This is a genomic window from Pseudomonas sp. 6D_7.1_Bac1 (assembly GCF_025465945.1).
Classification (GTDB): Bacteria; Pseudomonadota; Gammaproteobacteria; order Pseudomonadales; family Pseudomonadaceae; genus Aquipseudomonas.
The window spans coordinates 113874-171544 of sequence record NZ_JANLNW010000084.1 but is presented as its reverse complement, the minus strand read 5'-3'; the positions used below and the strand labels follow the sequence as shown (position 1 = coordinate 171544).

The following is a 57671-nucleotide window of genomic DNA, read 5'->3' as shown; positions in this document are numbered from 1 at the left end:
CTGACTCGCGGCAAGGGCATCAGCCCTGAAGCGCTGCAGACTTTCATCGATGCACTGGAGATGCCTGCCGAGGCAAAGGCCGAGCTGAAAAAGCTCACCCCGGCCAACTACATCGGCAACGCCGTGGCACAAGCCAAACGCATCTGATCGACCGCTTGACCCTTTGAGACGCCCGGCAGCGCCGGGCGTTTTTATTCCCGTCTGAAAAGTGCTTTTTTTCAATAGGTTACACATGAATCCTGATACTCCACTTCAACTTCTAGGCGGCATCACGGCACGGGAATTCCTGCGCGACTACTGGCAGAAGAAACCGCTGCTGATCCGCCAGGCGATCCCTGACTTCGAAAGCCCGATCGACGCCGACGAACTGGCCGGTCTGGCACTGGAAGAAGAAGTCGAATCGCGCCTGGTCATCGAGCACGGCGAGCGTCCCTGGGAGCTGCGTCGCGGCCCCTTTGCCGAAGACGAATTCAGCAAGCTGCCAGAGCGCGAGTGGACCCTGCTGGTGCAGGCTGTCGACCAGTTCGTTCCGGAAGTCAGCGAGCTGCTGGAGCACTTCCGCTTCCTGCCGAGCTGGCGCATCGACGACGTGATGATCAGCTTCGCCGCCCCCGGTGGCAGCGTTGGCCCGCACTTCGATAACTACGACGTATTCCTGCTGCAGGGCCACGGCAAGCGCAACTGGAAAATCGGCCAGATGTGCGACTCCGAGAGCCCGCTACTGCAACATGCCGACTTGCGCATCCTGGCGGACTTCGAAGCCACCGACGAGTGGACTCTGGAACCGGGCGACATGCTTTACCTGCCGCCGCGCCTGGCCCACTGCGGCGTGGCCATCGACGACTGCATGACCTACTCGGTCGGCTTCCGCGCCCCAAGCGCCGCTGAAGTGCTGACCCACTTCACCGACTTCCTCAGCCAGTTCCTGCCTGACGAAGAACGCTACACCGATGCCGACGCGCAGCCAGCAATCGACCCGCACCAGATCCAGCATGACGCACTCGACCGCTTGAAAAGCCTGCTGGCCGAGCACATGAGCGACGAGCGCCTGCTGCTGACCTGGTTCGGCCAGTTCATGACCGAGCCACGCTACCCGGAACTGGTGGTCGGCCCGGAACTGGAAGAAGACGATCTACTGAGCAGTCTTGAGCAAGGCGCCGTACTGATTCGTAACCCAAGCGCACGCCTGGCCTGGTCCGAAGTCGACGACGACCTGCTGCTGTTCGCCAGCGGCCAGAGCCGTTATCTGCCGGGCAAGCTGCGCGAGCTGCTGAAAATGATTTGCGCTGCCGATGCGCTGCACGTCGACAACCTTGGCCATTGGCTGAAAGACGAAGACGGCCGCGGCCTGCTGTGCGAACTGGTCAAGCAAGGTAGCCTGGGGTTTGCTGATGAATAAAATTCACGTACGTGTCGCAGACTGGCAAAAGGATATCGCCGAGATCCGGCGCATTCGTGAAGCGGTGTTCATCGCCGAGCAATCCGTTCCACCCGAACTGGAATGGGATGCCGACGACGCGAGCGCCGTGCATTTCCTCGCCTTCGAAGGCGATTTTCCGATTGGCACCGCCCGCCTGCTGCCCGACGGCCACATCGGCCGGGTGTCGGTGCTCAAGGACTGGCGCGGCCTGAAGGTCGGCGACGCACTGATGCAAGCAGTGATCGGTGAAGCCGAGAAACGCGGGCTCAAGCAGCAGATGCTGAGTGCCCAGGTGCAGGCCACGGCGTTCTATGAGCGCCTGGGCTTTACCGTGGTCAGTGAGGAGTTCCTCGAAGCAGGAATTCCGCACGTCGACATGGTGCGCGAGGGATGATTTCCTGTGGCGAGGGAGCTTGCTCCCGCTGGGTCGCGAAGCGGCCCCCAAATTATTAGGGCTGCTGCGCAGCCCAGCGGGAGCAAGCTCCCTCGCCACAAGTACACGCCAGCAACACCACAAAACGCCCCGCTATCCTCAGGTAGCGGGGCGTTTTGCTGTCCAGGATTCAACTTGCCCCACCGCAGGCCGACAAACTGGCAATATCAAGCCTTTGATCGCGGAGATAACGGACATGTCCCTACGCACCCTGCTCACCACACTGCTGCTGACCTGCAGTTTTTCGGTCATTGCCGCTACCGAGGTGGTGCAGCTCAACAATCGCACCAGCGCCGACCTGCTGCCGGTTGCGCAGAATTTTATCGGCAGGGACGGCAAGGTCAGCGCTTACGGCAACCAACTGATCGTCAACGCCGAACCCGACAAGATCGACGAACTCAAAGCCTTGATCGCACAGCTCGACACCGCGCCAAAACGCCTGCTGATCACCGTCGACACCAACGAAAACAATCAGCAAAACAACGCCGATCAGCAGACGCAGGTCATCACCTACAGCACCGACAGCCGCGAAGGCGGCATCCAGCAGGTCCAGACCAACGAAGGCACACCGGCGCTGATCCAGGTTGGCCAGAGCGTGCCGCTGACCAGCACCCAGACCGATGCCTACGCCAGCCTGCCAAACCAGACCAACACCTCCGGCAGCCCGCAAAACCGGACCAGCACTTCCGGCAGTGCGCAAAGCCCGACCAACACCTCCGCCTCCCCGCAAAACCTGCCCAACAACTACGCCCACCTGCAAAGCCAGACCCAGTACCGCAATGTCACCCAGGGTTTCTATGTCACTGCCAGCGTCACCGGCGACATCGTTCACCTGTCGATCAGTACCAACCGTGACCGCATGAGCCAGGATCGTCCCGATGTAGTGAACGTGCAAAGCACCGACACAACCGTCAGTGGTCGCTTGGGCGAATGGATCACTCTGGCCGGCGTCAACCGCCAGACGCAAGCCGACAAACAGCGTCTGACCCGCAGCTACTCGACTCAAGGCCGGGATGACATGACGTTGCGGGTGAAAGTCGACACCCTGGACTAACACACCGAAAACTGACTGATTAGTCGTATTAGACCAAAGATGTAGTGCTTGAAAAAAAGCACTACAAAATGTTTGACGAGCCAAAAAAGCAAAGGCATGATGGCCTCGCTCCCGCTAATCAGAGGCCCTGGCAAGGGCTTTCGAATCGTTGCTCTCACCTTACCGACCTGAGCCGATTCGTGTCTGTACCGCCCACAAGGTGTGTTTGACGAGGTTGCGACTGGAACGAAGTTGTCCCGAGGGACGGAAGCGTAATAGGTAGCCCGGCAACACACTGATGATCGTATAAAGGCCCACGACGCCCGAATACGCCCGCCAGCTCGCCCTTACCTGCTCAGCTTTCATCCTCGAGCCTATCGTTCATCCCGTCGCCTTCCCCGCCAAACCCGACTTGACCGCCTAAGCTTCTGGTCAGCGAGCAGCCACCTACGCAACTTTTCAAACCTGCGTATCTGGCAACTGGAATTTTCCACCCAAGAACCACTTTCCACAAAAGACGCGACGAGGTTTATCTCCATGGCACTGACACGCGAACAGCAAATTGCAGCCCTCGAAAAAGACTGGGCTGAAAACCCGCGCTGGAAAGGCGTGACGCGCACTTACTCCGCTGCTGACGTCGTCCGTCTGCGTGGCTCGGTTCAACCTGAGCACACCTTTGCAAAAATGGGCGCCGAGAAGCTCTGGAACCTGGTAACCCAGGGTGCCAAGCCAGCCTTCCGCCCTGAGAAAGACTTCGTCAACTGCATGGGTGCCCTGACCGGCGGCCAGGCTGTACAACAGGTTAAAGCCGGTATCCAGGCGATCTACCTGTCGGGCTGGCAGGTTGCTGCAGACAACAACTCTGCAGAATCGATGTACCCGGACCAGTCGCTGTACCCGGTCGACTCCGTACCGACCGTGGTCAAGCGCATCAACAACGCGTTCCGTCGCGCTGACCAGATCCAGTGGAAAGCCGGCAAGAACCCGGGCGACGCAGGTTACATCGACTACTTCGCACCGATCGTTGCCGACGCTGAAGCCGGTTTCGGTGGCGTCCTGAACGCCTACGAGCTGATGAAGAGCATGATCGAAGCAGGCGCTGCCGGCGTTCACTTCGAAGACCAACTGGCTTCTGTGAAAAAATGCGGCCACATGGGCGGCAAGGTACTGGTTCCAACTCAAGAAGCCGTACAGAAGCTGACCGCTGCCCGTCTGGCGGCTGACGTTGCCGGTACTCCGACCATCATCCTGGCCCGTACCGACGCTAACGCTGCTGACCTGCTGACTTCCGACTGCGACCCGTACGACCAGCCATTCGTGACTGGCGAGCGCACCCAGGAAGGCTTCTACAAAGTACGCGCCGGCCTGGACCAGGCAATCGCTCGCGGCCTGGCCTACGCGCCGTACGCCGACCTGATCTGGTGTGAAACCGCCAAGCCGGATCTGGACGAAGCCCGTCGCTTCGCTGAGGCGATCAAAAAGGAATACCCGGACCAACTGCTGTCGTACAACTGCTCGCCTTCCTTCAACTGGAAGAAAAACCTGGACGACGCGACCATCGCCAAGTTCCAGCGCGAACTGTCCGCCATGGGCTACAAGCACCAGTTCATCACCCTGGCCGGCATTCACAACATGTGGCACAGCATGTTCAACCTGGCGCACGACTACGCCCGCAACGACATGACTGCCTACGTGAAGCTGCAAGAGCAGGAATTCGCTGACGCTGCCAAGGGTTACACCTTCGTGGCTCACCAGCAGGAAGTGGGCACCGGCTACTTCGACGACATGACCACCGTGATTCAGGGCGGCTCGTCTTCGGTTACCGCGCTGACCGGTTCCACCGAAGAAGAACAGTTCCACTGATCCGATTCGCCTGAGCAAACGGCCCTTCCGGACCGAATAGAAAGCTAACCGGAATGCCGCACATCTGACGCCCCGACTGGTTCGGGGCGTTTTTTTTGCCCCGGACTCACCAGTCACCACAAATCCCCGCTCCCACAAGAGGACGGTGGCGCCACGAGGCAAAACATTGATCCAGCGCGCTACCGCGATCAGAAAAACGCGGTAAAACGGGCGCTGCTGCTACTTGCAGTAACAGCTATATAAGACAACTTCCCGGCCATCCACCCGTTAAACAGTTTAAAAACCACCTCAAACAATATTGATTATCATTTAGACGCAACTATGTTCGTTACATTCCCTACAAAACATAATTGATGAAATGCCGGCTAATGCCCGAACCGCATGGGCTGCAGGCTTGCGGAGGCGCGCTATGTCCTTATTCTTATAAATAATTTCGCCACAGAAAATTTACTTGCTCGGTGTTTAGCCATAAAATCACCGCGATTGATTGCTGCGACATATCGTCACTGCTTTGTTTCTTTTCAAGCTCAGAGACCTTTGCTCTCTGTTAAGGATTACCAGCATGCCCGAAGCGACAGGACTCATGGCCCACAACTGGGGCTTTGCCATTTTCCTTCTGGGTGTCGGCGGCCTTTGCGCCTTCATGCTCGGCGTCTCCAGCCTCCTCGGGTCAAAAGCCTGGGGCCGCAGCAAAAACGAACCGTTCGAGTCCGGCATGCTACCTACCGGTGGCGCCCGCTTGCGGCTCTCAGCCAAATTCTATCTGGTCGCGATGCTTTTCGTGATCTTCGATATCGAAGCCCTTTTTCTCTTTGCCTGGTCTGTGTCCGTCCGCGAAAGCGGCTGGACCGGATTCGTCGAAGCTCTCGTTTTCATAGCAATTCTGTTGGCAGGTCTTGTCTACCTATTTCGAGTGGGGGCGCTTGATTGGGCCCCGGCAGCTCGTCGTAAGCGGCAGGCGAAGCTGAAACAATGAGGCTTTGGCAATGCAATACAATCTCACCAGGATCGACCCGGATGCTCCTAACGAGCAGTACCCGATCGGCGAACGGGAAACCGTTTCCGATCCGTTAGAAGATCAAGTCCACAAAAACATTTTCATGGGCAAGCTCGAAGACGTGCTTAACGGCACGATCAACTGGGGGCGTAAGAACTCCCTGTGGCCGTATAACTTCGGTCTTTCGTGCTGCTATGTGGAAATGACCACCGCCTTCACGGCGCCCCACGACATCGCACGCTTCGGCGCCGAGGTTATCCGGGCATCGCCGCGTCAGGCGGATTTCATGGTTATTGCCGGAACCTGCTTCATCAAGATGGCGCCGATCATTCAGCGTCTCTACGAGCAAATGCTCGAGCCGAAGTGGGTTATCTCCATGGGTTCGTGCGCCAACTCCGGTGGCATGTACGACATCTACTCCGTCGTTCAAGGGGTGGACAAGTTCCTGCCCGTGGACGTCTACGTGCCTGGCTGCCCGCCCCGCCCTGAAGCTTTTCTGCAAGGCTTGATGCTGTTGCAGGAGTCGATTGGCCAGGAGCGTCGCCCACTTTCCTGGGTCGTTGGTGATCAAGGCGTTTATCGCGCCGAGATGCCGTCGCAAAAGGAACAGCGCCGCGAACAGCGTATTCAGGTAACCAACCTGCGCAGCCCCGACGAAGTCTGATCCAGATCTGTTCCTGCAAAGAAACGAGAAACTGGCTTCATTCTTTACGTTGACCGAAAGCGATAAAAAAACCATGACTACAGGCAGTGCTCTGTACATCCCGCCTTACAAGGCAGACGACCAGGATGTGGTCGTCGAATTGAACAACCGTTTTGGCCCTGAGGCGTTCAGCGCCCAGGCCACCCGCACCGGCATGCCGGTGCTTTGGGTTGCCCGCGCCAAACTCGTCGAAGTCCTGACCTTCCTGCGCAATCTGCCCAAGCCGTACGTCATGCTCTATGACCTGCATGGCGTGGACGAGCGTCTGCGCACCAAGCGTCAAGGGCTGCCGAGCGGTGCCGACTTCACTGTGTTCTATCACTTGATGTCGCTCGAACGTAATAGTGACGTAATGATCAAGGTCGCCTTGTCCGAAAGCGACCTCAGCTTGCCGACCGTGACCGGTATCTGGCCGAACGCCAACTGGTACGAGCGTGAAGTGTGGGACATGTACGGCATCAACTTTGCCGGCCACCCGCACCTGACCCGCATCATGATGCCGCCGACCTGGGAAGGTCACCCGCTGCGCAAGGACTTCCCGGCCCGCGCGACCGAGTTCGACCCGTACAGCCTGACGCTGGCCAAGCATCAGCTTGAGGAAGAAGCCGCGCGCTTCAAGCCTGAAGACTGGGGCATGAAGCGTTCCGGCCCGAACGAGGACTACATGTTCCTCAACCTGGGTCCTAACCACCCTTCGGCTCACGGTGCGTTCCGTATCATTCTGCAACTGGACGGCGAAGAGATCGTCGACTGCGTACCGGACGTCGGCTACCACCACCGTGGTGCCGAGAAAATGGCCGAGCGTCAGTCCTGGCATAGCTTCATCCCGTACACCGACCGTATCGACTACCTCGGCGGCGTGATGAACAACCTGCCGTACGTGCTCTCGGTCGAGAAGCTGGCCGGCATCAAAGTGCCAGAGAAGGTCGACGTCATCCGCATCATGATGGCCGAGTTCTTCCGGATCACCAGCCACCTGCTGTTCCTGGGTACGTACATCCAGGACGTCGGCGCCATGACCCCGGTGTTCTTCACCTTCACCGACCGCCAGAAGGCGTACACGGTGATCGAAGCCATCACCGGCTTCCGTCTGCACCCGGCCTGGTACCGCATCGGCGGCGTCGCTCACGACCTGCCACGCGGCTGGCAAAAACTGGTCAAGGACTTCGTCGAGTGGATGCCAAAGCGTCTGGACGAATACCAGAAAGCCGCTCTGGACAACAGCATCCTGCGTGGCCGGACCATCGGCGTCGCCGCCTACAACACCAAAGAGGCCCTGGAATGGGGCGTCACCGGTGCTGGCTTGCGCTCCACCGGTTGCGATTTCGACCTGCGTAAAGCCCGTCCGTACTCCGGCTACGAGAACTTCGAATTCGAAGTACCGCTGGCGGCCAATGGCGATGCCTATGATCGTTGCATCGTGCGCGTCGAAGAAATGCGCCAGAGCATCAAGATCATCGACCAGTGCCTGCGCAACATGCCGGAAGGCCCGTACAAGGCGGATCACCCGCTGACCACGCCGCCGCCCAAAGAGCGCACGCTGCAGCACATCGAGACCTTGATCACGCACTTCCTGCAAGTTTCGTGGGGCCCGGTCATGCCGGCCAACGAATCCTTCCAGATGATTGAAGCGACCAAGGGCATCAACAGTTATTACCTGACGAGCGATGGCGGCACCATGAGCTACCGCACCCGGATTCGCACCCCAAGCTTCCCGCATCTGCAACAGATCCCTTCGGTGATCAAAGGCAGCATGGTCGCGGACTTGATCGCGTACCTGGGTAGTATCGACTTCGTTATGGCCGACGTGGACCGCTAAGCATGAACAGCACGCTTATCCAGACAGACCGTTTCGCCTTGAGCGAAACCGAGCGCTCGGCCATCGAGCACGAGCTGCATCACTACGAAGACCCGCGCGCGGCGTCGATCGAAGCCCTGAAGATCGTCCAGAAGGAACGTGGCTGGGTGCCTGACGGCGCGCTCTACGCCATCGGCGAGATCCTTGGCATCCCGGCCAGCGACGTTGAAGGCGTGGCGACGTTCTACAGCCAGATCTTCCGTCAGCCCGTGGGCCGTCACATCATTCGCGTCTGCGACAGCATGGTCTGCTACATCGGTGGCCACGAGTCGGTGGTCAGCGAAATCCAGGGCAAGTTGGGTATCGGCCTGGGTCAAACCACCGCCGACGGTCGTTTCACCCTGCTGCCGGTCTGCTGCCTCGGCAACTGCGACAAGGCGCCGGCGTTGATGATCGACGACGACACATTCGGTGATGTGCAGCCTGCCGGCGTTGCCAAATTGCTCGAGGGCTACGTATGACCCTGACTTCCTTCGGCCCTGCCAACCGCATCAAGCGCAGCGCAGAGACCCACCCGCTGACCTGGCGTCTGCGTGACGACGGCGAGGCAGTCTGGCTCGACGAGTACCAGGCCAAGAATGGCTACGCGGCAGCGCGTAAAGCCTTCGCCGATATGTCCCAGGACGATATCGTCCAGACCGTCAAGGACGCAGGCCTCAAGGGTCGCGGCGGCGCGGGCTTCCCCACTGGCGTGAAGTGGGGCCTGATGCCCAAAGACGAATCCATCAACATCCGCTACCTGCTGTGCAACGCGGATGAAATGGAACCCAACACCTGGAAAGACCGCATGCTGATGGAGCAACTGCCCCATCTGCTGATCGAAGGCATGCTGATCAGTGCTCGCGCACTGAAAACCTACCGTGGCTACATCTTCCTGCGTGGCGAATACACCACCGCCGCCAAGCACCTGAACCGTGCCGTGGAAGAAGCCAAGGCTGCGGGCCTGTTGGGCAAGAACATCCTGGGCAGCGGTTTCGATTTCGAACTGTTCGTCCACACCGGTGCCGGGCGTTACATCTGCGGTGAAGAAACCGCACTGATCAACTCCCTCGAAGGCCGCCGAGCCAACCCGCGCTCCAAGCCGCCCTTCCCTGCTGCCGTTGGTGTCTGGGGCAAGCCGACCTGCGTGAACAACGTAGAAACGCTGTGCAACGTGCCGGCAATCATTGCTGACGGCGTGGACTGGTACAAATCCCTCGCTCGCGAAGGCAGCGAAGACCACGGCACCAAGCTAATGGGCTTCTCCGGCAAAGTGAAGAACCCTGGCCTGTGGGAACTGCCATTCGGCGTGACCGCTCGCGAGCTGTTCGAAGACTACGCTGGCGGCATGCGCGACGGTTACAAGCTCAAGTGCTGGCAGCCAGGCGGCGCCGGTACCGGCTTCCTGTTGCCGGAACACCTGGACGCACAAATGTACGCCGGCGGCATCGCCAAAGTGGGCACCCGTATGGGTACCGGCCTGGCCATGGCGGTGGACGACAGCGTCAACATGGTGTCCCTGCTGCGCAACATGGAAGAGTTCTTCTCCCGTGAGTCGTGCGGTTTCTGCACCCCGTGCCGTGACGGTTTGCCATGGAGCGTCAAGCTACTGCGCGCCATCGAGAACGGTGAAGGGCAAGCCGGCGACATCGAGACCCTGCTGGGTCTGGTCGGCTTCCTCGGCCCAGGCAAGACCTTCTGTGCTCACGCACCGGGCGCCGTGGAGCCGTTGGGCAGTGCCATCAAGTATTTCCGTCCAGAGTTCGAAGCCGGCATCGCGCCCACCAGCGCCGTCGTCCCGCCTCTGGCAAGGCCGATCGTAGTCGGCGCTTAACGCTTTAAAAAAGGCGAAGGGTCCGTGCCCTTCGCCTTTCGTCCGATGACGCCTTTTACAGGCTGTTTAGAGTCGGGCGAATAACAAGATTCCATTAGCCACGCCCGCTGACACCGGGCCAACGAAGAACTTTGAACCATGGCCACTATCCACGTAGACGGCAAAGAGCTCGAAGTCGATGGGGCAGACAACCTGTTACAGGCATGTCTGTCGCTAGGCCTCGATATCCCTTATTTCTGCTGGCACCCCGCCCTCGGCAGCGTTGGCGCTTGCCGCCAGTGCGCAGTCAAGCAGTACACCGACGAAAACGACAAGCGTGGTCGTATCGTCATGTCCTGCATGACCCCTGCGACCGATGGCAGCTGGATCTCCATCGATGACGAAGAAGCCAAAGTGTTTCGCGCCAGCGTCGTCGAATGGCTGATGACCAACCACCCGCACGACTGCCCGGTGTGCGAAGAAGGCGGTCACTGTCACCTGCAAGACATGACGGTAATGACCGGCCACAACGAGCGCCGTTACCGCTTCACCAAGCGTACCCACCAGAACCAGCAACTGGGCCCGTTCATTTCCCACGAAATGAACCGCTGCATCGCCTGCTATCGCTGCGTACGCTTCTATAAAGACTACGCCGGCGGTACTGACCTCGGCGTATTCGGCGCCCACGACAACGTGTACTTCGGTCGTGTTGAAGACGGCACCCTGGAAAGCGAGTTCTCCGGCAACCTCACCGAGGTCTGCCCGACCGGTGTGTTCACCGACAAGACTCACTCCGAGCGCTACAACCGCAAGTGGGACATGCAGTTCTCGCCGAGCATCTGCCATGGTTGCTCCAGCGGTTGCAACATCAGCCCGGGTGAACGCTACGGCGAACTGCGCCGTATCGAAAACCGTTTCAACGGTTCGGTAAACCAGTACTTCCTGTGCGACCGTGGCCGTTTCGGCTATGGCTACGTCAACCGCGAAGATCGCCCACGTCAGCCACTGCTGGCCAATGGCGCGAAGCTGAGCCTGGACGAAGCGCTGGATAAAGCCGCTGACCTGCTGCGCGGTCGCAACATCGTCGGCATCGGTTCGCCGCGTGCCAGCCTTGAAAGCAACTACGCCCTGCGCGAACTGGTCGGTGCCGAGCACTTCTACTCAGGCATCGAAGCTGCTGAGCTGGAACGCATTCGTCTGGTCATGCAGGTGTTGAAAGACAGCCCGCTGCCGATTCCGAACATGCGCGACGTCGAAGACCACGATGCGATCTTCGTCCTCGGTGAAGACCTGACCCAGACCGCTGCGCGTATGGCCCTGGCCCTGCGTCAGTCGGTCAAAGGCAAAGCCGAAGACATGGCCGACGCCATGCGCGTTCAGCCTTGGCTCGACGCGGCGGTGAAAAACATCGGTCAGCACGCGCTGAACCCGCTGTTTATCGCAAGCCTGGCTGAAACCAAGCTCGACGACGTGGCTGAAGAATGCGTTCACGCCGCCCCAGACGACCTGGCACGTATCGGTTTCGCCGTGGCTCACGCCCTCGACGCCAGCGCTCCAGCCGTTGAAGGCCTGGACACTGAAGCCCTCGAACTGGCTCAGCGCATCGCCAACGCCTTGCTGGCGGCCAAGCGCCCGCTGATCATCGCCGGTACTTCGCTGGGCTCCAAAGCCTTGATCGAAGCTGCGGCGAACATCGCCAAAGCCCTGAAGCTGCGCGAGAAGAACGGTTCCATCAGCCTGATCGTGCCAGAGGCCAACAGCCTCGGCCTGGCCATGCTCGGTGGCGAATCGGTCGACGCAGCCCTGCAAGCGGTGATTGACGGTAAAGCCGATGCCATCGTGGTGCTGGAAAACGATCTGTACACCCGTACCGACAAAGCCCGTGTCGATGCTGCCCTGACCGCCGCGAAAGTCGTGATTGTGGCCGACCATCAGAAAACCGCTACCAGCGATCGCGCGCACCTGGTGCTGCCAGCCGCCAGCTTCGCCGAAGGCGACGGTACGCTGGTCAGCCAGGAAGGTCGCGCCCAGCGCTTCTTCCAGGTCTTCGACCCGACGTACCTCGATGCGAGCATCCTGGTTCACGAAGGCTGGCGCTGGCTGCATGCCCTGCGCTCGACCCTGCTGAACCAGCCGATCGACTGGACCCAACTGGACCATGTCACCGCTGCCTGCGCTGCAAGCAATTCGCAACTGGCCGGTATCGTCAACGCCGCACCGTCTGCTTCGTTCCGGATCAAAGGCCTGAAACTGGCGCGCGAACCGCTGCGTTACAGCGGCCGCACCGCCATGCGCGCCGACATCAGCGTACACGAGCCGCGTACTTCCCAGGACAACGACACGGCGTTCTCGTTCTCCATGGAAGGTTACTCGGGCTCTGTCGAACCGCGCCAGCAAGTGCCATTCGCCTGGTCGCCGGGCTGGAACTCGCCGCAAGCCTGGAACAAGTTCCAGGACGAAGTCGGTGGTCACATTCGCGCTGGCGATCCAGGTGCTCGCCTGATCGAAAGCCAGGGTGATTCGCTGAACTGGTTTGCCAGTGTTCCGCGTGCATTCAACCCGGCTCAAGGGACCTGGCAGGTTGTGCCGTTCTATCACCTGTTCGGCAGCGAAGAGAACTCTTCGAAAGCCGCGCCGGTCCAGGAACGCATTCCGGCCGCTTATGTGTCGCTGGCCAAGTCCGAAGCCGATCGTCTGGGCGTCAATGACGGTGCCATGCTGAGCTTGAACGTTGCCGGCCAGACCCTGCGTCTGCCGCTGCGAATCAACGAAGAGCTGGGTGCGGGTCTGGTGGCGTTGCCTGCGGGTATCGCTGGCATTCCGCCGGCCATCTTTGGCAAATCCGTTGACGGTCTGCAGGAGGCAGCTCAATGACCTTGTTCACTCCTGAAGTGATCGACGTAATCATCGCGGTGCTCAAGGCCATCGTGATCCTGCTCGCCGTGGTGGTGTGTGGCGCGCTGTTGAGCTGGGTCGAGCGTCGTTTGCTCGCCCTCTGGCAGGACCGTTACGGTCCGAACCGCGTCGGCCCGTTCGGCGCGTTCCAGATCGCCGCCGACATGATCAAGATGTTCTTCAAGGAAGACTGGACGCCGCCGTTCGCCGACAAGGTGATCTTCACCCTGGCGCCGGTCGTGGCCATGAGCGCCTTGCTGATTGCCTTCGCGATCATCCCGATCACCCCGACCTGGGGTGTCGCGGACCTGAACATCGGCATTCTGTTCTTCTTCGCCATGGCCGGTCTGTCGGTCTACGCGGTGCTGTTCGCCGGCTGGTCGAGTAACAACAAGTTCGCCCTGTTGGGCAGCTTGCGGGCCTCGGCACAAACCGTGTCGTACGAAGTGTTCATGGGCCTGTCGTTGATGGGCATCGTGATCCAGGTCGGCTCGTTCAACATGCGCGACATCGTCGATTATCAAGCCCAGCACCTGTGGTTCATCATTCCGCAGATCTTCGGTTTCCTGACCTTCTTCATTGCTGGTGTCGCCGTGACTCACCGTCACCCGTTCGACCAGCCGGAAGCGGAGCAGGAACTGGCCGACGGTTACCACATTGAATACGCCGGCATGAAATGGGGCATGTTCTTCGTCGGTGAGTACATCGGCATCGTCTTGATTTCGGCGCTGCTGGTGACACTATTCTTCGGTGGCTGGCACGGTCCGTTCGGTATTCTGCCGCAGATCCCGTTCATCTGGTTCGCACTGAAAACCGCGTTTTTCATCATGTTCTTCATCCTGCTGCGCGCCTCGATCCCGCGCCCACGGTATGACCAAGTGATGGACTTCAGCTGGAAGTTCTGCCTGCCGCTGACCCTCGTCAACATGCTGGTGACCGCTGCGATCGTGTTGCTCAACACGCCCGCCATCGCGGCTCAGTGAGGATAGAGAATCATGAAGTATATTTTTGACATCGTGCATGGCTTCTTCACCCAGCTTCGCAGCCTGGTGATGATATTCGGCCACGCCTTCCGCAAGCGCGACACGCTGCAGTACCCGGAAGAGGCGGTGTACCTGCCGCCGCGCTTCCGTGGGCGTATCGTCCTGACCCGCGACCCCGACGGCGAAGAGCGTTGTGTAGCCTGCAACCTGTGCGCCGTGGCATGCCCGGTCGGTTGCATCTCGCTGCAGAAAGCCGAAACCGAAGACGGTCGCTGGTACCCGGAGTTTTTCCGTATCAACTTCTCGCGCTGCATTTTCTGCGGCCTCTGCGAGGAAGCCTGCCCGACCACCGCGATCCAGCTGACACCGGATTTCGAAATGGCCGAGTTCAAGCGTCAGGATCTGGTTTACGAGAAAGAAGATCTGCTGATCTCCGGCCCCGGTAAAAACCCTGACTACAACTTCTATCGTGTTGCAGGTATGGCCATTGCCGGTAAGCCGAAAGGCGCCGCGCAGAATGAAGCCCAACCGATCAACGTGAAGAGCTTGCTGCCTTAAGGAAGAAAGATGGAATTCGCTTTCTATTTCGCGTCAGGAGTTGCCGTTGTGTCCACGCTTCGCGTGATCACCAACACCAACCCCGTGCACGCCCTGCTCTACCTGATTATTTCGCTGCTCGCGGTGGCGATGACCTTTTTCAGTCTCGGCGCTCCATTCGCCGGTGTACTGGAAGTGATCGCCTACGCCGGTGCCATCCTGGTGCTGTTCGTGTTCGTGGTGATGATGCTGAACCTGGGCCCGGCCTCGGCTCAGCAAGAGCGCGTCTGGCTCAAACCCGGTATATGGGCGGGGCCAGTCGTACTGGCCGCGCTGCTGCTGGCTGAACTGCTGTATGTACTGTTCAGTCATTCCAGCGGCACCGGCATCGGCCACACCACCGTAGACGCCAAGGCCGTGGGCATCAGCCTGTTCGGTCCTTATCTGCTGGTGGTCGAACTCGCCTCGATGCTGCTGCTCGCCGCAGCCGTCACGGCGTTCCACCTGGGCCGCAACGAGGCGAAGGAGTAGACCATGCCTGTTATCCCTCTCGGTACTATCCCATTGGAGCATGGCCTGGCGGTTGCCGGCATCCTGTTCTGCCTCGGTCTGGTTGGCCTGATGGTGCGCCGCAACATTCTCTTCGTGCTGATGAGCCTGGAGATCATGATGAACGCCTCGGGTCTGGCCTTCATCGTCGCCGGTAGCCGCTGGGCGCAGCCGGATGGACAGATCATGTTCATCCTGGTGCTCAGCCTTGCTGCCGCCGAGGCCAGTATTGGCCTGGCGATTCTGTTGCAGCTGTATCGCCGCTTCCACACTCTCGATATCGACGCTGCCAGCGAGATGCGCGGATGAACCTTCTCTATCTGACTTTCGTATTCCCCCTGATCGGTTTCCTGCTGCTGTCGTTCTCACGCGGCCGCCTCTCGGAAAACCTCTCGGCGCTGATCGGCGTCGGTTCCATCGGCCTCTCGGCGATCGTTGCTGCTTATGTGATCTGGCAGTTCAACGTCGCGCCGCCTGAAGGCGGTCACGTCACCCAGGTGTTGTGGCAGTGGATGTCGGTAGGTGATTTCAAGCCGAACTTCGCTCTGTACCTGGATGGTCTGTCCGTGACCATGCTCGGTGTGGTCGTCGGTGTGGGCTTTTTGATCCACCTGTTCGCGTCCTGGTACATGCGCGGTGAAGACGGTTACTCGCGCTTCTTCGCCTACACCAACCTGTTTATCGCCAGCATGCTGTTCCTGGTCCTGGGCGATAACCTGTTGTTCCTGTACTTCGGTTGGGAAGGCGTGGGCCTGTGCAGCTACCTGTTGATCGGTTTCTACTACAGCAACCGCAACAACGGTAACGCCGCACTCAAAGCCTTCATCGTCACCCGTGTCGGCGACGTGTTCATGGCCATCGGCCTGTTCATCCTGTTCCAACAGTTGGGCACGCTGAACATCCAGGAACTGCTGGTCAAAGCGCCTGAGCACTTCAAGACCGGTGACTTCTGGATCGTCATGGCGACCCTGATGCTGCTGGGCGGTGCGGTCGGTAAATCCGCGCAACTGCCGCTGCAAACCTGGCTGGCGGATGCGATGGCCGGTCCTACCCCGGTTTCGGCACTGATCCACGCCGCGACCATGGTGACCGCCGGTGTCTACCTGATCGCCCGTACACACGGTCTGTTTGCGTTGGCGCCGGATATCCTGCACCTGGTTGGCATTGTCGGCGGTGTGACCCTGGTGCTCGCCGGTTTCGCGGCACTGGTACAAACCGACATCAAACGTATCCTCGCCTACTCGACCATGAGCCAGATCGGCTACATGTTCCTGGCGCTGGGCGTTGGTGCCTGGGAAGGTGCGATCTTCCACCTGATGACCCACGCCTTCTTCAAGGCGCTGCTGTTCCTTGCGTCCGGTTCGGTGATCGTTGCCTGCCACCACGAACAGAACATCTTCAAGATGGGCGGTCTGTGGAAGAAACTGCCACTGGCCTACGCCAGCTTCATCGTCGGCGGCGCGGCCCTCGCGGCCCTGCCACTGGTGACCGCAGGTTTCTACTCCAAGGACGAAATCCTCTGGGAAGCCTTCGCCAGCGGTAACCACGGTCTGCTCTACGCAGGTCTGGTGGGTGCCTTCATGACGTCGCTGTACACCTTCCGCCTGATCTTCATCGCGTTCCACGGTGAAGTGAAGACCGAAGCCCACGCGGGTCACGGCATTGCTCACTGGCTGCCACTGTCGGTGCTGATCGTGCTGTCGACCGCCATTGGCGCGATGATCGTTCCACCTCTGCACGGCGTGCTGCCGGAAAGCGTTGGCCATGCCGGCGGCGAAGCCAAGCACAGCCTGGAAATCGCCTCGGGCGCTATCGCCCTGTCCGGTATCCTGCTGGCCGCGCTGCTGTTCCTCGGCAAGCGTCGCTTCGTGACCGCCATCGCCAACAGTGGCATCGGCCGTCTGCTGAGCGCCTGGTGGTTCGCGGCCTGGGGCTTCGACTGGATCTACGACAAACTGTTCGTCAAACCATACCTTGCGATGAGCCACATGCTGCGCAAAGACCCGTTCGACCAGACCATCGGTTTGATCCCGCGTCTGGCCAAAGGGGGTCACAACTCCCTGAGCCGTACCGAAACGGGTCAACTGCGTTGGTACGCCGCCTCGATGGCTGCTGGTGCCGTGCTGGTTATCGGCGCTGTCGTGCTGGTAGCGGTCTGATATGAACCTTGCGAACTTGCGAAAGGAAACGAGCCCGTCATGATTCTGCCATGGCTAATCCTGATCCCCTTCATCGGCGGCCTGCTGTGCTGGATGGGTGAGCGCTTCGGCGCCACCCTCCCCCGCTGGATTGCGCTGTTGACCATGACCCTGGAACTCGCTCTCGGCCTCTGGCTGTGGGCCCACGGTAACTATTCCTTTGCTCCGGCGCCTGGCGCCGATCCGACCTGGGCGCTTGAGTTCAAGCATGTCTGGATCGAGCGTTTTGGCATCAACGTGCACCTGGCCCTCGACGGTCTGTCGCTGTTGATGATCATGCTGACCGGTCTGCTGGGTGTCCTCTCGGTACTCTGCTCGTGGAAAGAGATCCAGCGTCACGTTGGCTTCTTCCACCTGAACCTGATGTGGATCCTGGGCGGTGTCGTCGGCGTGTTCCTGGCCCTCGACCTGTTCATGTTCTTCTTCTTCTGGGAAATGATGCTGGTGCCGATGTACTTCCTCATCGCGCTCTGGGGTCACAGTTCTTCGGACGGCAAGAAAACCCGGATCTACGCGGCGACCAAGTTCTTCATCTTCACTCAGGCCAGCGGCCTGATCATGTTGGTGGCGATCCTGGGTCTGGTACTGGTCAACTTCAACAGCACAGGCGTGATTACTTTCAACTACGCCGACCTGTTGAAAACCAAGATGTCGCTGACCACCGAGTACGTTCTGATGCTCGGCTTCTTCATTGCCTTCGCGGTGAAGCTGCCGGTAGTGCCGTTCCACTCCTGGTTGCCGGATGCTCACGCACAGGCACCGACCGCGGGTTCCGTTGACCTGGCCGGCATTCTGCTGAAGACCGCTGCGTACGGTCTGCTGCGTTTCGCCCTGCCGTTGTTCCCGAACGCGTCGGCCGAGTTCGCGCCGTTCGCCATGGCCCTGGGTCTGGTCGGGATCTTCTACGGTGCGTTCCTGGCGTTCGCCCAGACCGACATCAAGCGTCTGGTCGCGTACTCCAGCGTTTCGCACATGGGTTTCGTGCTGATCGGCATCTACTCCGGCAGCCAGTTGGCCCTGCAAGGCGCAGTGATCCAGATGCTCGCGCACGGCTTGTCGGCAGCGGCACTCTTTATCCTCTGCGGCCAGCTCTACGAGCGCACCCACACTCGTGACATGCGTGAAATGGGCGGCCTGTGGTCGAAGATCGCCTACCTGCCTGGCGTCAGCCTGTTCTTCGCGGCAGCCTCGCTGGGCTTGCCGGTGACCGGTAACTTCGTCGGTGAGTTCCTGATCCTGATCGGCACCTTCGCCAGCGCTCCATGGGTCACCGTGATCGCGACCGCAGGCCTGGTGTTCGGTTCGGTCTACTCGCTGATCATGATTCACCGCTCCTACTTCGGTCCGTCCAAGTCAGACGCCGTACTGCACGGTATGGATGCTCGCGAACTGATCATGGTGGTTGGACTGGCAGCACTGCTGATTTACATCGGCGTCTACCCGCAACCGTTCCTCGATACCTCTGCCGCGACGATGCATGGCGTGCAGCAATGGTTCGGTACCGCCTTCACTCAACTCGCTTCGGCCCGGTAAGAGCGCTATGGACTTTACGATTCAACACTTTATCGCGCTTGCGCCATTGTTGATCACCAGCGCCACGATCATCGTGGTGATGCTGGCGATCGCCTGGCGTCGCAACCACTCGCAGACCTTCCTGCTGTCGGTAGCGGGTCTGAACCTGGCCTTGCTGTCGATCCTGCCAGCCCTGAAAGTCGCGCCTCTGGCCGTGACTCCATTGCTGCAGATCGACAGCTTTGCCTGCCTGTACATGGCGCTGATCCTGGTCGCCACCCTCGCCTGCGTCACCCTCGCCCACGCCTACCTCGGCGATGGTGCTACGGGTTATCCGGGCAACCGTGAAGAACTTTACCTGCTGATCCTGATGGCCGCCGCCGGTGGCCTGGTTCTGGTCAGCGCGCAGCACCTGGCCGGTTTGTTCGTCGGTCTGGAACTGCTCTCGGTACCGGTCTACGGTCTGGTGGCCTATGCCTTCTTCAACAAGCGCTCACTGGAAGCCGGCATCAAGTACATGGTGCTGTCGGCCGCCGGTTCCGCGTTCCTGTTGTTCGGTATGGCCCTGCTCTACGCCGAAGCCGGCACCCTGAGCTTCAGCGGCATCGGTCAGGCCCTGGCGGCCACCGGCCTGCCAAGCCCGCTGGCGCAACTGGGCCTGGGCATGATGCTGATCGGTCTGGCGTTCAAGCTGTCGCTGGTACCGTTCCACCTCTGGACCCCGGACGTCTACGAAGGTGCTCCGGCACCGGTTGCAGCGTTCCTCGCCACGGCTTCGAAAGTCGCTGTGTTCGCAGTGATGGTGCGTCTGTTCCAGATCTCGCCAGTGGCCAACAGCGGTGTATTGAGCACCGTACTGACCGTGATCGCGATTGCCTCGATCCTGTTCGGTAACCTGCTGGCGCTGACCCAGAGCAACCTCAAGCGTCTGCTGGGTTACTCGTCCATCGCTCACTTCGGTTACCTGTTGATCGCCCTGGTGGCGAGCAAGGGGCTGGCGATGGAAGCCATCGGCGTCTACCTGGTCACCTACGTGATCACCAGCCTCGGCGCCTTCGGCGTGATCACCCTGATGTCCTCGCCATACAAAGGTCGTGACGCAGACGCGCTGTACGAGTACCGCGGCCTGTTCTGGCGTCGTCCGTACCTGACCGCCGTACTGACCGTGATGATGTTGTCCCTGGCCGGTATCCCGCTGACCGCAGGCTTCATCGGCAAGTTCTACATCATCGCCACCGGCGTCGAGTCTCACCAATGGTGGCTGGTCGGCTCGCTGGTACTGGGCAGCGCCATCGGCGTCTTCTACTACCTGCGCGTCATGGTCACCCTGTACCTGATCGAACCGAACCTGCGTCGCGTCGACGCCCAGCTGCACTGGGAACAAAAGGCAGGCGGCGTCATGCTGCTGGCCATCGCAGTGCTGGCGTTCTTCCTCGGCCTGTACCCACAGCCGTTGCTGACGCTGGTTCAGCAGACTGGACTGGCCGGTTGATCGCTTAAGCGACACGCAGTAGAAAACAGAAACGGCACCTTCGGGTGCCGTTTTTGCGTTTGGGCGACTGCTCTCCCCTTTCTCGGAATATGCCTGCAAAGAGACCGGTGGCAGCTGACATCAGGCTGATGCTACTGAGCGCTAAGGTGAGTGACGGGCTATCAGGAGCATTCGATGAAACGGGATATTTTTTCAGAAGTGGTCGAAGGTTTTAAATGCCTGGCGACTGAGCGACAGCGCAACATTCGGGTAAGGGGTACTCCCGAAACGCCAGCAACTTCAAAAACCTCTAGACCTTTCACCGCTCACTCGACACATGACAACTTGACCTATTGTCCGCTCATCTTTGCCTACCCCAAAAATTCTGGCTATATTTGTCCAGAATATTGGAGAGGCATCATGATTATCGTCCCGTTAGGTGAAGCAAAAAACAATTTGTCCAAACTGGTCGATGACGCTGCTTCCGGACAGATCATCACGATTGCTAAACATGGTCGAGCCCTTGCCCGCCTTGTTCCCGTGGGAAAACCCTCCGGACGGCGGATCGGAGCGATGAAAGGCAAACTGACCTTGCCTGAAGACTTTGATGCGCCGCTACCGGACGAGATGCTGGACGCATTTGAAGGGACTCATGGATGAGGGTCTTACTCGATACACATATTCTGCTTTGGACTCTCAGTGATGACCCAAAACTATCCGGCAGAGCCAGAAAGCTCATTGAGAGCGCCGCTGAGATTTACATCAGCGCAGCTACTTTCTGGGAGATGGCAATCAAGGTTGGGCTGGGAAAGCTAAGCGTTGATTTGGAAGAGATTCGAGAATACTGCCTCGAAGGCGGTTTCATAGAGCTGCCTGTCACGTCAGAACACGCTATTGCGGTGAAAGACCTCGAACATCACCATCGCGATCCGTTCGATCGCCTTATTGTTGCAACTGCAATCACAGAACCAATGAAGCTACTTACCGCCGACCCTTTAGTCGCCAAATACACATCACTCGCTATTTTGGTTTAACCCGTTCTATCTCGACAAAGATTACGTCCATCAAACAAAAACCCGCACAAGGCGGGTTTTGTTTTTAGCTCAAGCAGGCTTTAGTCAGCCAGACGCCACGTCGTGCCGCCCTTACCGTCTTCCAGCACCACGCCCATGGCGGTGAGCTGGTCGCGGATGCGGTCCGACTCGGCCCAGTCCTTGTTGGCACGGGCCGTCAGGCGCGCCTGGATCAGCGCGTCGACTTCTGCTGCATCGACCCGGCCTTCGGCACCGGCTTGCAGGAAGTCATCGGCTTCCAGTTGCAACACACCGAGCACGCTGGCCAGTTCTTTCAAGCGCGCCGCCAGACCTGCCGCGGCATCGAGATCGCTCTCACGCAAGCGGTTGATCTCGCGCACCATCTCGAACAGCACCGCGCAGGCTTCCGGCGTGCCGAAGTCGTCGTTCATCACCTGGGTGAAACGCTCGACGAAGGCTTCGCCACCGGCGGCCGGAACCGTCGGCAGGCCTTTCAACGCGTGGTAGAAACGCTCCAGCGCGCCCTTGGCGTCCTTGAGGTTGTCTTCCGAGTAGTTGATCGCGCTGCGGTAATGGCTCGATACCAGCAGGTAACGCACGACTTCCGGGTGGTATTTGTCGAGCACGTCACGAATGGTGAAGAAGTTGTTCAAGGACTTGGACATCTTCTCGCCATTGATGCGAATCATCCCGCAATGCATCCACGCGTTGGCGTAGGTCTTGCCGGTGGCCGCTTCGCTCTGGGCGATTTCGTTTTCATGGTGCGGGAACTCAAGGTCGCTGCCGCCGCCATGAATATCGAAGGTTTCACCGAGGCAGCAAGTCGACATCACCGAGCACTCGATGTGCCAGCCCGGACGCCCGGCGCCCCATGGCGATTCCCAGCTCGGCTCACCCGGCTTGGCGGCTTTCCACAGTACGAAGTCCAACGGGTCCTGTTTCGACTCGTCGACTTCGATCCGGGCGCCGATGCGCAGGTCTTCGATCTTCTTGCGCGACAGCTTGCCGTAACCCATGAACTTGGCGACGCGGTAGTACACGTCGCCGTTACCCGGCGCGTAGGCGTAGCCCTTGTCGATCAGGGTCTGGATCATCGCGTGCATGCCGGCGATGTGGCCGGTGGCGCGCGGTTCCATGTCCGGCTTGAGGATGTTCAAGCGTGACTCGTCTTCGTGCATTGCCGCGATCATGCGCTCGGTCAACGCCTCGAACGACTCGCCGTTTTCACGGGCGCGATTGATGATCTTGTCGTCGATGTCGGTGATGTTGCGCACGTAGGTCAGGTCATAACCGCTGAACCGCAACCAGCGGGTCACCAGGTCGAACGCGACCATGCTGCGGCCGTGGCCCAGGTGGCAGTAGTCGTACACTGTCATCCCGCACACGTACATGCGCACCTTGTTACCATCCAGCGGTTTGAAGACTTCTTTGCTCTTGGTGAGCGTGTTGTAGATCGTAAGCACGATTATTGCCTATTTATCAGAGCCGGTCAGGCCTGTCGCTAAATCACTGGCCCCACGAATCACGCAGGGTCACGGTGCGGTTGAATACCGGGTGACCGGGTTTCGAGTCCTTGATATCCGCGCAGAAGTAACCTTCGCGCTCGAACTGGAAACGGTCTTCCGGCTGTGCATTGCCCAACGAAGGCTCAGCACGACAACCGGTAAGCACCTGCAGCGAGTCAGGGTTGATGTTGTCCAGGAAACCGGCGCTGTCTTCGGCCTTCTCAGGGTTCGGCGAACGGAACAGACGATCGTACAGACGCACTTCACACTCGACGCTGGCCGCAGCCGGCACCCAGTGAATCACGCCTTTGACCTTGCGGCCTTCAGGGTTCTTGCCCAGTGTTTCCGGATCGTAGGAGCAACGCAGTTCGACGATGTTGCCATCGGCGTCCTTGATCGCTTCGTCGGCACGGATCACGTAGCTGCCACGCAGACGCACTTCACCGGCTGGCTCCAGGCGTTTGTAGCCCTTTGGCGGCTCTTCCATGAAGTCTTCACGGTCGATGTAGATCTCACGGGCGAATGGCAGAACCCGCACGCCCATGTCTTCTTTCGGGTGGCATGGCAGTTCGAGGTTCTCGACCTGACCTTCCGGGTAGTTGGTGATCACGACTTTCAGCGGACGCAGTACGCACATGGCGCGTGGGGCGCTGTGGTCCAGGTCGTCACGGATGCTGAATTCGAGCATGCCGAAGTCGACCACGCCGTCGGAACGGTTGGTGCCGATCATTTCGCAGAAGTTGCGGATCGATTTCGGCGTGTAACCGCGGCGACGGAAACCCGACAGCGTCGACATGCGCGGATCGTCCCAGCCATTGACGTGCTTTTCATCGACCAACTGCTTGAGCTTGCGCTTGCTGGTGATGGTGTAGTTCAGGTTCAGGCGCGAGAACTCGTACTGACGTGGGTGCGCCGGTACTGGCAGGTTGTCCAGGAACCAGTCGTACAGCGGACGATGGCCTTCGAACTCCAGGGTGCAGATCGAGTGGGTGATGCCTTCGATGGCGTCCGACTGACCGTGGGTGAAATCGTAGTTCGGGTAGATGCACCACTTGTCACCGGTCTGGTGGTGGTGAGCATGACGGATGCGATACAGGATCGGGTCACGCAGGTTCATGTTCGGCGACGCCATGTCGATCTTGGCGCGCAGCACGCGCTCACCGTCCTTGAACTCGCCGGCCTTCATGCGGGCGAACAGGTCCAGGTTCTCTTCGACGCTACGGTCGCGGAACGGGCTGTTCTTGCCGGGTTCGGTCAGGCTGCCACGGTATTCCTTGGACTGCTGGGGGGTCAGGTCGCAGACATACGCCTTGCCCGCCTTGATCAGCTCTACCGCCCATTCGTGCAACTGGTCGAAATACTGCGAGGCATAGCGCACTTCACCAGACCATTCGAAACCCAGCCACTTGACGTCGCTTTCGATAGCGTCGATGTATTCCTGGTCTTCCTTGGCCGGGTTGGTATCGTCGAAACGCAGGTGCGTCACGCCACCGAACTCCTGGGCCAGACCGAAGTTCACACAGATCGACTTGGCGTGACCGATGTGCAGGTAGCCGTTGGGCTCAGGCGGGAAACGGGTGACGATCTGCGTGTGCTTACCCGAGTCCAGGTCCGCCTGGATGATCGGGCGCAGGAAATTGACCGGCACGGCAGGGCCAGTCTTGGAATTCGAGGTAGGGTCGACAGTGGGCTTGCTCATAGGATCCTTGAACGTACAAGTGCGTGGCCGGACTAAGGGCCTGACAAAACAAAGCCGCTATCATAGCCGATGCGGTCAAGCGCCTGACAGAGCAGGCCCTAAAACTGCTGCTTTTAATGCACCGCAGATGAAAAACAGCCTCGAAATTCGCAGCCGTCGCGCTAAACTGCCCACCTTGGCGATTTTTTGCCAAACAGGTTCGGCCTCGCACGCGTCACGCAGCGCCCCGAAAGCCACGAATTCCTTGAAAACGCTTCTCCTTGAAAGAGTAACGATCATGACTCAAGTCAAATTGACCACCAACCACGGCGAAATCGTCCTGGAACTGAACGCCGAGAAGGCCCCGATCACCGTGGCCAACTTCATCGAATACGTTAAAGCCGGCCACTACGAAAACACCGTTTTCCACCGTGTCATCGGCAACTTCATGATCCAGGGCGGCGGTTTCGAGCCAGGCATGAAGGAAAAGAAAGACAAGCGTCCAAGCATCCAGAACGAAGCCGACAACGGTCTTTCCAACGACAAATACACCGTCGCCATGGCCCGTACCATGGAGCCGCATTCGGCTTCCGCGCAGTTCTTCATCAACGTCGCGGACAACAGCTTCCTCAACCACAGCGGCAAGAACGCTCAGGGCTGGGGCTATGCCGTGTTCGGTAAAGTGACCGCCGGTACTGACGTTGTCGACAAGATCAAAGGTGTTTCGACCACCATGAAATCCGGTCACCAGGACGTACCCGCAGAAGACGTGATCATCGAGAAAGCCGAGATCATTGAGTGATATTGCTGATTTCAGATTTACATCTGGAAGAGGAGCGCCCGGACATCACCCGGGCGTTTCTGGATTTGCTCGCCACCCGCGCCCGCTCCGCGACCGCGCTGTATATTCTGGGCGACTTTTTCGAGGTGTGGGTCGGCGACGATGCCATGACCCCCTTCCAACGCTCCATCTGCCAGGCCCTGCGCGAACTTAGCGACAGCGGCACGGCGATCTTTCTGATGCACGGCAATCGCGACTTCCTGCTCGGCAAGGCCTTCTGCAAAGCAGCCGGCTGCACCCTGCTCAAAGACCCGAGTGTCGTGCAGCTCGCAGGTGAACCGGTGCTGTTGATGCACGGCGACAGCCTGTGTACCCGCGACGAAAGCTATATGCGGATGCGCCGCTACCTGCGCAACCCCATCACCTTGTTCGTGTTGCGCCATCTGCCACTGCGCACCCGCCATAAGCTGGCACGCAAGCTGCGCAGCGAAAGCCGCGCGCAAACCCGGATGAAAGCCAACGACATCGTCGATGTAACCCCCGAGGAAATCCCGCGGATCATGCAGCAGTACGGCGTGAAAACCCTGGTCCACGGCCACACCCACCGCCCTGCCATCCACAAATTGCAGATTGGCGAACAAGCCGCCAAGCGCATTGTGCTGGGGGATTGGGATCGTCAGGGCTGGGCGCTGCAGGTGGATGAGCAAGGGTTTGCGCTGGCGGCGTTTGATTTTGTGAACCCGCAGCTGGCGTTGCCAGGTAACTGATCCGGCCTGTAGCAGCTGTCGAGCCCGCGAGGCTGCGTTCGGCCGCGAAGCGGTCGTAAAACCCGTGATCGCGGTTCAACAGAACAACCGCATGCACCGGACTGCGACCGCTCCGCGGCCGAACGCAGCCTCGCGGGCTCGGCAGCTGCTACAGATCCTCATGCCGCCCCTCTATTAGTGACCGCTCGCCTCCGGCCCCGCCTTCGCCGCAAACGGCGGCTTGGCCAGCCACACCAGCAGAATCAACCCCATAAAACCCCAGCCCAGCAGCGTGAAATAATCCACGGTGGAGAGCATGTAGGCCTGGCTGGTCAGCACGTGATCGAGCTGGGCATACGCTGGATTGCTCGCGCCGCCCAAAGTATTCAAGGCATCGCGGGTCGCAGGGTCAAAGGTGCTGAGGCTTTCGCTCAGGTAAGCGTGATGCTGATCGGCGCGACGGATCCAGATCCAGGTGGTCAGCGACGCTGCGAAGCTGCCGCCCAAGGTCCGTAAGAACGTCGCCAGGCCCGCACCATCGGCGATCTGATGCGGCGGCAGGTCCGACATCAGAATGCTCAGGGTCGGCATGAAGAACAGCGCCACACCAATACCCATGAACAACTGCACCAGCGCCACGTGCTGGAAGTCCACCTCATTGGTGAAGCCGGCGCGCATGAAGCAGCTCAAGCCAATCGCCAGGAACGCCAGCCCGGCCAGCAACCGCAAGTCGAACTTGTGCGCGTACTTGCCGACAAACGGCGACATCAGCACCGGCAGAATACCGATCGGCGCCACCGCCAGTCCGGCCCAGGTCGCGGTGTAGCCCATCTGGGTTTGCAACCACTGCGGCAGAATCAGGTTGATGCCAAAGAACCCGGCGTAACCCAGGACCAACACGATGGTGCCGATGCGGAAGTTGCGATGGGCGAACAGCCGCAGGTTGACCACCGGGTGCTTGTCGGTCATTTCCCAGATCACGAACACGGCCAGCGCGATTGCCGAAATAGCCGCCCCAATGATGATGAAGTTTGATTCGAACCAGTCCAGGTCATTGCCCTTGTCGAGGATGATCTGCAGCGCGCCGACGCCAATGATCAAGGTGATCAGACCGACGTAATCCATGGGTTGGTAACTCGTCACCACCGGCCGCGTCTTGAGTTGCTGGCGCACGACCATTACCGCGAAAATCCCGATGGGCACGTTGATAAAGAAGATCCACGGCCAGCTGTAGCTGTCGGTAATCCAGCCGCCGAGGATGGGACCGGCAATCGGCGCCACCACCGTCACCATCGCCAGCAACGCCAGGGCCATGCCGCGCCTGGCCGGCGGATAGACCGCGATCAGCAGGGTCTGGGTCATCGGATACAAGGGACCTGCCACCAGGCCTTGAAGCACGCGAAAGCCGATCAGCTCAGGCATCGACGTCGAGATCCCGCAGAGGAACGACGCCAGCACAAACAGGATGGTCGCCCAGAGAAACAGCTTCACTTCACCGAAGCGTCGACTCAGCCAACCGGTCAACGGCAGCGCGATGGCGTTGCTCACGGCAAACGAAGTGATGACCCAGGTGCCCTGCTCCGAACTCACGCCCAGGTTGCCGGAAATCGTCGGCAAGGCCACGTTGGCGATGGTGGTGTCGAGCACCTGCATGAAGGTCGCCAGCGACAGGCCGATGGTGCTGAGCACCAGGCTGGGCGGCTTGAAAGACGCGTTATTGCTCATCGCGAATCCTTTTGGAGCTTGGCAGTCGCTGCGGCCGTTACGGCCGCAGCTGACGGATTGGCGAATCAGCGCTGAGCGGTTTTGCTCGCCACTGAACTGTTGTCGTGAATCAGACGGGTGATCATCGCATCGGCTTCGGCCAACTGACGGTCATAGATGTTGGTGCTGAACGAGGCCTTTTGCGGCGGCTGTTGCGCCAGTACCGGACCGCTCTGGTCGTGCAGGTTGACGTTGACCATCGTCGACAGGCCAACCCGCAACGGGTGCTCGGCCAACTGCTCGGCGTTGATGTGAATCCGCACCGGCACCCGCTGAACGATCTTGATCCAGTTACCGGTCGCGTTCTGCGCCGGCAACAAGGCAAATGCGCTACCGGTCCCGGCACCGAGGCTGTCGATGGTGCCGTTGTATTTCACTTCACCGCCGTAGAGATCGGCTTCGATGTCCACCGGCTGACCGATGCGCATGTCACGCAGCTGGGTTTCCTTGAAGTTGGCGTCGATCCACAGTTGATCCAGCGGGATCACCGCCATCAGTGCGGTCCCCGGCTGAACCCGTTGGCCAAGCTGCACGGTGCGCTTGGCGACGTAACCGGTGACCGGTGCAATCAGCGTGCTGCGGGCGTTGGTCAGGTAGGCCTGGCGCACTTGCGCGGCAGCAGCCTGCACATCCGGGTGCGACGAAACCACGGTGTCATCGACCAGTGCATTGGTGGTGTTGAGTTGCTGCTGGGCGTTGGCCAGGGCATTTTGCGCCGAGGTCAGGTCATCCCGAGCGTGGGACAGCTCTTCCTGGGAGATCGCCCCTCCAGCCGCCAGATTCTTGCGGCGATTGAAGTTGTCCTGAGCCTTCTGCACGGCGGCTTTTTGGGCGTTGACCTGAGCTTTCATACCGTCGACGTTGCTGTACAGGCCACGAACCTGACGCACGGTGCGGGCCAGATTGGCCTGGGCACTTTGCAGACCGACTTGTGCGTCGTTCGGGTCAAAGTTGACCAGCACCTGGCCTTCATGGACCAGATCGCCGTCATCGGCACCGATGCTGACCACCGTGCCAGTGACCAGCGGCGTGATTTCCACCACGTTGCCGTTGACGTAGGCATCGTCGGTGTTTTCGTTCCAGCGTCCGTAGAGTTCGTGCCAGCCCCAGACACCGAGGCCGCCAAGGATCACCAGAATCGCCAGCACCAGCAGCATGAATTTGCGTTTACCCGGATTGCCCGCGTCTTGGGTGCTTTCAGGGGTTGAGTTGTTTTCGGCAATGGCCATGACAAGTACCTTGAATTATTGATTCAGCGTGGCGGGCGCTGGGGATGGGTTGGCCGCGGCCAGGGTGTCGGCTTGAAACCCGCCGCCCAGTGCCTGCATCAGTTGAATCGACAGGTCGATCTGCTCGGCATTCAGGTTCGCCAGCTGACGCTGGGCCTGGAGCAATTGCTGCTCGATGCTGAGCACGTCCAGGTAGTTGCCGATGCCGGAGCCGTAACGCTGGACCACTGTGTTGTAAGAATCCTGGGCAATGTCGGTGGAGTGTTGCTGCGCACCGATCTGCCGCCCTATGTCACGCAGTTGGGAGATGGTGTCGCTGACATCCCCCAACGCTTTCACCAGAGTCTTGTTGTACTGCGCGACGGCGAGGTCGTAGTCGGCGTCCCGCGCATCGAGGTTGGCGCGCAAGCGACCGCCATCGAAGATCGGCAACGACACGGTTGGCACAATATTGAAGAAGCGGCTCGCCGAGCCAAACATCGCGTCACCCAACAACGACTCGGCACCGGCGGCAGCGCTCAGGTTGAGGTTCGGGTAGAACTTTGTTTTACCGGCGTCGATGTTTTTGCTCGCTGCCTCGACCCGCCAGCGCGCAGCGATCAGGTCCGGGCGACGACCGAGCAACTCGGCGGGCAATGTCGATGGCAACGCCACGGCACTGGCCTGAAGGACTTTTGGCCGGGCGATTTCATTGCCACGATCCGGACCTTTACCGAGCAGCACGGCCAGGGCGATTTTTGCGCTCTGGAGGTTTTTCTCGGCGTCGATCAGGGTCGCTTCGGAACTGGCTTCCAGGCTTTCGGTTTGCTGGTACTGGTATTGGCTGTCGATGCCGGAGCTCAGACGACGCTGGCTCAGATCGAGCATTTGCCGGGTGCGCTTGAGGTCGTCGTTAGCCAGGTCATAAACAATATGCGCCTGCCCGAGGTTGCTGTAAGCGCGGGCGACGTCGGCCGACAAGGTCAGCTGCGCGGCTTGCTGATCGACTTCAGCAGCACGGGCCTGGCCCAGCGCGGCTTCCCAGGTGGCACGCTGGCCGCCCCAGAGGTCGAAGGTGTAATTGAAGCTGACGCCGATAGTGCGCACCGTGGCGTAAGTGCCCCCCCTTCCGGTCGGGTCCTGGTCACGGGCCAGGCGCGAGCGGCTGACACTGGCGCTGGCGTCGAGGGTCGGCATCCGCGCGGCGTCGGCGGCATAAGCGGCGGCACTGGCCTGGTGGGCGCGGGCGTCGGCAATCTGCATGTCCGGGCTGTCGTGCAGGGCTTCGCGGATCAGACCGTCGAGCTGTGGGTCACCAAGGCTTTTCCACCAGTCGCTTTTCGGCCACGCCGCAGGCGACAAGGTGACACCGTTGAGGGACTGCCCGGCCTTGAGGGTTTTCGCATCAAGGCTCACGCCTTGGGTGTTCAGACCGCTGTAGCTGGCACACCCGGCCAGGCTCATGGCCAACAGCACCAGGCTCAGACCGGTACGCAAGGTTTTACTGCTCATTTGTCACCTACCCGCAGCAAGGTGATCGAGTCACCGGCTGCCAGCAAAATCTTCGTCAGTATCTGTTCCAGGGTTTTCAACTCTTCTGGCGTGATGGCACCTGCCAGTTCGTTCATGGCGTCAGCGCCGATGTGCGGCAGGAGATCAGCCAGCTTCTGGCCTTCCTCGGTCAGCACCAACTGCACCTGACGGCGGTCGCCTTCAGAGCGTTGACGGACGAGAAACCCCTTCTGTTCCAGACGATCGAGCATGCGGGTCATTGAGCCGCTGTCCAGGGACAGGTGCCGGCACAGTTCGGCCGGGGTATCGACACCGAACTGAGCCATGATGATCAGCACCTTGAACTGCGCGGCGGTGATGCCGTGGGGTTCCATGTGCGTGTCGATGATCCGGTCCTTGAGCAGCGCGGCGCGCCCCAGCAGCAGACCGAGATGGCAATTGTGGAAATCGTCCGGCGAGAAATGCTTCATCTGACCACCCGTTAGCTGCCTAGGCAGGGAATGTATGTCTAGATGTTACTGCCTAGGCAGCGAATGTCAACGTAATAGTTAGGTGGCTTTGTAATTGGGTGATAAATGGCGAGGGGAAGTTGCTTCGGATCGACGACCGCAGCGCGGCCATCGCGAGCAGGCTCGCTCCCACGGGTTCAGCGAAATCCCTGTGGGAGCGAGCCTGCTCGCGATTAGAGCGACTCGGTGTATTTGAAAGAAAGGGGATTAAAAATCCCGCTTGTAGAAGATATCCAGCGAGCTGGCGATGCCGCTGGCGGCTTCCAGGTAGACCATTTTGCTCAGTTTGTAGCGCAAGGCGATGGTGTTGGCCGGCTCGAACACGCCGACGCCGTAACGCAAACTGAGCTTCTCGGAAAGATTGCCGCTGGCCACCACGCTGGTGGTGGTGCCGCTGCCCTGGGTGTCGAGCTGGAAGTCCTGAATGCCCAAATCCTTGGCCAAACTGCCGGTCAGGTCGGAACTGCCCATCAAGCCCAGTCCCAACGCGGCTTGAGCAAGCATGTTGTTGTCTTCGCCATTGCTGGTCAGTGGGCGACCGAGCACCAGATAGGACAACGCCTGTTCCTGGCTCATCGCCGGCTCCGAGAAGATCTGCGTGGTGGGTTGCTCGGCGCTGCCGCTCAGGCGAATACCGGCGATCACGTCGTCGGTCTGGCGCACCGCTTCGATGTCCAGATACGGCTGATCGATAGGCCCGGCGAACAACAGCCGCGCACGCCGTACCGTCAGACGCTGGCCATAGGCGCGATAACGGCCATCGTTGAGCCAGAGCTCGCCACGGGTGTCCATGTTGTCGCCGATGTGCACCTGGCCTTGCAGGTTCGCAGTCAGACCGAAACCGGCAAAGCTGAGTTTGTCTTCGCCCACCACCACGTCGATATCCATCGCCATGGCCATCGGCGGTTTGCCCTCTTCAGTCTGGTGGCCGACGACCACCGTGTCATCGGAGACCTTGACCGTCGACGGCGGCAACTCACGCACGGTGATCTCGCCCGTGGGCACGTGCACCTGGCCGGCAATCGCCAGCTTGTCGTTGTTGATCGAGATTTTCAGGTCCGGTGCCACTTCCAGCACCGCGTACGGCTCCACCGTCACCGGCAGATGCGTGCCTTTAAGGCTCAGATCCACCACCAATGCCTGGCCCCAGGAAACATGCCCGCTCAAGCTGCCCTGCCCGGCCTTGCCGCTTTTCCAGCCGCCGTTGAGCTGCACGCTTTCACCGGCAATCTGCGCCTGAAGCTGCAACGCCTCGAAACGCGTCGGCAGTTGCGGCCCGGAGATTTCACCGTCACTGAGGGTCAGGTTGCCATTGACCTGCGGCGCCAGGAGCCCGCCCGACAAACTGCCGCTACCATTCAAGCGCCCGGTCAGCTTCTCGACCATCGGCACGAACGGTCGCGCCACCGACAGGTCCAGACCGCTCAAACGGAACGAGCCACTCAGGGGTTTGCTTTTGGGTAAAGGATTAATCTGCGCCTGAACCATCAGCTCACCCAACTTGCCGCCAACGAAGTCGAGCTGCGTGTCGATGCGTTTCGGGTTGAGGGCACTGGTCAGTTTCAGCGTCTGGTATGGGAAGTCCAGCCACTGATCCTTTTCCTTCATGCGCAGCGTGCCGCCGCTGGCATCAATCATGATCTGACCTTTCGGGCCGCTGGCCGGCAGGTCGAGTTGCACATCGGCGTTGAGCTTGCCCTGCCAGGCGAAGTCTTTGGGCAGCCATTGCGCGAGGCTGTCGATTGGGAACTGTTTGAGGTGGTAACGCAGTTTCGGCTCGGGCATCAGCCGCTGGTCTTCACCGCACAGGCTGGCCGGCCCGGACATCCAGCAATGGGCGCCAAAGGTCAGCTTGCCATCGGCCAGGCGTTCGATTTTTGCCGGATTTTGCAGCTTCCAGTCCTGACCGCCGGCCTGTATGTCGCCACTGGCCAAACGTCCACGCCAATTGCCTTTGTCCAGATTACCGTCCAGGCCCAGCGCCAGTTTCAGCAACGGGCCTTGCAGATCCAGTTGCAGCTTCTGGCTTTTGATATCACCCTGAGCGTTGGCAGTCAGCGTGCCCAATTGAGTGTCGCCGGCCTGAATGCCGCTGCCCTTGAGGTCGATCTTCGCCCGTTGCGCACCGTCGAGGTTGGCGTCGAGGTTCAGGCTTTGCAGGCGATTATCGTCGAACGCCAACTGCATGCCTTGCAGGCTGAGTTTACCTTGCGGTGCCTTGAGGTTGCCGGCGACGTCGACCCGACCGTTGAGCTGACCGCGCAACTGTGGCCAAAGCTGGCCGAGACGTGGTGCCTTGATGTCGATCTGGCCGGCGAGCTTCTGTTGCAGGCTGCCGCTGCCATCAATGCGGTTGTCGCCGAGACGGATGTGCAGTGCGCTCAGGTTCCAGCGCTCACCCGCGCCATCGGCCTTGGCTTGCAGGATTGCCGGCTGACCGCGCAGCTTGCCCTTGAGGTCAAGGTCGGCGTTGAGGTTCAGGTGTGAATGTTTCATTTCACCCTGGCTGCGCAACGGACCGGCCAGGGTTCCCGGTAACTCCGCCAGCCAGTACGCCGGGTTGATCGCCGACAGATCCAGCGCAGTGTCCCAGGCGATGCCATCGGCGAATTGCAGGTTCAAATGCCCTTCAGCCTTGCCCTGCCCGGCGACCAGTTTGAATTCCGGCAGGAAGATTTTTGTCAGGTCGCCGCTGAACGGGCTGCTCAGGCTGAACACTCCGGCCGGGCCATCCAGCGCCGCCTTGAAGTTGCCCAGATAGTTGCCGTCACGGTAGGACACTTCACCATTGAAACTGCGCAACGCCACCTGAGGTTCGCCGATCAGCGGGTAAAGCCGATGCCAGGGAAAATCCAGCCAATCGATTTTCACCTCGGCACTCAGGCCCTCGGACCAATCGAGTTGCCCGGTCAGTTTCAGGCTTTGCGTGTCGCTGGCGCTCAGATCAAGCCCGGCGATCTGCGCGCCCTTGGCGTCGACCTTGCCTTGCAACAGTAATGCGACCGGCCCCTGCTCGGCCGGTAACGTGGCCTTGCCGAGTAGCTGGTAACCGTTTTTCAGGTCGCCGTTGCCAGTCAGTTCCAACTGGTTGAGCTGCAAGGTGTCCGGCAGATCAGCACTGGCCTTGAAGCCATCGGCGGTAATCCGCAGTTTGGCCGGCAGGTTCTCCGCCAACGGTTGCAGCTCGCCCGTCAACTGACCTTGCAGATAGCCGCTGCTGTCGGCATTGAGGTTCAGGGTTTTCAGCAGCTCGCCGTCAATCTTCAGCGCCAGCGCCCAGGGTGTTTTACCCGGCGCCGGCAACGTCAGTTTGCCTTCGGCGCTGAGCGACCAGTTGCCGGTCGGTTGCAGCAGCCCGGACAGGTCCAGGCTGAGGTCATCGCGTTGCAGGTGAACGGAATCGATCTGCAAGCCCTTGGCAGTCCAGTGCGCGGCCAGTTGCAAGTCTTTGAGCTGCTCGCTGCCGTTGAGCAACAAGCTACCGATTTGCACCTCGCCCAACTGGATTGCCACCGGTAGCTTCAGCTCGGGCAGGCTGATCGGCCCGCTGCTGGTTTCGCTGCTCGGGGCAAATTGCAAAATCACCTGCTGAGCCTTCAATTGCTCGATGCACACCGTCATGCGTAGCAGACACAGTGGCGACCAGGCGAACACTGGCTTGCTCAGTTCAACCCGACTGCCCGCTTGCTGCCACAGCAGATGATCGGCACTCCACTGGCCGCCCAGGCGCCCCTGGAAATTCTCCACGGTCAAACCCGGCACCTGGTCCAAAGCCCAACGGCTGCCGGCTTGCGTACCGAGCAAAGTGCTCACTGTCAGTACCAGCAACACCACCAGCGAGAGCACCGCCAGCAGCGCTATTTTCAAACCACGCTTCACAGCTCAGGCCCCATGGAAAAGTGCAAACGAATACCGCCGGGATCATCCAGCGCATGGGCCAGGTCGAGGCGGATCGGCCCGACGGGCGAAACCCAACGCACGCCGATACCGACCCCGGTCTTGAGGCTCGGCAATTCCAGCGTGTTGAACGAGTTGCCCTGATCGACGAAGGTTGCGATCCGCCATTTTTCGGCGATGGAGTATTGATACTCGACGCTGCCAGCCACCATGTAACGCCCGCCCACCCGATCGCCGGCGGAGTTTTTCGGGGACAAGCTCTGATAGTCGTAACCGCGCACGCTCTGATCGCCACCGGCGAAGAAACGCAATGACGGCGGTACGGATTGATAGCCGTTGGTGGCACTGCCTCCGAACTGTGCACGACCGAGGAACCGATGGTTGTCCCACACCGTGGTGATGCCTTTGACCAATGCGGTGCCATACAGCACATTGGTGTCCGACCCCAACCCTTCCTTGGCCACCTTGCTCTCGAATTGCAGGCGATAGCCATTGTGCGGATCGATGCGGTTGTCGCTGCGCAGGTAGGAGTAACTGATGCCTGGCATCAGCAAGGTACTCAGGCCCGAATCGTCGCCAAGACGGTATTCCTCACGCTGCCATTTCAACGAAATCACCCGCTGCCAGCCGCTGGGCAACTTGCTGTGCCATTCAGGGCCGAGGGTCAGCAATTTGCTCAGGCTTTGGGTGTTGGCCAGTTCTTCATATTGATAACCACCGGCAAAGCGCAGTTTGTCGGTGAGCGGCGGATCCAGTGGCACGTCGTACCAGAGGCCGACGTTCTGCCGTGGTGCCGAGACTTCCGCTTCCCAGCCATAACTGTGACCTTCAGCGTTGACCCAGTGCCGGGTCCAGTTGGCCTTGGCCCGCGGCCCGACGTCAGTGGAAAAGCCCAGCCCCAGGCCCATGGTGCGCGGCTTGCGCGTGTCGAGTTTGACCGTCACCGGAATCACATCGTTGGCCGCAGCGGTCGGTGCCGCATCAACCCGCACCGCGTCGAAATAGCCGCTCGATTGCAACGCTTGATTGAGCTCGGCGATCTGTTCGGAGTCATACGGGGCACCGCTCTTGAACGGCACCATACGTTGCAGCAGGTCTTCGTCAAACGGTGTATCGCCGGTAAAACTGACCTTGCCCAAGGCATAACGCGGGCCGCTGTCGTAAATCAGTTCGATATCCGCGACACCGGCCCGGGGGTCGACCAATAACTTCTGGCTGGTAAAGCGCCCACTGAAAAAGCCAAAACGCGACGCCTGATTCTGGATCAGCCGCTTGGCGTCTTCATAATGGCCGTGATTAAGCACCGCCCCGGATTTAAGCAGGTCGCTCTTGGGCACACGAAAGGATTTGAGGGCGGCCGCCGGACCGTCGACACGAATGGTCACGTTGCGCAAACGCACCGGCTCGCCGGGGTCGATGTTCAACACCAACTGTGGCGACTTGCCGTTTTTGACTTCGCTTTCTATATGGGGCTGGTAATAACCCAAGGCCTGGGCGGCCTTGCGCGCCTGTTCTTCGGCACCACGACGAAAACGCAACAAGGCTTCTTCATCGCGATCGCCAAGGCCGCCGATATAGCCCTCTATATTGGCCTTCAGTTCATCGTTGGACGGTTTGATCCTGACGTCCAATTCACTTTGCGCCAGGGCCGCTACGCTGCTGAACAGCACGAGCACGCCGCTGGTAAATCTTCCTGGAAACTTCATAGGCGCGGATGCTATCACGAGCGTGGGAGCGTGATCGCGCGAACAATCTGAACAAAAGTTCGGCCTCAGCCCGTTGCGCTGTGCAGCACCTGCGGATTGGCATGAAAAAACACGTGTTCGAGAACAGGCCCTACAGCCACCTCGCCAATTTCCTCATACCCCTGACGCTTATAGAACTCCAGATAACGCGGATTTCCCGTGTCGAGTACCACGCCTTGGGAATGCTCATCGACAGCGCACCAGTTATGCACGGCCTCAAGCAACTGCTCGCCGAAATGCTTGCCTTGAAATTCCGGATGAATTCCCAGCAACGGCAACACATGCACCGAGTCCGATGGCATGCAGGCCGCCACCGCCGCGTGGTACTCCAGATAACGTCGGGTGCAACGCAATCCGGTGCTGAGCACCATCCGCAAGCGCCAGGCCCAGCTCTCGGTGATGCCCAGGCGACGTTGCGGCGGCGCGATCAGCGCAATGCCGATCAGCCGGTCATTGATCAGCAGGCCGATCGCCGGTAATTCCTGCACAAAATGCTGTTCGACCAGTTCGCGTACGGTGGCCCGGATCCGGTGTTCGTAGCCAGGGCGCTCGGCTTCGAACAGAAACTTGAACGTCGGCTCATGCCGATAGGCGTGGTACAGCAAGGAGCGTGCTTCGTGCGAATAGCCACTGTCGAGCCTATGAACGTCGGCAATCGTGTTAGAGGTTTCAGGCATGACGGCTTATCTCCCCCGTTGAAATGCGGTGCAGGACTGCTCCCGTAGCAGCTGCCGAGCCTGCGAGGCTGCGTTCGGCTCGGTCCGCGCTCGGGCGAAGCAGTCGTTGAATCAGGCAGCGCGTTTTTCCAGGTAAAACGTGGATTCAGGATTTGCGAGGACTTCGTCCTCGAACGCAGCCTCGCAGGCTCGGCAGCTGCTACAAGGCTTAGTACGAACCCGGCGCAGCGGTGATCGTTCCTACACTAAAGGACATTAGCAGTGCATCTGACCTACCGCCACGCTGGCTGACTTCGTACATGTCAGCTAGCATCGCAGTTTTGCCAGGACTGCCGACCATGAAGATCGTCTCGTTCAACATCAATGGCCTGCGCGCCCGCCCCCATCAGCTGGCGGCACTGATCGAGAAGCACCAGCCGGACGTCATCGGTTTGCAGGAAACCAAGGTGCATGACGACCAGTTCCCGCTCGCCGAGGTCCAGGCGCTGGGCTATCACGTGTATTACCACGGCCAAAAAGGCCATTACGGCGTCGCCCTGCTGTCGCGTCAGGAGCCGCTCGCGCTGCACAAAGGCTTTGCCAGCGATGAAGAAGACGCTCAGCGCCGCTTCATCTGGGGCACATTCGCCGATGCCAACGGCGTGCCGGTGACCATCATGAACGGCTATTTCCCACAAGGTGAAAACCGCGACCACCCGACCAAGTTCCCGGCCAAAGAGCGCTTCTACAACGACTTGCAGACGCTGCTTGAAACCGAGTTCAGCAATGACCAGCCGCTGGTGGTGATGGGTGACGTGAACATTTCCCCGGAAGACTGTGACATCGGCATCGGCCCGGACAACATGAAACGCTGGCTGAAAACCGGTAAATGCAGCTTCTTGCCGGAAGAACGCGAGTGGATGGCCCGCTTGAAGAACTGGGGGCTGGTGGACAGCTTCCGTCACCTGAACCCGGACGTGACGGATCGCTTCAGCTGGTTCGACTACCGCAGCCGTGGCTTTGAAGACGAACCCAAGCGCGGCCTGCGTATCGACTTGATCATGGCGTCCCAGGGGCTGTTGCCACGGGTCAAGGCGGCCGGTGTCGACTACGAACTGCGCGGCATGGAAAAACCATCGGATCATGCGCCGATCTGGCTAGAGCTGAGCTGAGATATGTAGATCCCAGTGCCGACGCGGGCAAACCCGCGTCTGCGCACAGGGCGCGTTGACGATTACGAATAGCGCAACGCGTTCGCCGGTTCGATCTTCGCCGCACGCCAGGCCGGGTATACGGTGGCCAGGAAGCTCAGAATGAAACCCGCCGAGCAGATCAGCAGCACATCACCACCCTGCAGTTCCGATGGCAAGTTGCTGACGAAATACACATCGGAACTGAAGATATGCTGCCCGGTCACGCGCTCCAGCCAGCCCACCAGCTCACTCACGTTCAACGCGGCAATCACCCCGAGGACACCGCCAATCAGCGTGCCGACGATGCCGATCACCGTGCCCTGAACCATGAAGATCGCCATGATCTGCCGAGGCGTGGCGCCGATGGTCCGCAGGATCGCGATGTCCGCGCCCTTGTCGTTCACCACCATGATCAAGGTGGCGATGATGTTGAACGCAGCCACCGCCACGATCATCAGCAGCAACAGGCCGATCATGGTTTTTTCCATTTTCATGGCGCTGAACAGGCTGCCCTGAGTGTGGGTCCAGTCATCGGCCTTGAAGTCGGCGCCGAGGCCGCCGGCGATGTCTGATGACACCTTGGGTGCGGCGTACAAGTCTTTCACCGCCAGACGCACGCTTTGCACCTGGTTCGGTTCCCAATGCTGCATTTGCGCGGCATCGGCGACGTGGATCAGCGCCATCGAGCCATCCAGCTCGGCACCGACCTTGAACACACCGACCACATTCAGCCGCTGCATGCGCGGCGTGATGCCACCCGGCGCCGTGCTGACTTCCGGCACGATCAGGGTGATCTTGTCGCCGACGTTCAAGCGGAAGCGCCGTGCAGTGATTTCACCGACCACCACCCCGAACTCACCCGGCTTCAGGTCCTCCAGACGCCCCTGCACGATGTGCTGGGCGACGATGGACACTTTGCCTTCCTGCGCCGGATCAACGCCGCTGATCTGAATCGGCTGCATCGAGCCCTTGTAGGACAGCATGCCTTCCATCTCGGTGAACGGCACCGCAGCCGTCACTTCAGGATTCTTCATGGCGGCTGCGGCCACGGGCTGCCAGTCGTCAATCGGCTTGACGCCAACGATGGTCGCGTGGGGCACCATACCGAGGATGCGCGAGCTCATTTCGCGCTGGAAGCCGTTCATCACCGACAACACCACGATCATCGCCAGCACGCCCAGGGCGAGGCCGATCATCGAGGTCATCGAGATGAAGGAAACAAAGCGATTGCGGCGCTTGGCGCGGGTATAGCGCGTGCCGATAAAGATCGATAACGGTCTGAACATTCGCTGGGGCACCGTATAAAAATAAAAGACCCGACACGCTTTTCAGTCGTGCCGGGTTTCGGCCAATCAGATGGGGGTCAGGTAACCTTCCTGCAGGTGCAGGACGCGATCCATCTGGCGAGCCAGGTTCATGTCGTGAGTCACCACCAGGAACGCTGTGCGCATCGAAGTGCTGAGTTCCAGCATCAAATCCTGAATGCCCTGGGCGGTGTGGGAGTCGAGGTTGCCGGTCGGCTCATCGAGCATCACCAGCCCCGGCTTGTTGACCAGGGCACGGGCGATGGCCACGCGCTGACGTTCGCCACCGGACAGTTCGGCCGGCTTGTGTTCCAGACGATGGCCCAACCCTACCCGCTCCAGCAATGCCGTGGCGCGCTGACGGGCTTCCGGGATCGCCGTGCGACCGATCAACAGCGGCATGCAGACGTTTTCCAGCGCGGTGAACTCGGGCAGCAAGTGGTGGAACTGGTAAACGAAGCCCAGCGAGCGGTTACGCAGCAGGCCACGCGCCTTTTCGTTGAGCGCCGACAGCTCCTCACCGGCCAGCCAGACGCTGCCTTTGGTCGGCGTATCGAGGCCGCCGAGCAGGTTGAGCAAGGTACTCTTGCCGGAACCGGAGGTGCCGACAATTGCCACGCGCTCACCCGGATGCAACTCCAGTTGCAAACCGGACAACACCACCACCGATTCCGGGCCTTCCTCGTAGGATTTACCCAGATCGCGGCAACTCAAGACTGCTTTAGTACTCATACCCAAATCACTCATAACGTAGCGCCTCCGCGGGCTGGGTGCGCGCAGCACGCCAGGCTGGATACAGGGTGGCGAGGAAACTCAGGACCAACGCCGCGCCGCAGACCATCAACACGTCTTCTGCCATCAGTTGCGACGGCAGGTAGTCAATGAAGTACACATCAGCATTAAGGAATTTGTGCCCGATCAGGCCTTCGAGGGCGGAAATCGCGGCGCTGACATTCAACGCGGCGAACATGCCGACCACCGCACCGATTGCCGTACCGACCACGCCGATCACTGTGCCCTGGACCATGAAGATCGCCATGATCTGACCCGGCGTGGAGCCGAGGGTCCGCAGGATCGCAATGTCGCCCTTCTTGTCGTTCACCACCATCACCAGCGTGGAAATGATGTTGAACGCGGCCACTGCAACGATCAGCAGCAACAGCAGACCGATCATGGCTTTTTCCATGCGGATCGCCTGATACAGGTTGCCGTGGGTGCGGGTCCAGTCGCGGGCGTAGTAATGGTTTTCACCCAGGTCCTGGGCGATGTTCCATGCGGTGCGCGGTGCCTGGAACAGGTCGTCGAACTTCAGCCGAATGCCCTGGACCTGGTCCGGCTTCCAACGGTGCAGACGCGCCAGGTCATCAAGATTGGTCAAGCCCAGGTAGCCGTCCAGCTCACCGGCGCCGACATGGAAAATGCCGACCACGGTGAAGCGCTTCATCCGCGGGAACATCCCGGCCGGGGTCACGGTGACTTCCGGAGCGACGAAAGTCAGCTTGTCGCCGAGCCCCACGCCGAGCTTGGTCGCGGCCTTGTCACCGATCACAATGCCGAAGCTGCCCGGCGACAAGTCGTCGAGTTTGCCCTGCGTCATGAAGTTATCGATGATCGAGACCTTCCGCTCCTGGGCCGGGTCGATGGCATTGAGCAGGACTTTCTGCACCTGACCGTTGTTGGTCAGCAAACCCTGCATCTGGGTGAACGGCGCAACCGCCACCACCTGCGGGTTCTGCTGGGCCTTGGCGGCCAGGCTTTGCCAGTCGCTGATGGGCTCACCAGACTCGATGGTCGCGTGGGGCACCATGCCCAGCACGCGGGTGCGCATCTCATGATCGAAGCCGTTCATGACCGACAACACCACGATCATCACGACCACGCCAAGGGCGAGTCCGATCATCGAGGTCAGGGAAATGAATGACACAAAATGATTGCGACGCTTTGCACGGGTATAACGCGTGCCGATAAATACGAAGAGAGGTCTGAACATGTCGGGGCTTGTTCGGAGGGAAAAGGAACGTCCTTGTGGCGGGGGTCGATAACCAGCTTTACACTCAGACCACCGCCGCTACCATGGGTTCGCCATGTCGACATTAGATGAAGAAGATCGCCGCGAATACTACCGTATCGAGGACACGATCGCACTGGAAATTCGGCCCCTGTCTGCCCACGAAGCAGCAGGCCAGGAAGTGTTGCAGGATGCTTCCCCACTGTTCAACCTGCTCAGCGAACTGCACCTGAGCGAATTCGAGTCGCAGCACTTGCTGCGCCAGATCAATGAGCGAGATCGAAACATCGCCAATTATCTGAAGGCGCAGAATAAACGCATCGACCTGCTGAGTCAGGTCGTTGCACAAACCGTGCTCGGCAAGTTCGGTGAGCCGCGGCACGTGGTGCTGTCAGAAGGCGGTATCGAGTTCGAGCACCACGTCGCCTACCCGGCCGGCAGCCACCTGGCGATCAAGCTCTTGCTGATGCCGCAAGCGCTGGGCCTGCTGTTGCGGGCCAAGGTCACGCACTGTGAACCGGAAAGTTTCGGTACCTTCGAGATCGGCACCGAGTTCGAAGCCCTGACCGATGCTCAACGACAACTGCTGGCCCGCTATATCTTGCAGAGACAGGCACATGAACGACGCCTGGCACGCGAGCAAAACGAATCAGGCAATTAATTAAGGAAGAACCGTGACCCTCATCTACGGCCACCGCGGCGCCAAAGGCGAAGCACCGGAAAACACCCTGACCAGTTTCCAGCAATGCCTCAAGCACGGTGTGCGCCGCTGCGAACTGGACCTGCACCTGTCCATGGACGGCGAACTGATGGTCATTCACGACCCGACGCTCAAGCGTACCACCGACCGTCGCGGCAAGGTGGTCGAGCATTCAGCGGCGGAACTGGTGACCTACGACGCGCGCAAGGGCGGTCCGGGCTGGATCAAACCCTGCCCGATTCCGACGCTGGAAGCATTGTTCGAGCAATGCGATTTCGAGCACTGGCAGCTGGAAGTCAAGAGCGCTTCACGCACCCGCGCCGCGACCACCGTGCTGGCGATTCGCGAAATGGCGCAACGTTTTGGCCTGCTGGACAGAGTGACCATCACCTCGAGCTCACGCGAAGTGCTGAAGGCGGCGCTGGATCTGGTTCCGGATGTGTCGCGTGGACTGGTCGCCGAATACGCCTGGCTCGACCCGCTGAAGGTTGCGCAAAGCTATGGCTGTGAGATTCTGGCGCTGAACTGGACCCTGTGTACGCCGGAACGCCTGCAGAAGGCGCAGCGCCAGGGGCTGCATGTATCGGTGTGGACAGTCAACGAACCTGCGCTGATGCGCAGGCTCGCTGATTTCGGCGTTGACAGCCTGATTACAGACTTTCCCGGTTTGGCCAGCGCCACGCTCGAGAATTGCTGAAATCGGTCTCCCCGGCCGGCTCAGGCCACCGGCCGGAGCCGCTCAAAAAAGCCGGTTGAGGCCGTCGTAGGCCGCTACCCGATAGGCTTCGGCCATGGTCGGGTAGTTGAACGTGGTGTTGACGAAGTACTTCAGCGTGTTCAATTCGCCCGGCTGGTTCATGATCGCCTGGCCGATGTGAACGATCTCCGACGCCTGGTAACCGAAGCAGTGTACGCCGAGCACTTCCAGGGTTTCGCGGTGGAACAGGATCTTCAGCATGCCTTGCGGCTCACCGGCGATCTGCGCACGCGCCATGCTCTTGAAGAACGCCTTGCCGACTTCGTACGGCACTTTGGCCTGGGTCAGCTCTTGCTCGTTCTTGCCGATCGAGCTGATCTCCGGAATGGTGTAGATCCCGGTCGGTACGTCGTTGACGAAGCGCCAGCTGCCGTTGTCGACAATGCTGCCAGCCGCCGAACGCCCTTGGTCGTGAGCGGCACTGGCCAGGCTTGGCCAACCGATCACATCACCTGCACCGTAGATGTTCTGTATGCAGGTGCGATAGTTCTCGTCGACTTCGATCTGGCCACGGCTGTTGACCTTCACGCCAATGTTCTCAAGGCCCAGGGCGTCGGTGTTGCCGGTACGGCCGTTGCACCAGAGCAAGGCGTCGGCCTTGATCTTCTTGCCGGACTTGAGGTGCAGGATCACGCCATTGTCCACGCCTTCAACGCGATCGTAATCTTCGTTGTGGCGCACGGTGATGTTGTTGTTGCTGAAGTGGTAGCTCAGCGCCTGGGAGATTTCCGAGTCGAGGAAGCTCAGCAGCTGACCGCGGTTGTCCACCAGTTCAACCAGCACACCCAGACCACTGAAGATCGAAGCGTATTCGCAACCAATCACGCCGGCGCCGTAAACGATGAGTTTACGTGGGGTGTGGCCGAGGCTGAGGATGGTGTCGCTATCGTAGATACGCGGGTGGTGGAAATCGATGTCGGCCGGGCGATACGGACGCGAGCCGGTGGCGATGATGATGTGCTTGGCCACCAGTTTTTCGACCACGCCGTTGGCGCAGACCACTTCGATGGTTTGCTGGTCAGCGAAGCTGCCGGTGCCGAAGAACACGTCGACCCGATTGCGCGCGTAGTAACCGGTGCGCGAGGCGACTTGTTTGGAAATGACTTTTTCTGCGCTTTTCAGTACGTCCGGGAACGAGAACCAGCGCGGCTCACCAATGGCCCGGAACATCGGGTTGGTGTTGAACTGCATGATCTGCCGGACCGAGTGACGCAAGGCCTTGGACGGGATGGTGCCCAGGTGGGTGCAGTTGCCGCCGACCTGGCGACGACTGTCGACCATCGCCACCTTGCGCCCTGCTTTGGCGGCGTTCATTGCCGCGCCTTCTCCCGCTGGGCCGGAACCCAGCACCACCACGTCGTAGTTGTAGACAGCCATGCGTACTCCTCAGAACAGGCCGCGGCACCCCGTTGGCACCTGCGGCTAAATCATGCCGGCCTTGCGGCATGAAGGAACAATTTGGGGTCAGTCGAGAACCCGGACACAGTCTATAGAAGCGTCAACGCCGCGCACATTAACCCTTGGTCGCGTCGTAGGCTAGTTTTGCCTGCACTACAACGCCAGCAATTGATGCCCATGACGCCGTATTCACTTGGCTTTTTCGGCGCTCAAGCGATCAAAAGCCTGACTGGTTCGCGTGACGAAGCCTGTATCGGTGCGAATCACAAAGAATGCACCGATCGCGTGTTTCTCCGCGTAATCCCAACCGCGCTCCGGGCCAAGAATCAGCAACAGCGACGATAAGCCATCGGCCATCAGCGTCGAAGGATGAATCACCGTGACGGACGCCAGGTTGTGAGTGATCGGCGCACCGGTCCGGGCATCGAAGGTGTGGGAATAGCGCCGGCCGTCCTGCAAGAAATAATTGCGGTAGTCGCCTGAGGTCGAAACACCGTTGCCGTTCAGCGTAATCACCCGCTCGACAACCTGCTGGTCATCGCGCGGCTCCTCCAGCGCAATCTTCCAGGGCGAGCCGTCGAGCTTCTTGCCGACGGCCTTGAGTTCGCCCGTGGCATCGGCGATGAAGCTGTCGATACCCATTTCCTGCAACTTCGTAGCGATCCTGTCGATGGCGTACCCGGCACCAACGCTGCCGAAGTCGACTTCGACCGGCGCGTCTTTGCACAACTGATCGCCTTCAATCCGCAGATGAGCATAACCGACGCGTCGCAGAGCCAGCGCCAAGGCCTCGGCGCTTGGGACTTTTTCATCGCGCGATTGTGGGCCGAAACCCCAAAGGTTCAGCAGCGGCTCGACCGTCAGGTCGTAGGAACCGTCGCTCGCCTCTGACAATTGCTCGCCCACCTTGACTAGCTGCAAGACCGGCGCCGGCATTGGCTGACAGCTATTGGCTGGCAATCCGTTGAATCGCTCGATGTCGGAGTCGCTACGGTAGGTCGACATCTGCCGGTCGATCTCGGCCAGAATCAATTCGACCTGCTTCTGCACCTCGACCGGCCCGGGGGTACCCGGATGGCGGATGTATTTGACAGAATACGTGCTGCCCATGGTCGGGCCGCCGAAGCTCTCCATAGAGTCGCCATTGCCGCAGCCTGACAGAACCCCCATCAGTACCGCCAGACCAGCCAGCCGCCCGCTCAACACATTCACGCTCCCCCAATGCCCCTGACAGAACGCCAAGACTGGCCATTATGCGATAGAAGTGTAGGAGCGGGCTTGCTCGCGAAGAACGATAACGCGGTTTACCTGATAAACCGCAGCGCCCCCTTCGCGAGCAAGCTCGCTCCCACATGATCGGCGTTGCCCGCCTCATCGTTTTAATTCGTTCAAGTCCGTGAATCACGCCGCCTAATGGCTATAACGTTTAAGCAGCACGCTAACTATTGGTTGCCTACCCTTGTTGTTACACATATCGTTACAAAACTGTTCGCAGCACCGGCACTGACCGCCACCCGGCAGTGGGGATGTTTCAGGACCAGGGATTTCTAACAAGACAGCCAAAGTGAGTACGTCCACATGTCCTCGAATACGGGCAAAGGCAAAGCGATTTTTCGCGTTGTCAGCGGTAACTTTCTCGAAATGTTCGACTTTATGGTCTACGGCTTTTACGCCACGGCCATCGCCAAAACCTTCTTTCCCGCCGACAGTGCTTTTGCTTCCCTTATGTTGGCACTGGCGACCTTCGGCGCCGGCTTCCTGATGCGCCCACTGGGTGCAATCTTTCTCGGCGCCTACATCGACCGTCACGGTCGTCGCAAAGGGCTGATCATCACGCTCGCGCTGATGGCTGCCGGCACCGTATTGATTGCCTGCGTGCCGGGTTACGCCACGCTTGGCGTCGTGGCCCCGTTGCTGGTGCTGTTCGGCCGCTTGCTGCAAGGCTTCTCGGCCGGCGTGGAACTGGGTGGTGTGTCGGTTTACCTGGCAGAAATCTCGACGCCTGGCCGTAAGGGCTTTTTCGTCAGCTGGCAGTCCGCCAGCCAACAAGCCGCCGTGGTGTTTGCCGGTTTGCTGGGTGTGGGCCTCAACCACTGGCTGAGCCCGGAGCAAATGGGTGATTGGGGCTGGCGCGTACCGTTCCTGGTCGGCTGCATGATCGTCCCGGCGATTTTCGTGATTCGTCGTTCACTGGAAGAAACCCCTGAGTTCCAGGCGCGTAAACATCGCCCTTCCCTGCAGGAAATCGTCCGTTCGATTGGTCAGAACTTCGGCATCGTGCTGGCCGGTATGGCGCTGGTGGTCATGACCACCGTGTCGTTCTACCTGATCACCGCCTACACCCCGACCTTCGGCAAAGCCGAACTGCATATGTCGGACTTCGACGCATTGCTGGTGACTGTGTGCATCGGCCTGTCGAACTTCTTCTGGTTGCCGGTGATGGGTGCGCTGTCCGATAAGATCGGTCGTAAACCGCTACTGCTGGCGGCGACCATTCTGGCGATCCTGACGGCTTACCCGGCGCTGTCCTGGCTGGTAGCCAACCCGAGCTTCAGCCACCTGCTGATCGTCGAGTTGTGGCTGTCGTTCCTCTATGGCTCGTACAACGGCGCCATGGTGGTGGCCCTGACCGAGATCATGCCGATTGAAGTCCGCACCACCGGCTTCTCCCTGGCCTACAGCCTGGCGACTGCAACCTTCGGCGGCTTCACCCCGGCGGCCTGTACCTACCTGATCTACGTGCTGGACAACAAGGCTGCACCGGGCATCTGGTTGAGCGGCGCGGCAGTGCTTGGCCTGGTTGCAACGCTGGTGCTGTTCCGTGGCAACAAGCATGCACTGCGTACGGCGCAGGCTGCTGTAGTCGGCGGCGCGCGCTAGATCGCATCGCGAGCAGGCTCGCTCCCACATTGGCGTTGCGGCGTGTTCACGATTGTGTGAACGCCGCTAAACCTGTGGGAGCGAGCCTGCTCGCGAAGAGGCCAGCAAAAACACCACAAATCATCGATTCGCAACCTTCAGCGACTGACTCCACCCCCCGCCCAGCGCCTTGTACAAGTCCACCTGATTGATCTCCCGCGCCAGTTCCATCTGCACCCACTTCTGTTGTGCGTCGAACAACGAACGCTGCGCATCCATCGTCGAAAAATAGCTGTCCAGCCCCGCCTCGAAGCGCAATCGGGATTGCCGGTAGGCTTCTTGATAATCCCCCACCAGACGCTTCTGAGATTCGACCTGGGTGAGCATTTCCTGGCGGGCGTTGAGGGCATCGGCGGTTTCGCGGAAAGCATTCTGCACCGTGGCTTCATATGCCGCCGTACGCCCGTCGAACCGTGCATGACTGGCGTCCACTTGCGCCTGTCGCGCGCCGCCGTCCACCAGGGTCAACGAGCCCGCCAGGGCCACCGACCAGAACTCGGCGGGAGCACTCAACAATCGCGAAAAATCGCCGCTCAGGCTGCCCAGCGCCGAGGTCAGCGAAAAGGTCGGGAAATAAGCACTGCGGGCGGCACCGATGTCCGCGTTGGCGGCGCGCAACAAGGCTTCGGCGGCCATGATGTCCGGGCGCCGTTCAATCAGCGACGATGGCAACCCGGCCGGTACATCGACGGTCGCCAACTTTTCACCCAGCACACCTGTAGGCAAGAGCCCAACGGGCACCGGCTGCCCGACCAGCACCCGCAGCGCATTCATGTTCTGCGCCACCTGCATGCGGTACGTGTTGACCTGCACCGCCGCCGTGTTGGTCTGCGCATCCGCCTGATGAACATCGATTCGCGCACTGGAGCCCAGGTTGTAACTCTTGCGCAACAGCTGCCCGTAACGATCCTGGGATTGATAGGTGTTCTGTGCGAGGTCGAGCAGATTCTGATTGGCCTTGAGGCTCAACCAGGTGCTGGCCACTTCACCGATCAACGCCAGACGAGCCGTCTGATAGTCCGCCTCGGACGCCTCGAAGCGCGCGCCTGCGGCATTTCGCTGACTGCGGATACGACCGAACAGGTCCAACTCGTAGGACGTGAAGCCACCCGAGGCCTGAAAGGTGTTGGCGATGCTGCCGGAGCTGTCGCCGCCTCCCGGCGTCCTCACCAGTGGCGGCAACTTGCTGCGGCCGGCGTAGGTATTGAGGCCAATCGAAGGAAACAGCCCGGACTCGGCACTGGCGTACCCCGCCCGCGCCTCCTCGACGCTGGCCGCGAACTGGCGCAGGCTTCGATTGTTCTTCAACGCCAGTTCGATCAACTGACGCAGTCGGTCATCGACCACGAAACCACGCCAGTCCTTGTCGAACGTCTGTTTGGCGCTGCAACAGTCGCTGGCCGAACTGGCCGGCCATTGCTGATCGATCGGCGCCTCCGGTTTCTCGTATTTGGGTTCCAGAGAACAACCACCGAGCAGTACCAGCGACATCAAACATGAGGTGGGTAAGCGACTGTTCATGAGGCGCACCTACAAGCGTTGGCCGAGCAAGGCTCGTAACGGAGAGAGAAGGAAAGCCCACAGACCTGAGTGGGTGGTGCTGATTTGTGGCAGTGGCTGCTGGCGCGAACGAATGCTGATCGGACGCAATCCAGGCAATGCGCTGTAGGACGGCACCTTGGCCGGCCGCCGCAAACGCCGCGCTGTGCGCTTCTCGCCGAGCAACGAACGCCGCAACAAGGTGCCGAAAGCCAAGCCTGGTTCAGCCTTGCTGACCACGTTGACCGACGCATCACTGAACAGCCGCGCGATCAGCCGGCGCCGAAGCGCTTCGTCCAGGTCAATAAACTTCAACCCTAAGCGGTCCTCGCCGTGATGACGCATGACCTCAACACCCAACCAGCCGATTTTGTTGATCCACACCTCACCACGCAGCCCGGGCTTGATCAATGACGCAAAGGTGCAGGACAGGGAGGCGCCACTCAGCGAAATGTCCACTAATCGGCCTGCCAGGGTTTTGCCGCCGAAGCGCAATCCGCTGGGTTTGTCGAAAGGAAAACGCTCTTCCCCGTGCAAGCGTGGCCGGTCAACACAGGCCACCAGGGTCGCCAGGTTGTAAATCAGCGCGACCGCCGTCCAGCACAGGTTGAACAGCATGTTGCCGTCGAACGCGGCAGCACTACTGATAGCGATGTAAGCCCCCAGCTGCGAGAACAGGGTCAACGCCAAGAAGAACCCGAACAACGTCCAGTGGACCGTCGTGCGCGAACGATCCAATCCCTTTGCCGTGACTTTGAAGGGCCGCCCGAATGGCCGGACCATGGCGCTGGCGATGGTGGCCGTCACCGCCAGCGAGGCGACGATTTGCGTGACCTCGGTAAAAATCGGCAGCGTACGCCGGTCAGTGACCCAGGTCCCATAGCCCCAGAAAGCAATCAACGCCGGCATGCCGAAGGCCAGGAAATCCGCCGGATGGGCATAGAATCCGGCGATACCGAAATACCAATACAGCACCGGCGAGACCAACATCATCAAGATGAACGGCTTGGAGAACCAGTGCATCAAGCCATGCACGAAGTGCAGCCGGTGATTGAGTGTGTAGCCACGGCCGCGTAACGGACCTTCTTTGAGCAGAGCGACCTGGATCGTCCCCAGGCACCAGCGTCCACGCTGATTGATGTACTCGGTCAACCCCTCGGCGGACAAACCGATCGACAGGCGCTCATTCAACCAGCGGGTGACATAGCCTTTTTGCTGCAGACGACAGGTGGTGTAGATGTCTTCGCAAACCGAGCCAGTGGGAAAGCCGCCGATCTCGTTGATCAAGTCACGTCGCACGACAAACGAGGTGCCCACGCAAAACGCTGTATCCCAACCATCCTTGGCCGGCTGATAAACGTCGAAGAACACCCGCTGCTCATCGACCCAGCAGGCGGATGTACCGAGGTTGTGCTGAATCGGATCGGGGTTGTAGTAGAACTGCGGCGTCTGCACCAGGCCGACCTTGGGATCGTCGAACAACCCCAGGGTACGCAGCAGGATTGGCTGCTGCGGTGCGAAATCGGCATCGAGCACCAGGATGTACGGCGCATTACTGCTGAGTGCAGATTGACGCAGACCATTGTTCAGGTTGCCAGCCTTGGCGTGGGAGTTGTCGGGACGTCGGGTGTATTGCACGCCGACCTCGGCGCAGTAGTCGCGCAACCAGTCGCGGCGGGTGTCGTCGAGCACCCAGATAGTGAGGTTGGGGTAGTCGATAGCCTGGGCGGCGATGATGGTTTTTTCCAGGATATCGAGGCCTTCGTTATAGGTGGCGATAAACACATCCACCGCCGGCACCGAGGCGCCCTGGGCACGCAAGCGTTGCTCTCCAGCATCGGCGCTGGCCTGGTGATCCGAGCGGCAGAGCATGACGATGATCGAAAACAGCGTGTAGCCGATTGCCAGCATTTCAAAGAACAGGAACAGGTAAGCCCAGACCGTGGCAAACCCTGAGTGACCGTCAGGCAAGGTGTCGCGAATCCGCCAGGCGGCGTAGTTGAGCAGTAATAGCGCGGTCATGGCCCCGAAGCCGGCACGCGCCGCCCATTGATCACGGTGGGTCAGACAGGTGAACAGAATCACCGCGACCACCGTCCAGAAATTGATTTGCACAAGTTGCAGCGAGTCCAGTACGGGCATGTCAGTCAGCCTCTTGAAAACCGGTAAAGGGGTTGATGCCGGTGGCAGCAATCGCCGCCCATGCTGTAGCGCCCAGGTGTGGCAGGTGGTAATAGAAAAAGTCGTTGGTTGTAGAGTCCGGGCCTATGGCCAACCCGGTACTGATACGTGGTGCAGGTGTTGCAAACAGCCATCCATTGCCGGCCTGTTGGGCCAACAGCACACTCCACAGGGGCTGGGCCTTTTCTTTCAGACCGCTCAAGCTCGCCACAGCGGCGGCTTGCGCGGTGCCCTCGGTCCATAAGCCGTCCGGGTCACGGTTGAAGCCGTACCCGGCACCGGCGCGGTGCGCCTGATCGATAAACGCAAAGACGCGCCGCCAGTCCGCAGGAGGATCACTCAGGGCGATCAACGGCCAGATCTGTGCATCCAGCCCAGAACGCTGGCGGTCCGAGGTTCGACCATCCGCCCCGGTACCGATCAAAAAGCGCCCTTCCCCCACGTCCCACTGACTCGACACGAACTGTCGGGCAATCTGTGCCTGGCGTGCCGAGCCCGGGTCAGGCGCCACCGCGTTGAGCGCCGACCACGCCGCCGCGAGGTCGACGTTGTGCTCGGTGGACTTCCAGTTCTGCTGGATCTGTTTTGGGAAGTACCCGTAGTAGCCGCCGCTGAAGCCCGCCGGTGCTTGCCCGTCGTAGGTGTTTTTCCCGGACCACTGCAGCACCCTGCGAGCGGCCTCCAGGTAAGAGGAATTACCGCTCTGGCGCGAGGCCTCCAATAACGCCAACGCCGCCCAGGCCTGATTACCGGTGGCACTACTGACCTGATAGGCATCCTGATTCCAGGCATTGCGTTCGAGACTCCAATAACCCGGCAGGCGCATCGACGACGCGCCCACCGGGCCCGCCGCGTAGGCGTTACGCAAGCGTCCATCCTGATATTCCGGGTCATGGGTCGTGGCGAAGGCCAGCGCATCGGCAATCCGCCGTGCCGACTCGGCTTTGCCGCAGGCAAACAAGGCGATGCTGGCCAAGGCGTTGTCGTAGGTGAACGCTACCCCACGCAATGCCAGGATCGGCGCCGGCTGACCGTCCAGAGACGGGTAGCTGGCCAGCAGCACCGGCCCTGCCGCTTGCGATTGCACCGCCTGATCCAGCGCAGCACAGGTCATCGCCGCCAGTTGCGGCCTGGCTTGCGTCACCCGTGCAGCCCCCGCGCTGCTCATCGCCGTCAACGCGCTAAACCCCAGCAGCCACGGCCATCGCGTAACGTTGCAGGGCCTCATGAATGGGAGACCTCGGCGCTGGCCCACAGCCCTGGATTGCAGGTCAAGGCTCGCTGGCTGTCAGTGAGATCAGCTGAAAAAGTGCCAACCACGTACACCGAGTTCTGCTCGGCATAGGGGAAAGGAACGCTGTAGCTATTGGGACGAATATCCGAGGAACTGGACAGCAACTGCACGACATTGACCTTGAGCGGTTCGTCCAGGCCACGGATTCTCACCGTCAGGACACTGTCGCGATCAATCTTGCTGGCCATGCGCTCGGGAAACACCGCGACCACATAGCTTTCTTTGCAGTTGGTGGCGCGCAGCAAGGTCGACCCGGCTTGCACCACCGTCCCTTGAGGCGCCAACAGCTCTTGAACCGTGCCAGACGAATAGGCCACGACCTCATAGCCGGCCATCATCTTGACCCGATTTTGTTCCGTTTCGATCAAGTGATTGAGGTTGTCGAGTTCGCGCTGATAGGTCTCGCGGTTACGGGCCTGATTCTCCAGGCTCAGTTTCAGGGTGGTCAGCTGTGCGTTGAGGTTGAACATGCGCAACTGATCGGGGTCAAGGTAGACCTGCTTATTGGCGGCATTGACGTCGCCGTCATTGATTTGCAGCTGCGAACGGACGGACTCCGCCGCGCCCTGCAACGAGGCCAACTGGGCTTTTGAGGAGGCGACCACCGCACCACTGACCGCCCCTTGAACGAACAACTCAAGGTTGCGGTCGACGGTTTCCTGCGCGTCCGTCAAGCGGGCGCTGGCGGCACTGCTCTCGGCCTTCAGCGCACGCTGTGCATAGAGCTGACGGGTATGAAACGCCGATTGATAGCGCTGACTGGTCTTCTCCAGCTCGTCGTAATACTGCTGGTCGTGTTCGGCCTGGCTGGCCGATGATGATAGCTCCTGCTCCAGGGTCAAACGCCGGGTTTGCAGGGTCAGCAACGTCTCCTGATTAGCCCGTGGGTTTTCAACCACCGCAACCTTCTGGCCCTGAGCGAAAGTCGAGCCCGGTTTAACCTCGAGCGAACTCACCACACCATCGATCGGTGTCGTCAGCAGAATGACCGGCGCATTCAAAATTGCCCGTGTCGCCGAGGTCGACACCAGCGGCATCAACAACGTCGACAGCAACAGCCAGACGATAAATCCCAGGACACCCAAGCCCACCAGGCGTGGTAACAGGGACCATGAAAAAAATCTTGAGCGTTCTTCTGCCATGTTTAATTCTCCCAATAGACCATGAAGTCACACGGCCATATGCCAGTACTGCGCAGCCGTCATGTCATATCAGAACGCAACCGCGAAACACATTAAGCAGGATCATAAAAAGCGGATCATCAACTCCCCGGACAGCAATAAAGCCAGCACGGTTTATTTAGATTTATTGTGATGTGAGCAGGAATTTGATCCCTGTCTTTTTGGAATGTTAGTTGCCATCATGACGTTCTTTGAAACGCTATTACGCTTAGAAACAACGCTGCCAAAGTTATGGTTATCACCGTGAATAGTCGCCTGACAGTGCAGGCAATTTGCTGTTACCCAGCCTCGACTGGAGCCAGTGCTGTCAGGAGAGAAACTAAATTCAGCCCTAATCGCTGTCAAGCACCGAGCCATTCAATAAAATGACGTCAATTATTAGTCGCCACAGGTATTGGATCCATACAAACAAGCAACGAGCCACCTCGCCTTGCAACTACTTATTTTTCTTGAAGGTTTTTTTATTTTTGAATTTTTACATCCGCGACGTGTCGCTCTTTACTGCGTTCTTACCCTGCACGCGACAAGATTAAAACGATATAAATACATCACGACAAACGGACATAGAAGATGATGTATAAATTCCTCTCACTTAATAGATCATTTCTAACTTCCCCATGGTGGCGATTCAGCACACACAAAAACGCCCCGACACATCGGGGCGTTTTCATATACGGCCAAGTCTTGGCGCGGGAACGTTGGTGGGTTTACACCGGCCACCACTCAGTTTTCTGCTTGCGAACAGCAATCCAGCTCGCTGAGGATTCGATGCGCCAGGCGTATCCGTGGCTCGTTGGGATAGCTCTTGTTGGCCAGCACCACAATGCCGAACTTCTTCTCGGGCACGAAGGCCACGTAGGCAGAAAACCCACCAGTCGAGCCCGTTTTGTTGACCCAGACCGCTTCCTGTGGTGACAGGGGTGGGTTTAATGCTGTGACAGCATGGCTTTCGTAAATCATCTTATCGGCGTTGCCTTCAAGTAGCGCACTCAGCTGTACCGGGTAGTCGTACTGCTCCCAGATCAGGTCTTGAGTCATGGGCCCTACCTGGAAATAGCCCTTGCGCGTCTCCATCAGCGCGCGACTGAGTTTTGCTTCGACCTTCGCGACTCCCAGATTGGCTTCGACAAAGCGAATCAGGTCCGTGGAGCTGGTTTTTACCGAGTAGGCCTCGTCGCCCAACACACCGGAATTCAACCTGACCGGGGCATCCTGTTTGTTGTAACCCTGAGCATAGAGCGACATCTTGCTCGTCGGAACGTTGATGAAGCTGTTTGGCATGCCGAGTTCAGGGAAGAGTCGCTGTTCCAGCGCCGCCGCGAACGGCATGTTCATGCTGCTCGCCGCAATCATGCCCAATGCCCCGATACTGGGATTGGCATAGGTTCTTTGAGCACCCGGCGCATAGGTCGGCTGCCACGCTTTGAAGTAGTCCATCAGCTGTTGGTTGTTCTGTACCTGATCAGGCACCTGCAAGGGGAAGCCGCCTGCGGTATGGGTCGCCAGGTTGATCAGTGTCACTTTATCGAACGGGCTACCCGCAAGCTCGGGCAGATACTTGCCGGGGTGGTCAGTGAGTGAAAGCTGACCGTTGACCTCGGCATAGGTCGCCAAGGTTACCGTGAAGGCTTTACTGATCGAGCCGATTTCAAACAGCGTATCGCTCGTGACCTTCTGCTTCGTGTCCTTTGAAGCCACGCCGAAGTTGTAGAACCGTTGCTTGCCATCAGCGGTGACCGCAATGGCCAGGCCGGGAATGTTGTACTGCTGCATGACCTTCTGAGCAGCATCTTGCACGATGCCATCGATGTCCGACCGTTCGGTATTTGCCATGGCGAGATTGCCGAAAGAGACGGTACTGGCCAGCAACAGAAACGCTGCGCAGGGCTTTCCGATAAGGCGCATTCAAGTCGTCCTCAAATCATTTTATTGGCGGACAAACTATCATTTTGATGCAGCGACCCCGGAAGCGATTTATCACAGAATATTTCACCTCTGTAGGCAGAGCCGACAAACCGCATAAACAAAAACGCCCCGACAAGTCGGGGCGTTTTCATGTGCGGCTAAGGCTTAGCGCGGGAAGGCTGGCGGGTTTACACCGGCCATGTCTTCCATCACGCGAACCACCTGGCAGCTGTAACCGAATTCGTTGTCGTACCAAACGTACAGAACAACGCGGTTGTCTTGGCAGATGGTTGCTTCAGCGTCCACCACGCCTGCGTGGCGCGAGCCAACGAAGTCGGTGGAAACCACTTCCTGCGAGTTGACGAAGTCGATTTGCTTATGCAGATCGGAGTGCAGCGCCATGTAGCGCAGGTACTCGTTCATCTCTTCACGGGTGGCGGCTTTCTCAAGGTTCAGGTTGAGGATTGCCATCGACACGTTCGGTGTTGGAACACGGATCGCGTTACCGGTCAGCTTGCCGGCCAGCTCAGGCAGGGCCTTGGCAGCAGCGGTAGCAGCACCGGTCTCGGTGATTACCATGTTCAACGCGGCGCTACGACCACGGCGATCGCCTTTGTGGAAGTTGTCGATCAGGTTCTGGTCGTTGGTGTACGAGTGAACCGTTTCAACGTGACCGTTGATGATGCCGAACTTGTCATTCACAGCCTTGAGCACCGGCACGATGGCGTTGGTGGTGCAAGAAGCAGCGGAAACGATCTTGTCGTCAGCGGTGATTTCAGCGTGGTTGATGCCGTGAACGATGTTCTTCAGCTTGCCTTTGCCAGGCGCGGTCAGAACAACGCGGTCAATACCCGGGCAGGCCAGGTGCTGGCCCAGGCCGTCGGCGTCACGCCATACACCGGTGTTGTCCACCAGCAGCGCGTTTTTGATGCCGTACTGGGTGTAGTCCACTTCAGTCGGGTTCTTCGCGTAGATAACCTGGATCAGGTTGCCGTTGGCGGTGATGGTGTTGTTGGCTTCATCGATGGTGATGGTGCCATTGAACGAACCATGAACCGAATCGCGACGCAGCAGGCTGGCGCGTTTGACCAGGTCGTTTTCAGCGCCTTTGCGCACAACGATGGCGCGCAGACGCAGGCCGTCGCCACCACCGGTTTTTTCGATCAGGATGCGCGCCAGCAGACGGCCGATACGACCGAAGCCGTAGAGAACAACGTCGGTGCCTTTGCGTGCGCTAGCGTTTTGCTGACCCACTACATCGGCCAGCTCTTCACGGACGAACTGCTCGGCAGTACGGCCATTGCCTTCGGTCTTGAACTTGACCGCCAGCTTGCCCAGGTCTACCGAAGCGGCGCCGAGCTTGAGCTCGCTCATCGCTTTGAGCAGCGGGAATGTTTCGTGAACGGACAGTTCGGCGTCATCGGACTGACGATGGCGAGCAAAGCGGTGAGCTTTGAGAATCGCGATGACAGACTGGTTGATCAGGCTGCGGCCATAGATCGAACTCACCACGTTGTTATTGCGGTAGAGCTGACCGATAAGCGGAATCATCGCTTCTGCGAGTGCTTCACGGTCGATCCATTCACCAAGACACTGGTCGGGCTTCTGAGTCACGGGAACCTTCCACATGTAGGGGCTGAAAAAAGGGGCTACATTATGCCGCCGAGTCGCTCCCGGAGCAATGCGCGCCTGTCGTGCAGACCGCGGATAAACTACTGCGCTCGACAATACTGCGTTGAAAACAGGCTCGGACTGCTCATTTACAGCCCGTAAACTCCGCGTCCTCGCCTGTTTTCGCCTTGTCTTGCCTTCGCTCGCTACGTTTCTCCGCGGCCTGTGTAATAGACGCAGTCTGCAACTGACAGCCGGCACCTTCGCCCGCTACAATTACCGACTTTGTCGCAACGCTGGAGCTCAACCTTCCGTGCCCGTTCTGCGTCTACCGCTTCTCCCTGCCGCGGCAGGTAAACAGCATTGGGGCAACCTGCCCGGTGCCGCCCTGAGCCTGGCCAT

The 57671-nt window shown here is 59.7% G+C and carries 47 protein-coding genes (2 of these 47 cut by a window edge); 27 read left to right on the top strand and 20 right to left on the bottom strand.

The features are described 5' to 3' along the window. The 20 genes from purB to NTD87_RS27345 form a co-directional block, all read left to right on the top strand. On the top strand, nucleotides 1-147 hold the final stretch of the coding sequence (gene purB, locus NTD87_RS27440) for an adenylosuccinate lyase (protein WP_262117299.1). Its footprint begins 1224 nt before the window's first position; 147 of the gene's 1371 nt are visible here — the last part of the coding sequence; its start codon lies beyond the left edge, outside the window; it ends in the stop codon at nucleotides 145-147. 85 nt (nucleotides 148-232) lie between these two features. After that, complete coding sequence (locus NTD87_RS27435; protein ID WP_262117298.1) at nucleotides 233-1399, top strand: cupin domain-containing protein; 1167 nt, start codon at nucleotides 233-235, stop codon at nucleotides 1397-1399. Beyond that, complete coding sequence (locus NTD87_RS27430) at nucleotides 1392-1814, top strand: GNAT family N-acetyltransferase (protein ID WP_262117297.1); 423 nt, start codon at nucleotides 1392-1394, stop codon at nucleotides 1812-1814. The genes NTD87_RS27435 and NTD87_RS27430 overlap by 8 nt, the downstream gene beginning before the upstream one ends. 235 nt (nucleotides 1815-2049) lie before the next feature. Further along, nucleotides 2050-2907 carry a secretin N-terminal domain-containing protein gene (locus tag NTD87_RS27425; protein ID WP_262117296.1) on the top strand — a complete coding sequence of 286 codons (858 nt, stop codon included), beginning with the start codon at nucleotides 2050-2052 and terminating at the stop codon, nucleotides 2905-2907. A 516-nt stretch (nucleotides 2908-3423) separates the two neighbouring features. Then, entirely contained in the window at nucleotides 3424-4749 is a 1326-nt protein-coding gene (gene aceA / locus NTD87_RS27420) for an isocitrate lyase (RefSeq protein ID WP_095079283.1), read from the top strand. A gap of 562 nt (nucleotides 4750-5311) precedes the next feature. After that, nucleotides 5312-5725 carry an NADH-quinone oxidoreductase subunit A gene (locus NTD87_RS27415; protein ID WP_095079282.1) on the top strand — a complete coding sequence of 138 codons (414 nt, stop codon included), beginning with the start codon at nucleotides 5312-5314 and terminating at the stop codon, nucleotides 5723-5725. A gap of 10 nt (nucleotides 5726-5735) precedes the next feature. Continuing rightward, nucleotides 5736-6410 carry a NuoB/complex I 20 kDa subunit family protein gene (locus NTD87_RS27410; protein WP_071550701.1) on the top strand — a complete coding sequence of 225 codons (675 nt, stop codon included), beginning with the start codon at nucleotides 5736-5738 and terminating at the stop codon, nucleotides 6408-6410. A 73-nt stretch (nucleotides 6411-6483) separates the two neighbouring features. Beyond that, nucleotides 6484-8268, top strand: coding sequence for an NADH-quinone oxidoreductase subunit C/D (gene nuoC, locus NTD87_RS27405; protein WP_262117295.1), 1785 nt, complete (start codon nucleotides 6484-6486; stop codon nucleotides 8266-8268). Nucleotides 8269-8270: 2 nt separating this feature from the next. After that, on the top strand, nucleotides 8271-8768 hold the full coding sequence (gene nuoE, locus NTD87_RS27400; protein ID WP_121132711.1) for an NADH-quinone oxidoreductase subunit NuoE: 498 nt from the start codon (nucleotides 8271-8273) through the stop codon (nucleotides 8766-8768). Further along, on the top strand, nucleotides 8765-10120 hold the full coding sequence (gene nuoF, locus NTD87_RS27395) for an NADH-quinone oxidoreductase subunit NuoF (protein ID WP_262117294.1): 1356 nt from the start codon (nucleotides 8765-8767) through the stop codon (nucleotides 10118-10120). The genes nuoE and nuoF overlap by 4 nt, the downstream gene beginning before the upstream one ends. Before the next feature lie 138 nt (nucleotides 10121-10258). Beyond that, nucleotides 10259-12973 (top strand): NADH-quinone oxidoreductase subunit NuoG, encoded by a 2715-nt coding sequence (nuoG, locus tag NTD87_RS27390; RefSeq protein WP_262117293.1) that lies wholly within the window; start codon nucleotides 10259-10261, stop codon nucleotides 12971-12973. Next, the gene (nuoH, locus tag NTD87_RS27385; protein WP_262117292.1) at nucleotides 12970-13977 is read left to right on the top strand and encodes an NADH-quinone oxidoreductase subunit NuoH; all 1008 of its coding nucleotides are present in this window, start codon (nucleotides 12970-12972) and stop codon (nucleotides 13975-13977) included. Before nuoG ends, nuoH begins: the two co-directional genes overlap by 4 nt. Nucleotides 13978-13989: 12 nt before the next feature. Next, the gene (gene nuoI / locus NTD87_RS27380) at nucleotides 13990-14535 is read left to right on the top strand and encodes an NADH-quinone oxidoreductase subunit NuoI (RefSeq protein ID WP_262117291.1); all 546 of its coding nucleotides are present in this window, start codon (nucleotides 13990-13992) and stop codon (nucleotides 14533-14535) included. A gap of 9 nt (nucleotides 14536-14544) precedes the next feature. Then, nucleotides 14545-15045, top strand: coding sequence for an NADH-quinone oxidoreductase subunit J (gene nuoJ / locus NTD87_RS27375; protein WP_262117290.1), 501 nt, complete (start codon nucleotides 14545-14547; stop codon nucleotides 15043-15045). 3 nt (nucleotides 15046-15048) lie between these two features. After that, nucleotides 15049-15372 carry an NADH-quinone oxidoreductase subunit NuoK gene (nuoK, locus tag NTD87_RS27370; protein WP_262117289.1) on the top strand — a complete coding sequence of 108 codons (324 nt, stop codon included), beginning with the start codon at nucleotides 15049-15051 and terminating at the stop codon, nucleotides 15370-15372. Next, a complete protein-coding gene (gene nuoL, locus NTD87_RS27365; protein WP_262117288.1) occupies nucleotides 15369-17222 on the top strand; it encodes an NADH-quinone oxidoreductase subunit L in 1854 nt (617 codons plus the stop codon). The genes nuoK and nuoL overlap by 4 nt, the downstream gene beginning before the upstream one ends. Nucleotides 17223-17261: 39 nt before the next feature. Further along, a complete protein-coding gene (gene nuoM / locus NTD87_RS27360; protein WP_262117287.1) occupies nucleotides 17262-18794 on the top strand; it encodes an NADH-quinone oxidoreductase subunit M in 1533 nt (510 codons plus the stop codon). Nucleotides 18795-18801: 7 nt separating this feature from the next. Beyond that, nucleotides 18802-20265, top strand: coding sequence for an NADH-quinone oxidoreductase subunit NuoN (gene nuoN / locus NTD87_RS27355; protein WP_262117286.1), 1464 nt, complete (start codon nucleotides 18802-18804; stop codon nucleotides 20263-20265). Nucleotides 20266-20439: 174 nt separating this feature from the next. After that, complete coding sequence (locus NTD87_RS27350; RefSeq protein WP_262117285.1) at nucleotides 20440-20904, top strand: type II toxin-antitoxin system Phd/YefM family antitoxin; 465 nt, start codon at nucleotides 20440-20442, stop codon at nucleotides 20902-20904. After that, nucleotides 20901-21278: a type II toxin-antitoxin system VapC family toxin gene (locus tag NTD87_RS27345; protein WP_262117284.1), complete on the top strand. Its 378-nt coding sequence runs from the start codon at nucleotides 20901-20903 to the stop codon at nucleotides 21276-21278. Before NTD87_RS27350 ends, NTD87_RS27345 begins: the two co-directional genes overlap by 4 nt. Before the next feature lie 80 nt (nucleotides 21279-21358). Here the strand turns inward: NTD87_RS27345 and cysS are convergent, their stop codons facing one another. After that, nucleotides 21359-22741, bottom strand: coding sequence for a cysteine--tRNA ligase (cysS, locus tag NTD87_RS27340; protein ID WP_262117283.1), 1383 nt, complete (start codon nucleotides 22739-22741; stop codon nucleotides 21359-21361). 43 nt (nucleotides 22742-22784) lie between these two features. After that, the gene (locus tag NTD87_RS27335; RefSeq protein WP_262117282.1) at nucleotides 22785-24482 is read right to left on the bottom strand and encodes a glutamine--tRNA ligase/YqeY domain fusion protein; all 1698 of its coding nucleotides are present in this window, start codon (nucleotides 24480-24482) and stop codon (nucleotides 22785-22787) included. Between the two features lie 277 nt (nucleotides 24483-24759). On the opposite strand from NTD87_RS27335, the gene NTD87_RS27330 reads away from it, so the two are divergent. Both NTD87_RS27330 and NTD87_RS27325 read left to right on the top strand, forming a co-directional pair. Beyond that, the gene (locus NTD87_RS27330; protein ID WP_262117281.1) at nucleotides 24760-25263 is read left to right on the top strand and encodes a peptidylprolyl isomerase; all 504 of its coding nucleotides are present in this window, start codon (nucleotides 24760-24762) and stop codon (nucleotides 25261-25263) included. Next, on the top strand, nucleotides 25260-26009 hold the full coding sequence (locus NTD87_RS27325) for a UDP-2,3-diacylglucosamine diphosphatase (RefSeq protein WP_262117280.1): 750 nt from the start codon (nucleotides 25260-25262) through the stop codon (nucleotides 26007-26009). The genes NTD87_RS27330 and NTD87_RS27325 overlap by 4 nt, the downstream gene beginning before the upstream one ends. A 174-nt stretch (nucleotides 26010-26183) precedes the next feature. Here NTD87_RS27325 and NTD87_RS27320 read toward each other — a convergent pair whose 3' ends face one another. The 7 genes from NTD87_RS27320 to NTD87_RS27290 form a co-directional block, all read right to left on the bottom strand. Continuing rightward, a complete protein-coding gene (locus NTD87_RS27320; protein ID WP_262117279.1) occupies nucleotides 26184-27713 on the bottom strand; it encodes a DHA2 family efflux MFS transporter permease subunit in 1530 nt (509 codons plus the stop codon). Between the two features lie 65 nt (nucleotides 27714-27778). Continuing rightward, nucleotides 27779-28981 (bottom strand): efflux RND transporter periplasmic adaptor subunit, encoded by a 1203-nt coding sequence (locus NTD87_RS27315; RefSeq protein WP_262117278.1) that lies wholly within the window; start codon nucleotides 28979-28981, stop codon nucleotides 27779-27781. Nucleotides 28982-28996: 15 nt separating this feature from the next. Beyond that, nucleotides 28997-30472 carry an efflux transporter outer membrane subunit gene (locus tag NTD87_RS27310; protein WP_262117277.1) on the bottom strand — a complete coding sequence of 492 codons (1476 nt, stop codon included), beginning with the start codon at nucleotides 30470-30472 and terminating at the stop codon, nucleotides 28997-28999. After that, a complete protein-coding gene (locus NTD87_RS27305) occupies nucleotides 30469-30942 on the bottom strand; it encodes a MarR family winged helix-turn-helix transcriptional regulator (protein ID WP_262117276.1) in 474 nt (157 codons plus the stop codon). The genes NTD87_RS27310 and NTD87_RS27305 overlap by 4 nt, the downstream gene beginning before the upstream one ends. Nucleotides 30943-31188: 246 nt before the next feature. After that, nucleotides 31189-34860 (bottom strand): translocation/assembly module TamB domain-containing protein, encoded by a 3672-nt coding sequence (locus tag NTD87_RS27300; RefSeq protein WP_262117275.1) that lies wholly within the window; start codon nucleotides 34858-34860, stop codon nucleotides 31189-31191. Continuing rightward, nucleotides 34857-36584 (bottom strand): autotransporter assembly complex protein TamA, encoded by a 1728-nt coding sequence (locus NTD87_RS27295; protein WP_262117274.1) that lies wholly within the window; start codon nucleotides 36582-36584, stop codon nucleotides 34857-34859. Before NTD87_RS27295 ends, NTD87_RS27300 begins: the two co-directional genes overlap by 4 nt. 65 nt (nucleotides 36585-36649) lie before the next feature. Then, on the bottom strand, nucleotides 36650-37300 hold the full coding sequence (locus tag NTD87_RS27290; protein WP_262117273.1) for a GNAT family N-acetyltransferase: 651 nt from the start codon (nucleotides 37298-37300) through the stop codon (nucleotides 36650-36652). A gap of 338 nt (nucleotides 37301-37638) precedes the next feature. Here NTD87_RS27290 and xthA point away from each other — a divergent pair, with 338 nt between their 5' ends. Beyond that, nucleotides 37639-38451 (top strand): exodeoxyribonuclease III, encoded by an 813-nt coding sequence (gene xthA, locus NTD87_RS27285; protein ID WP_262117272.1) that lies wholly within the window; start codon nucleotides 37639-37641, stop codon nucleotides 38449-38451. A 62-nt stretch (nucleotides 38452-38513) separates the two neighbouring features. On the opposite strand, the gene NTD87_RS27280 is transcribed toward xthA, so the two are convergent. From NTD87_RS27280 to NTD87_RS27270, 3 genes are all read right to left on the bottom strand, one after another. Then, entirely contained in the window at nucleotides 38514-39758 is a 1245-nt protein-coding gene (locus NTD87_RS27280; protein WP_262117271.1) for a lipoprotein-releasing ABC transporter permease subunit, read from the bottom strand. A 66-nt stretch (nucleotides 39759-39824) separates the two neighbouring features. Continuing rightward, nucleotides 39825-40508 (bottom strand): lipoprotein-releasing ABC transporter ATP-binding protein LolD, encoded by a 684-nt coding sequence (gene lolD / locus NTD87_RS27275; RefSeq protein ID WP_262117270.1) that lies wholly within the window; start codon nucleotides 40506-40508, stop codon nucleotides 39825-39827. A gap of 7 nt (nucleotides 40509-40515) precedes the next feature. Then, nucleotides 40516-41766, bottom strand: a complete 1251-nt coding sequence (locus NTD87_RS27270) for a lipoprotein-releasing ABC transporter permease subunit (protein WP_262117269.1) — start codon at nucleotides 41764-41766, stop codon at nucleotides 40516-40518. A 94-nt stretch (nucleotides 41767-41860) separates the two neighbouring features. Between NTD87_RS27270 and NTD87_RS27265 the strand changes: the two genes are divergently transcribed. Beyond that, nucleotides 41861-42445, top strand: coding sequence for a PilZ domain-containing protein (locus NTD87_RS27265; RefSeq protein ID WP_262117268.1), 585 nt, complete (start codon nucleotides 41861-41863; stop codon nucleotides 42443-42445). 13 nt (nucleotides 42446-42458) lie between these two features. Then, nucleotides 42459-43181: a glycerophosphodiester phosphodiesterase gene (locus NTD87_RS27260; protein ID WP_262117267.1), complete on the top strand. Its 723-nt coding sequence runs from the start codon at nucleotides 42459-42461 to the stop codon at nucleotides 43179-43181. Between the two features lie 42 nt (nucleotides 43182-43223). Here NTD87_RS27260 and sthA read toward each other — a convergent pair whose 3' ends face one another. Both sthA and NTD87_RS27250 read right to left on the bottom strand, forming a co-directional pair. Next, nucleotides 43224-44618: a Si-specific NAD(P)(+) transhydrogenase gene (sthA, locus tag NTD87_RS27255; RefSeq protein ID WP_262117266.1), complete on the bottom strand. Its 1395-nt coding sequence runs from the start codon at nucleotides 44616-44618 to the stop codon at nucleotides 43224-43226. Nucleotides 44619-44828: 210 nt separating this feature from the next. Beyond that, a complete protein-coding gene (locus tag NTD87_RS27250) occupies nucleotides 44829-45809 on the bottom strand; it encodes an FAD:protein FMN transferase (RefSeq protein ID WP_262117371.1) in 981 nt (326 codons plus the stop codon). Between the two features lie 408 nt (nucleotides 45810-46217). Here NTD87_RS27250 and NTD87_RS27245 point away from each other — a divergent pair, with 408 nt between their 5' ends. Then, a complete protein-coding gene (locus NTD87_RS27245; RefSeq protein ID WP_262117265.1) occupies nucleotides 46218-47519 on the top strand; it encodes an MFS transporter in 1302 nt (433 codons plus the stop codon). 120 nt (nucleotides 47520-47639) lie between these two features. On the opposite strand, the gene NTD87_RS27240 is transcribed toward NTD87_RS27245, so the two are convergent. The 6 genes from NTD87_RS27240 to NTD87_RS27215 all read right to left on the bottom strand — a co-directional run bounded on the left by NTD87_RS27240 (nucleotide 47640) and on the right by NTD87_RS27215 (nucleotide 57287). Continuing rightward, nucleotides 47640-49079, bottom strand: coding sequence for an efflux transporter outer membrane subunit (locus NTD87_RS27240; protein WP_262117264.1), 1440 nt, complete (start codon nucleotides 49077-49079; stop codon nucleotides 47640-47642). A 9-nt stretch (nucleotides 49080-49088) separates the two neighbouring features. Further along, complete coding sequence (locus tag NTD87_RS27235; RefSeq protein ID WP_262117263.1) at nucleotides 49089-51239, bottom strand: glycosyltransferase family 2 protein; 2151 nt, start codon at nucleotides 51237-51239, stop codon at nucleotides 49089-49091. Nucleotide 51240: 1 nt separating this feature from the next. Then, entirely contained in the window at nucleotides 51241-52506 is a 1266-nt protein-coding gene (locus NTD87_RS27230) for a hypothetical protein (protein WP_262117262.1), read from the bottom strand. After that, nucleotides 52503-53714: an HlyD family secretion protein gene (locus tag NTD87_RS27225; RefSeq protein WP_262117261.1), complete on the bottom strand. Its 1212-nt coding sequence runs from the start codon at nucleotides 53712-53714 to the stop codon at nucleotides 52503-52505. The genes NTD87_RS27230 and NTD87_RS27225 overlap by 4 nt, the downstream gene beginning before the upstream one ends. Before the next feature lie 762 nt (nucleotides 53715-54476). After that, nucleotides 54477-55658 carry a class C beta-lactamase gene (ampC, locus tag NTD87_RS27220; RefSeq protein ID WP_410017528.1) on the bottom strand — a complete coding sequence of 394 codons (1182 nt, stop codon included), beginning with the start codon at nucleotides 55656-55658 and terminating at the stop codon, nucleotides 54477-54479. 165 nt (nucleotides 55659-55823) lie between these two features. Further along, on the bottom strand, nucleotides 55824-57287 hold the full coding sequence (locus tag NTD87_RS27215) for a glyceraldehyde-3-phosphate dehydrogenase (RefSeq protein ID WP_262117260.1): 1464 nt from the start codon (nucleotides 57285-57287) through the stop codon (nucleotides 55824-55826). Nucleotides 57288-57582: 295 nt separating this feature from the next. Here NTD87_RS27215 and mfd point away from each other — a divergent pair, with 295 nt between their 5' ends. Then, on the top strand, nucleotides 57583-57671 hold the 5' portion of the coding sequence (mfd, locus tag NTD87_RS27210) for a transcription-repair coupling factor (protein ID WP_262117259.1). The gene runs 3361 nt beyond the window's last position; only the first 89 of its 3450 coding nucleotides appear in the window; its start codon is at nucleotides 57583-57585; the stop codon falls past the right edge of the window.

Bases quoted from the DNA above. Each gene is read 5' to 3' on its own strand.
- NTD87_RS27435 (WP_262117298.1), top strand. From the start codon at position 233: ATGAATCCTGATACTCCACTTCAACTTCTAGGCGGCATCACGGCACGG.
- NTD87_RS27430 (WP_262117297.1), top strand. From the start codon at position 1,392: ATGAATAAAATTCACGTACGTGTCGCAGACTGGCAAAAGGATATCGCC.
- NTD87_RS27425 (WP_262117296.1), top strand. From the start codon at position 2,050: ATGTCCCTACGCACCCTGCTCACCACACTGCTGCTGACCTGCAGTTTT.
- aceA (WP_095079283.1), top strand. From the start codon at position 3,424: ATGGCACTGACACGCGAACAGCAAATTGCAGCCCTCGAAAAAGACTGG.
- NTD87_RS27415 (WP_095079282.1), top strand. From the start codon at position 5,312: ATGCCCGAAGCGACAGGACTCATGGCCCACAACTGGGGCTTTGCCATT.
- NTD87_RS27410 (WP_071550701.1), top strand. From the start codon at position 5,736: ATGCAATACAATCTCACCAGGATCGACCCGGATGCTCCTAACGAGCAG.
- nuoC (WP_262117295.1), top strand. From the start codon at position 6,484: ATGACTACAGGCAGTGCTCTGTACATCCCGCCTTACAAGGCAGACGAC.
- nuoE (WP_121132711.1), top strand. From the start codon at position 8,271: ATGAACAGCACGCTTATCCAGACAGACCGTTTCGCCTTGAGCGAAACC.
- nuoF (WP_262117294.1), top strand. From the start codon at position 8,765: ATGACCCTGACTTCCTTCGGCCCTGCCAACCGCATCAAGCGCAGCGCA.
- nuoG (WP_262117293.1), top strand. From the start codon at position 10,259: ATGGCCACTATCCACGTAGACGGCAAAGAGCTCGAAGTCGATGGGGCA.
- nuoH (WP_262117292.1), top strand. From the start codon at position 12,970: ATGACCTTGTTCACTCCTGAAGTGATCGACGTAATCATCGCGGTGCTC.
- nuoI (WP_262117291.1), top strand. From the start codon at position 13,990: ATGAAGTATATTTTTGACATCGTGCATGGCTTCTTCACCCAGCTTCGC.
- nuoJ (WP_262117290.1), top strand. From the start codon at position 14,545: ATGGAATTCGCTTTCTATTTCGCGTCAGGAGTTGCCGTTGTGTCCACG.
- nuoK (WP_262117289.1), top strand. From the start codon at position 15,049: ATGCCTGTTATCCCTCTCGGTACTATCCCATTGGAGCATGGCCTGGCG.
- nuoL (WP_262117288.1), top strand. From the start codon at position 15,369: ATGAACCTTCTCTATCTGACTTTCGTATTCCCCCTGATCGGTTTCCTG.
- nuoM (WP_262117287.1), top strand. From the start codon at position 17,262: ATGATTCTGCCATGGCTAATCCTGATCCCCTTCATCGGCGGCCTGCTG.
- nuoN (WP_262117286.1), top strand. From the start codon at position 18,802: ATGGACTTTACGATTCAACACTTTATCGCGCTTGCGCCATTGTTGATC.
- NTD87_RS27350 (WP_262117285.1), top strand. From the start codon at position 20,440: ATGAAACGGGATATTTTTTCAGAAGTGGTCGAAGGTTTTAAATGCCTG.
- NTD87_RS27345 (WP_262117284.1), top strand. From the start codon at position 20,901: ATGAGGGTCTTACTCGATACACATATTCTGCTTTGGACTCTCAGTGAT.
- NTD87_RS27335 (WP_262117282.1), bottom strand. From the start codon at position 24,482: ATGAGCAAGCCCACTGTCGACCCTACCTCGAATTCCAAGACTGGCCCT.
- NTD87_RS27330 (WP_262117281.1), top strand. From the start codon at position 24,760: ATGACTCAAGTCAAATTGACCACCAACCACGGCGAAATCGTCCTGGAA.
- NTD87_RS27320 (WP_262117279.1), bottom strand. From the start codon at position 27,713: ATGAGCAATAACGCGTCTTTCAAGCCGCCCAGCCTGGTGCTCAGCACC.
- NTD87_RS27315 (WP_262117278.1), bottom strand. From the start codon at position 28,981: ATGGCCATTGCCGAAAACAACTCAACCCCTGAAAGCACCCAAGACGCG.
- NTD87_RS27310 (WP_262117277.1), bottom strand. From the start codon at position 30,472: ATGAGCAGTAAAACCTTGCGTACCGGTCTGAGCCTGGTGCTGTTGGCC.
- NTD87_RS27305 (WP_262117276.1), bottom strand. From the start codon at position 30,942: ATGAAGCATTTCTCGCCGGACGATTTCCACAATTGCCATCTCGGTCTG.
- NTD87_RS27295 (WP_262117274.1), bottom strand. From the start codon at position 36,584: ATGAAGTTTCCAGGAAGATTTACCAGCGGCGTGCTCGTGCTGTTCAGC.
- NTD87_RS27290 (WP_262117273.1), bottom strand. From the start codon at position 37,300: ATGCCTGAAACCTCTAACACGATTGCCGACGTTCATAGGCTCGACAGT.
- xthA (WP_262117272.1), top strand. From the start codon at position 37,639: ATGAAGATCGTCTCGTTCAACATCAATGGCCTGCGCGCCCGCCCCCAT.
- NTD87_RS27280 (WP_262117271.1), bottom strand. From the start codon at position 39,758: ATGTTCAGACCGTTATCGATCTTTATCGGCACGCGCTATACCCGCGCC.
- lolD (WP_262117270.1), bottom strand. From the start codon at position 40,508: ATGAGTACTAAAGCAGTCTTGAGTTGCCGCGATCTGGGTAAATCCTAC.
- NTD87_RS27270 (WP_262117269.1), bottom strand. From the start codon at position 41,766: ATGTTCAGACCTCTCTTCGTATTTATCGGCACGCGTTATACCCGTGCA.
- NTD87_RS27265 (WP_262117268.1), top strand. From the start codon at position 41,861: ATGTCGACATTAGATGAAGAAGATCGCCGCGAATACTACCGTATCGAG.
- sthA (WP_262117266.1), bottom strand. From the start codon at position 44,618: ATGGCTGTCTACAACTACGACGTGGTGGTGCTGGGTTCCGGCCCAGCG.
- NTD87_RS27250 (WP_262117371.1), bottom strand. From the start codon at position 45,809: ATGGGGGTTCTGTCAGGCTGCGGCAATGGCGACTCTATGGAGAGCTTC.
- NTD87_RS27245 (WP_262117265.1), top strand. From the start codon at position 46,218: ATGTCCTCGAATACGGGCAAAGGCAAAGCGATTTTTCGCGTTGTCAGC.
- NTD87_RS27240 (WP_262117264.1), bottom strand. From the start codon at position 49,079: ATGAACAGTCGCTTACCCACCTCATGTTTGATGTCGCTGGTACTGCTC.
- NTD87_RS27235 (WP_262117263.1), bottom strand. From the start codon at position 51,239: ATGCCCGTACTGGACTCGCTGCAACTTGTGCAAATCAATTTCTGGACG.
- NTD87_RS27230 (WP_262117262.1), bottom strand. From the start codon at position 52,506: ATGAGGCCCTGCAACGTTACGCGATGGCCGTGGCTGCTGGGGTTTAGC.
- NTD87_RS27225 (WP_262117261.1), bottom strand. From the start codon at position 53,714: ATGGCAGAAGAACGCTCAAGATTTTTTTCATGGTCCCTGTTACCACGC.
- ampC (WP_410017528.1), bottom strand. From the start codon at position 55,658: ATGCGCCTTATCGGAAAGCCCTGCGCAGCGTTTCTGTTGCTGGCCAGT.
- NTD87_RS27215 (WP_262117260.1), bottom strand. From the start codon at position 57,287: ATGTGGAAGGTTCCCGTGACTCAGAAGCCCGACCAGTGTCTTGGTGAA.